Source organism: Dokdonia sp. (genome assembly GCF_039945015.1).
In the GTDB taxonomy this organism is placed as follows: Bacteria; Bacteroidota; Bacteroidia; order Flavobacteriales; family Flavobacteriaceae; genus Dokdonia.
The window spans coordinates 288,358-346,028 of sequence record NZ_JBDUXP010000012.1; the positions used below are offsets into that span (position 1 = coordinate 288,358).

The window sequence follows — 57,671 nt, forward strand, 5'->3', positions numbered from 1 at the left end:
GCAATTTCTAACGCATTTTGTTGTTGCTTCTCATTGTTCCACATGGTGTCTATGGTACGTAATGTAGCAAGTAAGGTGGATGGAGTGACAATCACGATGTTTTTTTCGAATGCTTGATTGTATAATTGGTTGTCTGTATTTACTGCAATTGCAAATGCTGGTTCTATAGGGATAAAGAGTAAGACGAAATCTGGACTTTCAACCTGATAAATATCTTGGTAGTTTTTATCGCTTAGTTGAGAAATATGACGTTTTAGAGAAGCTACATGTTCTTTAAGTGCTTGTTCTTTAAGTAAGTCATCTTCTTCATTTACAAAGCGTTCATATGCGCTTAGAGATACTTTACTATCTATAATCATGCGTTTGTTGGCAGGTAAATGTATCACCACATCTGGAAGAACACGATTTCCATCTTCTGTAGTAAAGCTTTGTTGTACAAAATACTCTCTATCTTTTTCAAGACCTGATTTTTCAAGAACACGCTCTAAAACAAGTTCGCCCCAATTTCCTTGTGCTTTGTTGTCACCCTTGAGGGCTTTTGTGAGGTTGTTTGCCTCTTGGCTCATTTTCTCATTAAGTGCGGTGAGTCCTTTAATTTGCTCTCGCAAGGATGAAGTTCTATCAATAGCTTCTTTGTTTGTTTCTTCTACACGACGTTCAAATTTTTCAATCTTTTCTTTAAAAGGTTTTAAAATCTCATCTAGATTCTGCTTGTTGCGATCTGTGATTTTATTGGAATTGTCGTGTATGATTTTGTCGGCAATGAGTTGGAATTCTTTGGTGAATTTCTCATTGAGTTTTTCCAGTTCTTCGCCTTTTTCAGAAAGGCGTTCTTCTAGATTTTGGAATTCTACATTACGTGCTGTGAGTTCGTTCTGGAAAAAGTCTTTCTCTTTACGGAGCGTATTCGCATCTTCGGCAGCTTCTTTACGGAAGGTTTCTAATTGGTCAACTGCTTCTTTACGGAGTGCGATTATTTGTGATTCCGCTTTCGCGAAAGCGTCCTTCGTTTCCCTTAATTGATTACTCTCAAGTTTAAGACGTTCTTGTAATCCACTAAATTCACCTTTCTTTTTAAGGTTGGAAATAAATAGACCAAGTACTGCTCCAATGATGATGCAGATAATCGCAATAAGAAAATATAGAAGTATTGGGTTCATGTAGTCCTGTAAAAGATCAAGTTTTGTAATGCGTTAAAATAGACATTAAAAATACAACTAAATTATAATGATGCATAGGATATGCTCTTAGATTACATATAAAATAGTATTACAATGAATCAAAGAATCTAACTACTTTAGGAAGATCAAACCGAATCGCCGTATCTTAAAATAAGCCTATCTAGGCAAGATTCTAATTAGTGTATCTTTCTTAAAACGATGAATCTGTTTGTGAGTTCAAGAATTTCAAACTTTTTTTCTTTTGCTATATACTCGATGGTTTCTGATTTATATATGAATATATGAGTTGGATCGTTTCGATAAAACCATGTCTTAAAATCAATAGTATCAGTATATAATAAAGTCATAATAAGCAATAGACCATTTGGTCTTAATAAGGACGTAAGTCGATCTATTTCTAGTTTTGGATTATTAAAATGCTCAAACACTTCACAACTAACGATATAGTCGTATGTTGTATTAAATATGTTTTGATTAGGAGCAAAGAATGGATCGTATGGGACTATGTCATATTTTTCCTTCTTTAGCATACTTGAAATAACAGGACCAGTACCACTTCCAAAATCTAATCCTTTATGTATAGGTAAGCAGGTGTCTAGCACATAACGAGTAATGGGCATTGTGAAGTTTTGATATCTAACATCTTGTACATCATTGTTGTGAGTTTCATAGTGCGCTTTTTCTTCGTCAGGAGTTAGGTAGTATTTTTTATTCTTTACAAGTGCTTTACAAGTATCACAATCATAGAAATAGATGTCTTTTTGGGTCCTTAGTGTCGAGTTGCAAAGGGGACAGATCATTTTAAATGTAGAGTTTGTTAGGTGTCTATAGAGTCTTGATGTATGCTTATCAAGAAGTTTTTACTTGAAAAAATGTATTATACAATATTACGAAGATCCAAATTTAATAGTCGAGTATACTACTGATGCCAAAAAGAAAAGAATAAGTGCAAGTACTACGATTCCTAAAAACTGCCATGTCTTTTCTGTTCCTGCATTAAAATAGCGATTGTTATATTTTGATTGTAGAATGTTGTTTATTTTGTCCTTTGCGCGATATCTTATCCAAAGGTATACCCACCCTATAATTGGATACATAATTCTTCCAGCCATGTATTACTTTTTTCTTTTTGTCTCTGCAATAATCACTCCGAAATCACCATCAAGTTGTTCCCACTGTTGGGATGGGAGGTAGGTACGAGATACAAAACCGTCTAGATATAATGCATTTTTGCAGCCTTTGTCTTTAAAGAAACAGGCAAAATCATAGAAATTTGTGGTCTCTTTAGACATCGCAAAGAGTAGATTGCCATTAGGTAAAATGCCCACGCCGTTTCTAATATGCACATTAGACGACCCTTCTGTAAATTTGGGATGGATAGCACCATCTATAAGTAACATAGGACCAGATTGTGTTGCGTATTTGATATCTGGTGATAGAGTGAAGCTTGTTGTGGGTGTAATAATCGCTTGATGGTGATTGGTAATGATGAAGATTCCATTAGGATGCAGATAAAAATTAGTACGTGCTCCCTTTTTGGTGTCAATAGGAGATTTAATAATCCCATTCTCAATATATAACCCTTGTGGGGATCGATCTTTAAGATACATCCCTCCATTCATAGCAAAGACAAGTTCTTTTTCTTCTTGTTGTAGACTGTTTTTTAGGTTTTGAAGACTTCCATAATTGTTGTCACTCTTGTCTTTCCAATAGAAATCTAGTTGTTGCGTACTGAGATCTACTTCATAACTCAAGAAATTGGAAGTACTTTGTGGAGAGGACTGAATACTAATAGGAGTGAGACTGATATAGGATATCAGGAGAAATAGTAATAGGATGTTTTTAAGAACGCTCATGTTTTAAAAGTACATAATTCTTAAAAAGGAGAGAAGAAAATAAGTAATCAAAAAAAGATGTATTCATTTTTAAAGATATAGCACTCCGTATTTTTACGCGTTCTCTAAATCTAGTAGTATTACCTGTAATTCTTTATATATATCAATGGAGATTTACTCAGTACTGATATCGAGTCAGAAACTTATGTAATACTAATTTTTAAACAGGTTATTTATGGAAATATTTGATGAATTTTCGCCTATTGAGCAAGCTGCGATGGAGCAATCTCCAGCCAGTGAAACTGATGTACGCTATAATTTTATAGGTGTTAGTAGTTTTATAGATGATATCGCAGAAGGAATTGGAGATATCGTAGAAGGAGTAGGTGAAGTTGCAGAAAATATTGGAGACCATGTTGTTGCTGCAGGAGAAGGTGCTGTTAATGATTTTGTAGAAATTGGCGAAAATGTAGCTGCGGTTGCCGAAGGTGCAGCTGGAGTAGTAGAAGCTGTTGCTGGAGGAGTTGTAATAGATCGCGTTTTTACAAAAAGACAAATAGAACTATTAAAGAGCACACATCAAGAATGCTCTGTTGATGAACTTATCAATTTAAGAAGTAGCTTAATGAAAGCTACTAGCATGAAAAAATAATATACTATGATCCTATCAGATATCTTTTATATGCTTTATTGTTGAATATCTAAAGGTTTAATTACTAGTTAACACTAGTTATGTATGTAATATCCTGTGCTTAAAGAAATTCTTTGAGTACAGGATATTTTATTTCCATATAAGGAAATGTTTTTATGATGTATGATACACATCTTGTATAAAGTATTATGTGCTTGAGATAAGACCTCTTTATTAAGTATACATCTTTTAAGGTTTGATTATGGGTATCGCGTAGAAAGAACCCGTATATACAACGGATTTTAAAACCCGTTGTATATACTTTTAATTTAAGAATAATAACCAAAGACCTTTGATACTTACTGATCAGTAAGTCATTTATTATTAACCTTTTAAATAATTTTTTTATGGAAAATCTCAATGAATTTTCATTTATTGAACAAGCCGCAATGGAGCAATCTCCAGCACATGAAACTGACGTACGTCATAACTTTGTGGAAGCGAGTAGTTTTATAGATGATATTGCAAATGCAGTAGAAAATGCAGCTGATGATGTAGGTCATGCAGTAGAAAATGTTGCTACAGGTGTAGCACACGCAACAGTAGGAGCTGTTAAGGCTGTAACTCCAGAAACTCCTGATGTAGCCGAAGTAACTATTGATGTGGCTGCAGCTGCAGGAGGAATTGTAGTAGACCATGTTTTTACAAAAGAACATGCTACGTTACTAAAAAGTGTAAATCAAGAATGCTCTATTGATGAGCTTATCGACTTGAGATGCAGCTTAATCAAAGCTAATAGAATGCAAAAATAATACCCTATAAACCTATCAAGATATCTTTATGTTTTTTATTGTGGGATGTCTAAGGTTTTGGTTATTAGCTAGCGCTATTTGCTACTGTAATACCCTGCGCCTAAAGAAGCTCTTTGGGCGTATGGATTATTCTCTACCTCTACAACGGTGGAGATGTAGGATTTAATGGTATATGTCTAGATACATTGTTAATTTACCTAAGATGACAATGCAAGTTTTTTGTATGAACACACATGATGATACAAGTCGTAATTGCTCACGATTGAGTTTATATCATTTTTTTGAATGTACATTTTCTAAGTTTTACTATGGATATCGCATAAAAATAACCCGTATATACCACGGGTTTTTAAAACCGTGGTTTACACTTTAAAATTAATAGAATTAACTAATGATATTTATTGTTACTGATTCAGTATTCAATTTAATATTAACTTTTTAAACAATTTTTTATGGAAAGATTTGATGAATTCTCATCTATTGAGCAAGCTGCTATGGAGCAATCTCCAGCCCATGAAACTGATGTACGCCATAACTTTATGGAAGCTAGCAGTTTTATTGGTGATGTTGTTCATGCAGTAGAAAAAACGGCTAACGATGTTGGTCATGCTGTAGTAGATCACGCAAAAGAAGCGATAGAAGTTACTGGTAAAGTCGTTCAAGTAGTAACGCCAGAAACTCCTGAAGCAGAGGAAGCTACAGCAGTAACTGTCGAGGCAGCTGCAGGAGGTGTAGTTGTAGATGGTGTTTTTACTAAACACCATGTTGAACTATTAAGAAGTATCGATCAAGAATGTTCTGTTGATCAACTTATCGACTTGAGAAGTAGTTTAATTAAGGCTAATAGAATGCTAAAATAATACGTTATGAACCTATCAGATATCTTTACATACTTTATTGTCGGATGCCTGGGGTTTTGGCTATTAGCTAGTGCTATTTGTCAATTTAATATCCTGCGTCTAGAGACTTTCTTTAGACGTATGGATTATTTTTCCCTACTTCCTCGCTGGTCATTTTTTGCTCCTAATCCTGGTGTTACAGATTATCACCTGTTATATAGAGATAAAGACAAAGAAAATGAATGTGGACGCTGGAAAGAGCTCCCAATTGCTAGCAAACGAACATTATTAGGAGCCATATGGAATCCTAAAAAAAGATCTAAAAAAGCATTGTCAGATGCTGTTCAAACGATCGTAAGATCTTCAGATAAGCTAAAAGCTAGTGAGTTTAAAACCTCTATTTGTTATATAGCTTTGGTAAATTTTATTTCTTCTTTCCCACGGAAGGAAGATGGTAACACTACTCAGTTTATGATCATGGAATCGTATGGTCATTTCCCAGATAAAGGGCCAAAAATGTTATTTAGATCAGAATTTCATAAAATATAAGTACCATGGAAAATTTTTTAAACATTGAGTTTGTCTATATCTGTATGAAGTACTTTGTATTAGTAGGTATCTCAATTTCTACAATCGAATTACTGTATAATTGGAAAAACTTTAAAGACGATCGCTTGTATAGTTGGAAAGTGATTTCAACACGTGGATATTTTTCAGAGAAGAATACGCTACATAAGTTGGCCAATTTCTTATTAAAGTACCCTAATTTTATAGGGGTAATTATATTAAGACTAATTATTATTTTATTATTAGTCGTCCCTGGTATTTGGGGATTCTCCCAAGCACCACTTTTTCTTGCACTTGTTTTGACATCACTCATGATAAACTATCGTAGCCCTTTTGGACAAGATGGATCAGATCAAATGTCAACCATCGTGATTATTGTTCTCTTTCTGTATCATATTAATCCAGAGAATAGTATTGTTGCACAAGCAGGAATATGGTTTATCGCACTGCAATCATTACTTTCTTATTTTACGGCAGGATTTTTTAAAGCAAAAGGAGAAAAATGGACAACGCGTCCTAATGCTGTTTTTCTAATATTTAATACAGCAACTTATGGAAGTAAACCCATCGCTGGTTATTTACAAAATAGACAGATGGCCATCACCTTTTTAACTTGGTCTACTGTCGCTGTAGAAGCTGCGTTTCCTTTAGTACTAGTTACTGGATATCCTGGAATGATTGTGTTTCTAGGGTGGGGATTAACTTTTCACTTGATGAATGCTTTAGTTATGGGGCTTAATTCCTTTCTATGGGCATTCCTAGCTACCTATGGTGCCATTATTTATTGTTGCTTACAACTTTCTGGATATTGGATATTATAATCTATGGATGATCTTATTGCAGAACATATTATAACACACTCTAAAGACTGTTCTCTTTTACTTGTAAAGAATGGAGAAACTGTAATTAGTGTTAATAAGGATAGTAGGCGCCCTTTGGCAAGCATCTATAAGTTAATTATTTTACTTGCCTATTTGGATCAATGTAAAAAAGGAAAATTACATCCTAAGGATCAAGTACATTTTAGGCAATTAAAGCGATATTGGATTCATTGGGTTGATCCATCTTTTATGAAATGGTATCACTTTGTGAAAGACAAAAACAAGATTCGAAAGGATAGTGTAGCTCTTAGTGAAGTGGTAAAAGGAATGCTAGAACATAGCTGTAATGCACATACCGATTATTTACTTTCAATATTAGGTATGGATGTTATTAATGAACAATTTAATACCTATGCTATACGTGATCATGATCCAGTAATGCCCATAAGCACTTCTATTTTAGTTATTCTTAGAGATGCTTTACAGATGCAGCATACTCCTTTTTCTTTAGCAAAAGAAGCAGACCGTTGTTTCCAAATTATGATGGAGGGAAAGAAAATAGAAGGACTAGACCTTAATCTACTAAATGACTTTGACTACAAGATGCAATGCCGTTGGAGTGATGTACTACCTCATGCTACGGCAAGTAGTTATAGTAAGTTATTGATGAAAATACAACAGTTGCATAAAAGTAATAAAGAATTACAAGAAGTGATGGGTTGGTTTGAAAAGTTAAGAAGCTATAGAGGTCTTACAGGTGGCATGAAATTGGGATATACACCAAAAGTGTTTAATGTTGCCTTGTATGCTACAGATAAAGAAGGAAACAATTATCAACTAGTTTATTTTTTAAACAACCTTACCGTTGAGCAAAAACAAGCTATTGAGCTTACTTACAATGATTTCAATTTGAAAATGTTGAGAGATCCTCTTTTTATAAATCAATTAAAAAATCAAATGGCCCATGTCAATATATGCTGAAAAAATAGTGATGTTTGATGGAGATTGTTCTTTTTGTGATAGTACAGTCAATTTCTTATTTGATAAGAATACACAACGAACACTTTATTTTACTTCTCAACAGTCAGAATTAGGAATGGCATTATTAGAAAAAAATAACTTGCCTACTGATTTGAATACTATCTATTTTTATTCAAAAGGCAACGTGTATGAAAAATCAGATGCCTTCTTTTACATCGCAAAAGAATTAGATGGGCGTTGGAAATACGTTTCTCTTTTAAAGTATATTATTCCGCGATTATTTGCAGATTGGTGCTATGATCGTATTGCAAAGCGAAGGCACTTGCTACTAGGTAAAAAAGATAGTTGTAGATTAATGACAAAGGAAGAACAACAATACTTCTTGTTATAAAGTATTATTTTAAGATGAGTACGCTTTCGCGAAAGCATACTTAGCCTCCTCCAATTAGGAGTCATCAAATTTCCTTTACAAAATTTAAAAAGACCTTTTTGTGAAGTTCTAAATCCATAGTAGGAGAAAGCGCTACACGAGCAATATAATCTTTGTCACCTTCTTTTGTCGTTCCTTGAGTAGATGTTGCAGGAATTGTCCAGTAGCATCCTTTAAGCTGTCCATAACTCACGCAATACTTGCTTTCATTAGGGATTTCTGTAATCATTAAATTGATTAATTTATGATTTAGCGCTCTTTTGTACGATTCTTTTTCTTCATCAGTAGTTCCTTTGGTTGGAAGGTCTAATGAAAACACAGATGGTGTAAATCCTTTTTCTGCCAATTCTTCTGAAACAAAATTGATTTTAGCGGCTGGTAACGTATCATTGATAAAGGTTACAAATTCACGTGTATTGGTATATGCATCCTGAATTCTTTGTTTCATAGAAGGCATTTGTTTGGCTAAGATTTTATATTGAAGACCAGTAGCTTCATTATCACAAAGACTTAGGTGCATTTCTATAGTGTCCATCAATGCTTCCATTTTTTTATTTCCTACACAATAACCAGCAGTACACTGTCCACCACTTGGAAATTTAGATCCACTAGCAAATGAAATAGTTCTCACTGTTGAGAGTATTTCATCATCACCTAAAAAGTGTACGTTAGGACAAAATGTTTGATCTAAAATAAAAACAGGATCAATTGCAGTTTCTCCAGTTGCAGTTTTACGGACTGCGCTTAAAACATTTTTTAATTGTATAAGATCTGGAACTTCAACTCTAGGATTGGTTGGAATTTCTGCAATTATGTACGGAATAGCATCTTCATTGGCAATTTTTGTTAAGACGATATCAATACTCTGTACCATATCATTTCCGCCATCCACTGGTAAATCCACAACTTCAACATTATCTATACAAGCAGCAACGCGTCTTGCTTGGTCATTTGTACCACCATAACAATTAGGAGGAACAATAATTTTGATAGCTTTTCCTTTATGTTTTTCTAGCGCATCATGAATGAGTCCCATTAAAATTGCATATTGAATAGATAGTCCGCTAGAAGCAACTAATGCTTTTGTGTTTGTACCCGTAATGGTTGCAATTGAATCTAAGACACCTGTTTTGTTTGCCTCAAAATCATGTTGCTTTGCCTCAAAAGAAGTCTTATCTATTAAAAACTTTAAAGCAGCGTGACAATTGGCTGGGGTCATAGCAATAGTCTCTCTTCTTCGAACATGTTGAATTTCTGAAATATAAGATTCATTTTGTTCACCATGTACTACTAAAATACTTCCAAGTTGTGCATGGATATTGATAAAAAAATCAATGTTTGGAGTGAGGTTGAAATTACAAATGTCATCTTGCTGCGAGATGAAAATAGTGCTTCCATTAAACACAGGAACTTCTTCTGCATTCTCAACGTTCTTTAACTCAAATGTATATCCATACACTTCTCTTAATACTTTGGTGTCAAAAAAATCTGGTAATTCACCTGTATAAGCGATTTGAGTGTTTTTATTATCTAATAAATTCTTTCTTAGAACTGCCAGAACAGGAATCGTCTTTGATGAAAAACTGATTACACTTTCTGGATGTAGGTGATGCAAATGAGCAATTACCCATTCTAGGACACAAGATAAGGGATGACCTAATCGGATATAGTCAAAAGCTGTAGGTAATTCATTAAGTGCTGATGATTCAGAATTCCCATTATTAAATAAAATATCAAACTGTTCTAAGAATTGTGTTTTAGCCAATTTTTCATTGTAAATATCTAATCGGTGGGTTGTTAGATTTAACCAATCTGTTGGTATATTCTCTAACACATTCTTAATATAGTTTAGCATTTTAGTGTCTTCCATATGTTGAGTCTTGAGAGGGGCGGTTGTATACATTAATTAGATCTATTTTGAAAGTATTATAAGACGTTTTGTTACATGATACCTAACAGCTTATATATGAATAATTGCGGTTTTGTATGCGAGAATTTTGTACAAGAAAATTAAACGTGACAAAAAAACAATGACTTTTAATTAGGGACTAAAATAACAATTATTTTTACGTTGTTAGGTATATTTTTTTGTCATTCGGAGCAATAAATATAACTAACTTGCCCGCCAAGATATCCTTGTTCTGAAGTTGATAAATTTAGAAAGTAATCGGCTTTTAATTTCTGAGAAATCTTTTCAATTGTGCATTCACATAATTGCTTACTATTCTTTTTCTCAGATAGTGCATAATTACAGATATACAAAAATTGGTTTTTTTCATTTTCTGTCCAAGAAATATTGTTAGTGCTATTTATAAAATTATCCCAAAGCTTATATGCATTTGGTCTTCCTTTACTCGTTGCTACCATCTTACTAGATATGGTTGAATACTCCAAAAATGAAGGGCAAAGCGCATGAAGTTTTCTTAAGATACTTTCTCCTTTTTTAGGTTTATAGCTGTCAAGTTTAATTTTTATATTTTTAATGTAAACCCTTTGATTATAGGTGTAGGAGTTGTTTTTTGAATATTTCTTAGTGAATTCTTCGCATAATGTTAATGCCAATTCCTTATCGTTATCTATATTATTTTGCTGTGCAAAACTCAAATTTGCAAATAATAAAAAAAGAATTAAGATGTTTTTCATTTGAATGATGCCCGACGTTTTTATGTATAATTAATTATAGTAGTTGAGAACTAAACTAGTAAAAGAAAATGAACCATAGAAGAATCGATACTGTTTTCCACAATCTAAATTAAAAATAGAGATAAGCCTATAGGATTAGAGCATTATTCATTGATAATAAACCTACCTGTTTCTTTATTAAAACGCACATTTTCTGAAGGAAATAATGTGTTAAAAATGTTATCTTCTATTAATTTTTGAGGCGTGTCCATTCTAGCAATTCCCTCTTGTAAGACAATCATATAATCGCATAAAGGAAGTGCTAGTTCAATATCATGAGTGGAGAACAAAATGGTTTTTTGTTGTTCGTGTGTAATCTGAGTAAGGAGTTTAAGGACTGCTGCTTTGTGATGTAAATCTAGATGTGTCATGGGTTCATCTAAGATAATGACACTAGTATCTTGTGCGAGCGCACGTGCAATGAGTACACGTTGTAATTGTCCATCACTGAGTTCATAACATTTTTTGTTTTTTAGCGTATCTGTATCGGTTGCTTCAAGTGCTTTTGTAATGATTGTACTATCAGTTTCGGATAAAGAGCCAAGCCAGTTAGTATAGGGTTGTCTTCCTAAACTTACCAATTCTAATACCGTTAGATTTTTAGAAATAGATTGCCCAGTAAGCACTACACTGAGTTGTTGCGCGAGTTCTTGAGGCGGAGTACTTGAAAGATGGTTTCCGTTCAGAGTTATATTTCCCGAAAGGGGAGATTGTAAACCTGAAAGAGTCCGTAACAATGTAGATTTTCCAGAACCGTTAATTCCAATGAGTCCCACCAATTGTCCTTGTGGTAAGATGACACGAATTCCAGAGGCTATGATCGTATCTCCTTTTTTTGAAGAATACCCAATGCTGAGGTTGTCTACGCTTAGGATGTTATTACTGTGCTCTTTCAATAGATTGATTTTTAATATACAGGGTAAGATACATAATACTTGCCATTAGAATTGCAAAACAAATAGACTGATCAACCCACCATAATACTTCGCTAGGTTTACTCAGTATGATGATGATGCGTATAAAGAAAAAGAGCTGAAACAAAAGATTGAGATACCTCAGTCTTTTTCTATCTATGTGATTTTTTATAAAAATAATAAGGAGAACAATAAGAGCAATTATAACATATGGACGTATGTCAAACCAATGCATAGTATTAAAAAGGATGCATATGTAGATGGCAAATGATGTGATCCAACCGACTATTTCTAAAGCAAATTTCTTGGTATAACTCACTTCCATAATCGGAATGAAAAATAACAAAACATATTTAATAAACGTTTGATCTATATGTGTATTAAGAAAGTAATTGCCAAAAACAATACTCATGAAATCAGTGATAGCTAGTAGTGAAATAATACCAGCAACAACAGGGACATATATTTTTTTAGAAATCAAAACAATAATTTCTTTTTACGTACTAATAACCAGATCACAACAGGCGCTCCTACCAAGGCAGTAATGGCATTAATAGGTAGTGTGTACTCACTGAGTGGCACTTGAGCAATTGTATCACAAATAAGCATGAGGATGGCTCCTCCAAGCATCACAGCAGGAAATAAAATACGATGATTTGCGGTAGGGATAATTTGTCTAACCAAATGCGGTACTGCAAGTCCTATAAAAGCAATTGGACCTGCAAATGCAGTAATACTACCCGCGAGTAAACTCGTCGCCAGAATGATCCAAAGCCTGCTTCTCTTGTAATTGATTCCTAATGTCTTTGCATAATGATCTCCTAATAAAAACGCATTAAGCGCTTTGAGATTTGCAATCGCAATGAGAATACCTAATGTGAAGCATGCTAGAAGGATGTAAATACCTTCCCAAGAAACATCGCCTAAACTTCCAAATGACCAGAAGATATATTGTTGAAGTTCTTCTGCTTTACTAAAATATGAAAGCACACTTACAACAGCACCGGTAAGACTTCCTACCATAAGTCCTATAATAAGTAATGCCATAGTATCTCGTATTCTAGTAGAGACACCTATGACGATTAATAAGACTAAAAAACTTCCTGTACTAGATGCGAGAATAAGCCCCCATTTTCCTAAAGCTAGTACACTAGAAATTCCGATGACGGTTCCGCCTAGAATAAATAGGGCAACTCCAAGGCTTGCACCACTACTAATTCCTAATACAAATGGACCTGCTAATGGATTGCGAAATAACGTTTGCATTAAGAGCCCAGCAATGGCAAGACCACTACCAGCAATAACAGCCATAATGGATTTGGGTAAACGATAATCTTGTATGATAAATTCCCAAGATGTTTTTGATGCATCACCACCTATAAGACTGTTTATAACGTCTCCTAATGGAATCGCAGCCGAACCCAAACTGATATTGATAAAAAAACACAGGACAAGTGTACTTATCAGTATTATAAAAGGGATGATATAGGAACGATTAGTCTTCAAATGGTGTATAGAAATAAGGTGTATATTCAGGTACTAATTCAGGATGTAGATAGTACACAATGTCTTTTAATACGAGATCTGGTCGGTTAGGAGCGAGCTCATAATATAGAAGTCCTCCCGTTGCTCCTTTTTTGGAGGTAAAAGTGTATACTTTTTTATTTTTAAAAGCATCAAAACTAGCATATATAGCATTGGCTTCTTTCAATTTGCTATAACTCCCAAACTGTCCTGGAGCTATCCAGAATTGTGCATCTTGTCCTTTTTCTAGTACCGACTCTATATTTAAAGCGATACTTCCTGTGCCTTTGGTATCTGCCCATAAATAATGACCTCCTGCATCTTTAATGAGTTGAGCTGGCCAGCTTTCCCCATGTGGTAAATACCAAACATCTTTATACATAGCACCACTTAAAACAGTTGGTTTTTGAGTAACATTTTGAGCTAGTTTTTTGGTTTCTAAATATCCAGACTCGATGGTTTTAAAAATAGCATCTGCTTCTTTTGATTTATTATATAAAGCGCCAAAAAATTTAATCCACTCTGCTTTTCCTAAAGGGCTTTTTTCTACCCAATCTCCATTGTATAATACTGGAATCCCTGCACGCTCTAACGTATTAAGAGATTTGTTTTGTCCATCTATTCCAAAACCGATTACGGCATCTGGATTAAGGTCTATCGCTATTTCTGTATTAATAGATTCGTTTTGACCAAGCTCTTTGATGTCTCCATGGATTATACGTTTTCTTGTGCGCTCACTAGAGATATAATCTAGATTGGGAAACCCAGTAAGCGTTTGATCTACATCTAACATTTCTAAAGAAGGAATGTGCGTTGTAGAGGTTACCACAACAGATTGTAAGGGTACTTTTATGATTGCATCAATAGTTTTGTTTTCTAGTTCTTTTACCAGAGAGAGCATACCATCTCCTTTAGAATGATTTTGAGTTTCTTTTACAAGCGCATATCGATACGTGTCTTCTGCTTCAGGAAAAGCGCCAGAGACTTCTAACAAGGTGTAGTCTGGAAATTCTGTAAGTGTAAATCCTGTGGCATAGTCTACCGTAAATGTTTGCTCTGTGGGAGTCTCAACAATAACATCTTTGGTTTCTTTTTTACAAGAAAGGATGCAAAGGCAAATTGCTAACATCAAAAAAAGAGATAGACTGTATTTTTTCATGTTTCAAAAGTAATATTTTAAACCTGATCATATAATAAAGAGAAGAGATAAGTATATAAAAACGTATGTAATATTTTGAAACCTATGTTGATATACGCTTTCGCGAAAGCGTAATACATCATTTTTTAATTTCTAACTTTCCGCAACACACTGTTTAGGAAGGAAGAAAAGAATATCTTTGTGTCCAATTTGCATATTATAATACGTATGAACATCTAAATATGCATATTCATACGTACTTATATAAACAAAAGACAAAGTATAAGATCCTAATATACTTTTGGCTAAGTATCTGCGTTTTATCAATTTCTGTTGAAGTGATAAAATAAAGGTATTGCTTTTACGTCTACCTGCTGGTAGGTAGGAAAGCGGCATTAATTTTAATAAAAACTACAAATTAAACTATGAAATTATTTAAATTTTTACTGATAGCTATTACGGGTATAGTATTTCTGTATTCCTGTAGTAATGATGATGATGGAGTTCTTGTTATAGACCCAGATCCAGATCCAGAAGAAATGCCCCTTCCTTTTGAGAATGGACTTTTAGTGACCAACCAAGGACCTGTTGCTACAGGATTTGGTAGTGTTTCTTTTATAAATGCAGGATTAACGACTGCAACAAATGATATTTTTCAAAGTGTAACAAATGATAATCTAGGAAACTCAGTACAATCTATGGAGTTTGTAGGTGATCTGGCATATATTGTTGCAAATGGAAGTAATCGTATTACTGTTGTAAATCGCTTTACTTTTGAAGAAGTGGCTCGTATTGAGACAGGATTAGAAAACCCAAGATATTTTATTGAAGCAAACGGAAAAGGATATGTGTCTAATTGGGGAGACCCTTCAGTTTCTACCGATGATTATATAGCTGTTATTGATCTTGCAACAAATGCAGTAACAGGAACAATTCCTGTAGAAGAAGGACCAGATAGAATGTTGTTTAATCGTTTTAATATTTATGTGATAAATACAGGAGGTGTAAACATTAATAACACAGTCTCGGTGATTGATCCAGAAGTAGACCTTGTTTTATCTACTATTAATGTAGGAGAGGCACCTAACTCGTTACAACTAGATGGAGATGGAGATTTATGGGTATTAGGAGGAGGAAGTCCAGTATCTACAGGAAATGAAACAATGGGTACATTAACACGTATTAATCCTGCAAATAATCAAGTGATCAATATCTTTATATTTGGAATGCAAGACCATCCTGATTATTTAAATATTGTAGGGAATGATTTGTATTATTACTTAGATGGCAGTGTTTTTAAAACAAATACCTCTAATTTTTCTATTCCTGCTACAGCAGAGCTTTCTGGATTAGATCTCTTTAATATGTTCTTATTAAATAACACTACATTGATAGGATGCAATGCTGGAAATTCTGTAAATAATGGAACATTAGAAATATATAATTTACAAGATAATACACTTACAACAATGCTTAATGTGGGGATTATCCCAGGGAATGTATATGTGAATCCATAGAAGGAAAAATCTTACTAATGCTAAAAATGCGAATATGTTTCTTACATATTCGCATTTTTTGTTTTGTACTCCTGATGATCATTTGTTTATGGTTGCTGTATTTAGAGGGGAATACATATGTTTTTGTTTAAAATATTGTAAGATAGATTGTTGATTGCTGTTTTCTTGCTATTGAAGCTAAGCAATTGCGTACCTGTTTTTAATTTTTAATAAAATCAGGTAGTTATCCGCTTTATATAATTAGGTATTTATACTGTAGTGAGATTCGGTAAAGTGCTAGATATTTGCGATGTAAGAATATGGAAATGAAAAATATAACATGATGCATCTGTTATATATGCCTTTCAAAACCTATTTTGAATTACTAAAACAATTAACCTTTAAATCTTTAAAAAATGGCAGCAGACAAAATTACATTCACCGTAAAATCAGAAGGATTACCAGGAGTAGAAAAAGTACTAATCGGAAATATGACAGACCCTACAGGTATTGAATTTTGGGCAAAAGTAAATGCTAATCCTTGGGTTTGGGGAAATGATGGACATAACGCAAATTCATTTGGACTTGTGATGAACTATTATGACTCTAATGCAAATCAAGAGCGTACAGCTTTTCATGTACTGGATGTAAGTCCTCAAGATATGGAAGGAGATGTTACTGTAGAGGTAACGCTTAAGCCTTGTACTATTGCTCCAGGAAATGCAATTCAAGCAATTGCTTCTATTGATGGGCAAAAAGGAATTGCGGTAAATAAAGTACCAGGAGAAGCTTCTTGTGATATTGCATAAGAATTACTTTCTACATACTATATAAGAAAACCCCAAGATATGATCTTGGGGTTTTTGTTTTCTGTTTTTTACTCTAGCCTTCCGGCAGGCAGGTTCGCAAAAATAGTTCACGACTACTTATATGTTTATCCTTTCAATCTATAGTTTCCTTTTTTAAACTCAATTTCAAAAGTTCCCTTTTTCCAACCATTATTTAAAGCATATAAGATAGATGTACTCACAAATTTTGGGGTCACTGTTCTGGGTTCAAAATCAGGAGGTCTCTGCGCAGCGTTGTTTGCATAGTCCCAAACATCATACCAACCAAAATCTACTATTAATAAACTATTGTTTGCTTCATTTGGAATCACAAAAACCTTCTTATTAAATTTCCAGAAGAAGATATCTTCATTTACAACAATACTCCTTAATCCTTTTTTTGATATTGCCATTTTGAAAATGATAATTCAATGATGTTATTGATTATGTTTTGTATTTGCTTTCCTGCCTACCGGCAGGCAGGCGCGAAAGCGGGAACCGTCTATTCATTCATCATACGTTGGTATAATATATCGTTTTGATCACTCTCAAATAAGGATGGAGTCTCACGTGTTTCTACATCAATAGTTGGTCTTCTTCCTAATAAGATCTCATCGATAACAGCGTCTAGTAAAGGCTCTCCTTGAACCCCTAGTTGTCCAAGATTTGCAAAGTTTTCTGCAATCTGGATATCAGGAGTAAACCCATCAAAGTAATCTGTAAGTCCATTGGCATTTACAGATCGTAATACCAGTGGTAACATGACATAACGATGATTAGGATTGATATTATCTGTTCTTCTAAAATCTGGAGAGTCATATAATAAGAAGGACCCTTCAAATTTTCCAGACGTTGTTGTTCCTACTTGGACTACTTCTATATATGGATCAAGACCGCTTAGAATAAGTTCGCTGGCAGATGCAGTATTTCCTGTGGTAATTACATATACTTTATTTAAGTTAAGACTATTAATAGATGCTCCTCCATTTCCGCTTCCAATATTGGAATTAAACAAACGATCAAATTCATTATCAGGATTACGATCTTCATTATAGGTTTGCTTAATAAATAATTGCCCATCAAACTGTCCCGTAACCATCGTACTAAGATCATTTGCAGTTTCTATAGAACCACCTCCGTTGTAGCGCAGATCTAAAATTAAATGTGTCACTCCATCTGCTTGAAATTGAGCAAATGCATTATTGAGTTGCTCATCAAATTCATTTGTAAAACCAGTATAATGTAAATACCCTATTTGTTCTCCATCTACAGTAAGGGTTCTTGCAGTATGTACAGGATTAATTGATAATTCAATTTGTGCCAGTGTGATATCTGTTCCATTTAGTGTAAATATCTCGGTGGTAGTATCATAATCGGCTAGATTAATGGTAAATGCATCTTGTCCAAAAATGGCACTTAAATCAGAATCACTTGTAAGTTGTACTCCATCTATTCCTGTAAAAATCATCCCACGCTGTACTCCTGCATCTTGTGCTGGACTATTATTAATAACAAAGCGTACAAGACCAAAAACATTTCCATTACCTGAAGGATCATTAAATAATGAAAAACGCATTCCTGTAGAACGACGTATCCCACTTAATGCATTTTCTAATTCTATATAATCATCTCTAAGAATACTAAATCGATCATTAGGAGATAGTAATGCTTCAAAGGCATCTTCTGGAGTTTCAAATTGAGATAAAAACTCATCTCGTTCTGCATCACTTTCAAAACGATCATTTGCTAGATCTGGCACATCGGCTTTATACAGTGACCAGAAATTAAGGCCTCTATAAATAAATTGTGAAATTTCTAAGTTGGATGCTGGGCGTATCGTATCATCCAGATCATCAGAACAGGTGATCATAGAGAGGGATACACAAACGGTGAGTACTAAAATTTGTATCTTTTTCATAAGCATAGGATTTATTATAGATTGTTATACGTCATAGCATATATAACAGACTATTGTGTTATCAATTATTGAACCATGTAAACATAGCATTTATTTTTTCTTTTTAAATTTTATAATAGACTCGTTAAGAGGGTTGTATAAATGTAGTTCAGATGTGTTAAGCATTACAACTTTTAAAAACTCAGACTTTTCTTGACTATCTACCTGTATAGTTTTCCCATCATTTTCTATTTTCCAAGTTCCTATTAATTCAATTCCAAATGGAGCTCGATTAATAAAAGTACGGTCTTTTTTAAATGTATAATTGACTATCTCATCAGTATCATGTTTGAGAATTAGTGGGTTTTCTTTACCGTCTTTTATCTGCCCATTATAAATCCAAGTACTTTCTAAAGTTTCTGGATTTATGATAATTCCTTCAATTTTGTCTAAAGTATTTGTCTGCTTTTCAATTATAACTTTCTCATTTGTTTTTAATAACTGAAGTTCTATATTATCCTGTGTATATATAATTTGGGTATCGCTAATTTTTTTAATCCCAACTTCTAATCTGTATCCTTTGGAAGCAGTTAATTCATACTTATCCCCATCTATTAAACGCCAAGTACCGCTTTCTGATTTACCCATTATAAATTGAGAGTAATTTGTTGCATCAAAAGAGAATGACATATCCTTAAAAAGATCTTTTGCCATTTCTAAACCCAAGTCATCAATGTCAATATTTTCAGGAATTTTTTCAAATTTCCACTTTCCTAATAGAAAGTCACTTTGTCCCAATGAAGTGAAACTAATAAAGAATAAACATAGTAATAAGTTGATTTTCATTAAATAATGGTTTACTGTAATTGATATTTATTTAGTTATATAATATGTATTTTTCTCTTGTTCTTTTAAAGGCGTCTATATCTGCATACCATCCTTTTTTAATTTCTTTAAAAGTGTATCCTCTTTCTATTTGTTCTTGTAATTTTTTAGTCCCTGCATGAAGGGTAAAGCTTGCAGTTTTAAAGAATTTTTCTTTGTTTGCATGGGCTGTATATGCTTCGATGAGCCATTCTAAACTCACTCTAGCCATATACTCCTGATCTCTTAAATCCATCCCATGACATACAACCCCTTTTTCTTTAGGGTACTTTGCTCCAAAATTAGGCTGAGGCGTATATTCAAAAGGAAAATAAGTAGCATCCAGATGGGGTGATCCAAATATTTGAAACTGCATCTCGGTACCTCGACCTGCATTTATGGTAGTCCCTTCAAAAAATCCAAGACTAGGATAAAGGTTGATACTTTTGTCATTAGGTAAATTAGGAGAAGGACGTGTAGGCAGCGAATATCGAGAGGTATAACTCCAATTTTGTAAGGTAATGACCGTGATATCACACTGGATACCATCAGTAAGCCATCGCTCTCCGTTTACCATTCTAGCATACTCTCCGATGGTCATTCCATAAACCAATGGGATAGGATGCATTCCTAAAAAACTACTGTGCTCTGACTCTAAGGTAGGACCATCTATATAATGCGCATTAGGATTAGGACGGTCTAAGACAATCACAGGAATTCCATTTTCTGCGGCAGCTTCCATCACATATGTCAATGTAGAGATATAAGTATAAAAACGAACACCTACATCTTGTATGTCAAAAAGTAAAACATCAATCCCTTCTAACTGCTCTTGTGTTGGCTTCTTGCTTTTGCCATGTAAAGAAACAATGGAGAGTCCAGTTTTAGGATCTTTTCCATCTTTTACTTTTTCACCTGCATCTGCATCTCCCCTAAACCCATGTTCTGGAGAGTATACTCGTTTTATATCTATATGAAGGCTTAACAAAGAATCTACAATATGGGTACTTTCTTCTTTGCGATGTGTTTCGGTTTTAAAGATAAGACCACTTTGATTGGTAACGATTCCTACTTTTTTGCCTTGTAATAAAGGCACGTATTCAGACGTTCTATTGGCACCTACAATAATAGATGCATTTTTCTTCCTATCGTCGGATTTGTGTTGTGTTGAGTCCGCTTTCGCGAAAGCGTAATTTTCACCATCTCCCTTCGTATTGGGACTTGTATTCCCATTTCCACACGAAATAAGTATAAAGAGCGTTAAAAAAAAGGTATTTTTGAGCAAAAGAATCTGCATTTTGAATCTAGAATATTTTATAGCAAAACGATTAAATGGGGCAACATCGTATAAAAGTAGTGCTTCTGCTACGATTATAAAAATTGCAATCATTGCTATTGCTATTGGGATGATCGCTATGATCATTGCTATTGCAACTGGATTAGGCTTACAATATAAAATAAGAGAAAAGGTTTCTGCTTTTAATGGAGATATTTTAATTTCAAATTTTGATGGGAATAATAGTGAGGAAACAGTAAATCCTATATCAATTCATCAAGATTTTTATCCTGATTTTGAGAGTGTTCCAGAAGTAACACATATACAAGCCGTAGCAGCTAGGGCTGGTATTATACGTACAGCAACAGATTTTGAAGGGGTTATTGTAAAAGGCGTTGGAGCCGACTATGACTGGAGTCGGATAGATGATTACTTGGTGGAAGGTCGTTTTCCAGAGTTTTCTAACGATGGGATTACGACAGATATGCTTATGAGTCGCTATCTGGCAAATAGACTAGGGTTTTCTCTAGGTGATAAAGTGATTGTCTTTTTTATAGATGATAATTCTAATAGACCGAGGCAATTACGACTTGATATTGTAGGAATTTATGAAAGTGCCTACCAAGAATTTGATAAGGTATATTTAATGGCAGATATTGGCCATATACGTAGGATTAATAAGTGGGAAAAAGATGAAGTAGGATCTTTTGAGATTTTTGTAGATGACTTTGATGAGGTACAAGAAATCAATAATAGAGTGTATAAGAACTCAAATTCTATGTTGCGATCCATGACCGTTATAGAACGTAATCGAAATATTTTTGAATGGGTAAAACTCTTTGATTTTAATATCGCATTGATCATATCTATTATGATTATTGTAGGAGGAATTAATATGATTGTAGCGTTACTAGTTCTTATTCTGGAGCGTACTCGCATGATAGGAATCTTGAAGGCTTTAGGAAGTTCTGATTGGAGTATTCGGAAAATCTTTATTTACAATGCCATGTATCTTATTGGGATGGGGCTCTTCTGGGGGAACTTAATAGGACTTGGATTAATTTATGCACAAAAGTACTTTGGGATTATTAAACTCAATCCAGAAACGTATTATGTAAGTGAGGCGCCGGTTTATATGCCAATAGGATACCTTCTTATCCTCAATCTTGGTGTCTTTATACTCTGTCTCTTGATGTTATTGATCCCTTCATATATCATTACAAAGATTAATCCTGTGAAGACGATTCGATTTGAGTAACAACTTAGGTTAGATTATTCTCAATAAGCTCTTGACCAAATTTTTCGATTTGACTTATAATTGGCAATACACTTTTGCCAGAAGCTGTTAATGAATACTCTACTCTTGGAGGAATCTCGGGATACGCTTTTCTATGTAACACTCCATATGACGTAAGAACTTTAAGTTCTTGGATAAGCATTTTTTCACTTATCGCAGGAATTAATCGTTTCAATTCCCCAAATCTTCGTTTTTCATGCCCAATTTCATGAACGATCTGAAGTCTCCATTTACCTCCTATAATCTTAAGTGCTTCTTTTACAGGGCATAATTCAGGACACGATTCTATATTTTTTTTAATTTCTTTCATATTTAAAATATTGATAATCAGTAATACATACTTTTTTGTAAGTACCTTACTTTTAAGTAGGTACTTGTCATATATGGAGTACTGTTGTAATTTTGTCAAAGATATTGAAATAATCGAATTACCATAAAGTGTATAGGAAGTTCTTACATAAGAAAAATGGAGTATACACACACTAAAAAAGAATCGCATGAGAATTTTCGTTACCGGAGCTACCGGTTTTCAAGGAGCAACTATTGCTCAACAATTATTAACAGAACATCATGAAGTCGTTACTTTAAAGCGCAATACTTCAGAAGGTATGCCACTTATACCAGGTATAAAAGTTGTTCCTGGTGGATTAGAAGATAAAGAATCATTGGCAACAGCATTACAAGGCACAGATGCTGCCGTATTCATGCTTCCTTTGATTTTTGATATGGATCTTGCAAAGAGATATACAGCAAATTTTATAGAAGCTGCAAAGGCGCAACATGTACCGCTTGTTGTTTTTAATACAACTTTTTATTTACCTACTGAAGAAACAGGATTACTTGCATTAGATATGAAAGTAACGATGAAGCATATGCTAGATACTTCTGGACTGAATGTCATTACAGTGGTACCCGATGTATATATAGATAATCTTGTAGCGCCTTGGTCTATTCCTGTTATTATAAATGACCACGTATTACCATACCCTGTGGCGTCAGGCAAAAAAATACCATGGATTAGCCATGTAGATTTAGGAAAGTATGTTGCTGCGGCAATTCAAAAGCCAGAACTAGCAGGAGAAGTACTATACATAGGAGGGAACTTATATTCAGGAGAGGAAATAGCTGAAACTATTGGAACAAAGATAGATGCCCATATTCATTTTATAGGAGTAGCGCCCAATGACTTTGAGCAACAATTAATCCCAGGTTTTGGAGCACTAGCAGCAAGAGAGATTTCAAACTTATATCGTTATGTGGAGCAAAACCATGAAAGCTTTATTGGTAAAGATTTTGCAAAATCAAATGAATTACTTTCTGTAACCCCACAAACACTAACAGAATGGGTAGATTCTGTACGATGGAGTTTATAATGTTTTAAAATAAGTACGCTTTCGCGAAAGCATACTCAGTATCAAAAAAATAATAGAATATATAGAAGATGAATGAACAATTAAATAACGAAATACGTACTGCCTTAGACCAGTGGTTGCAGGCATTTAATGATAATGACTTAGAGGCATTGATGTCATTATATGATCCAGAAATAAATTATATGAATAGCAATATGCCTATTCAAGTAGGAATTCCTGTTGTAAAAGAAGGATTTGCAGGAAGTTTTGCCATACAACCCAAAGTGATTTTTAAAGAAGAGCAGGTTATTGCCACTGAGCACTTAGGGTATATCGCAGGGCAATTTAGAGTAACTGGGACAGATCCAGAAGATGGCTCTGAAATAGGGGAAGCAGGACGCGTGATTTGTGTGTTTAGAAAAGATACAAAAGGCAATTGGAAAGTAGTTTTTGATATGGATAATCGTCCGCCAGATGTGACAATATAATAGTTAAAAAAGAATATGAAAAGAAAAGCAATGCGTCCTCGAGACATCGCTACCGAAATAAGCAGGTGTATTCAAGATGGAGATTTGGAAAATATTTTAGATTTTTTCCATCCAGAGTATACAATGGCTTTCCCTCCTACAGAAGCTCCAAAACGAGGAATGGAAACATTAAGAGAAGTATTTGGGGTGTTTATAACATCTAAGGCTGTTCTTACTAGTCAAATCTCTGGAGAGATGATCAATGGAGATATAGGTGTCTTACAAGGTAATTGGCATGTAAAAGACCCTAGTGGAACTATCCTTGGAGAAGGTAATTCTATCGAAGTGGTAAAGCAACGGGAAGATGGCTCTTGGGTCTATTTTATAGATTGCCCATTAGGACTTCCGTTGGACTAAAAATATATAACATTTATAGAAAAATACGACATCTCAAAAAGAATATGATTTTAAAAAGAATACCCAAAATGCGCTATATCTCTGGCGCATTTTTTCTCTATTAATGCCTTACTCTTTTCTGTGTAATAGTCTCTATAATCCTTAGGTGTTGTCTCGTTTACCTGTGGTATTTCTTCTATTGTTATGTCAAGCTTCTTAGCAATCTTTTTTACTTCTTCGTTATAGTTCTCATATCGATAGATGGTCACTTGATCAAGATCGTGTGATACATTTGTAAAATAATCTAGCTGATTATAATAAAAGGAATCATCTCCTTGGAGTGCCATATCTGACTCCAAAAATTCCTCAAATTGTTTTCTGTCTGTTTCTAAGTCTACAGGTGGATTCCATTTGTTTCGTAATGAGTACCAAGACAACAGTCTATCCCATGGATTTCTCACAAAACCAAATTTAAAATAGTCTGGAAAATTAGCAAAAATAGCAGCGTCTTCTGTTTGTGCATTCCCGTGTTGTGCAACGATATCTACTTGCTCTGGCGGTAACGCTCTTTTAAGCATATTAATCATACTTGAACCCCCTGTTCTGTGTACGTGTATAAAAATGGTTTTGATGAGGTAGGATATGATCATATGGAGTTTTGATATCTGTTGTTCTCAATGATACGAACTTTAAAATGCTTTAAGAAATGAATTCCCTTATTTGATTTCTTCCTATATCATTTTTAAATGGTAATGTCTTGTCGTTACGTTTTTTTCATTTATAGGGTAACAAAGTACGATAGTTTCCTCTTAGTAGTAGTTAAACCAAAGAAGGCGGTATCCGAAAAGCCTATTGTGAATAGAGTAGGAGTTCATTAAATAATTTATAATATGCTTAAAAAGATTTCAAACTTAGGAACTGCACTTAATGCTGCTGAACAAAAAAGGATTCAAGGTGGATATGTAATTTATGATGATGATGACATTACAATTGAAATCGATGGAAACTGGGGTAGACCAGGAGAAGGGGTTGCTTGTTATTGTGATGGGGTGCCAATTGATTGCAGCATGGCAAATGGTTGTTAATCTATTGGTAAGAGCAAAAAGAGCATCTTGCTCTTTTTGCTCTTTTATGAATACGTTATGTATATTTTTTTATAATCGCTAAGAAATCTGGATCATTTAGATAAGCTTTCCAGTCATTATCTTCAAGAACAAAAGTTGTCGTGATTTTGCTTTTTTGAAGACTTAGATCTAAATATAATAATGCTTCTTCTTTTTTATTTTGTAAAGCACAAACACAAGCGAGATTATATGGGGAGCTTCCTAAATCAAAACCTCTTTTACATTTTTCATAGGCTTCTTTAAAAAGGATACCCTTTTCTTTTCCTGTTTTTGTTGAAGCAAGCATAATGAGTGCATTTCCCCAACTATAAAAAGCTTGATGATAATCTGGTTTTATATCAATAGCTTTTTGATATTTTTCAAAAGCTTGGTTGAATATTTTTTCTTTTTCTGTTCCTTGTTTAGTACTAGCAAGATTTCCTAAATGAGTTCCCCAATTATAAAAGGTTTGATGATAATCAGATTTTATTTCTGTTGCTTTTTGATATTTTTCAAAAGCTTGGTTGTATATTTTTTCTTTTTCTGTTCCTTGTTTAGTACTAGCAAGATTTCCTAAATCAGTTCCCCAGTTATAAAAAGCTTGATGATAATCAGATTTTATTTCTGTTGTTTTTTGATATTTTTCAAAAGCTTGGTTGTATATTTTTTCTTTTTCTGTTCCTTGTTTTGTTATAGCAAGATTTCCTAAATCAGTTCCCCAATTATAAAAAGCTTCGTGTTTATCCGGTTTTATATCAATGGCTTTTTGATATTTTTCAAAAGCTTGGTTGTATATTTTTTCTTTTTCTGTTCCTTGTTTTGTTATAGCAAGATTTCCTAAATGATTTCCCCAATTATTAAAAGCTTCGTGTTTATCTGGTTTTATTTCAACGACTTTTTGATATTTTTCAAAAACTTGGTTGTATATTTTTTCTTTTTCCGTTCCTTGTTTTGTTATAGCAAGAATTCCTAAATCAATTCCCCAATTATAAAAAGCTTGATGATAATCAGGTTTTATTTCCGTTGCTTTTTGATATTTTTCAAATGTTTGTTGAAATAGTGTTTCAGCTTCTTGTCCTTGTTTTGTTATGGCAAGAGTTCCTAAATGATTCCCCCAATTATAAAAAGTTTCGTGTTTATCCGGTTTTATATCAATGGCTTTTTGATATTTTTCAAAAGCTTGGTTGTATATTTTTTCTTTTTCTGTTCCTTGTTTTGTTATAGCAAGATTTCCTAAATCAGTTCCCCAATTATTAAAAGCTTCGTGTAAATCAGGTTTTATATCAATGGCTTTTTGATATTTTTCAAAAGCTTGTTGAAATAATGTTTCAGCTTCTTGTCCTTGTTTTGTTTTTGCAAGAATTCCTAAATAATTTCCCCAATTATTAAAAGCTTCATGGAAGTCAGATTTTATATCAATGGCTTTTTGATATTTTTCAAAAGTTTGTTTGTATATTTTTTCTTTTTCTGTTCCTTGTTTTGTTTCGGCAAGATCTCCTAAATGATTTCCCCAATTATAAAAAGTTTCGTGTTTATCAGGTTTTATATCAATAGCTTTTTGGTATTTTTCAAAAGCTTGTTTGTATATTTTTTCAGCTTCTAGTCCTTGTTTTGTATTGGCAAGATTTCCTAAAGCATTTCCCCAATTATTATATACATCATGAAAATCAGATTTGAATTTGATACTTTTCTTGTATCTTTTTATTGCTTTTTCTAAATCATTTGATAAATGAAATTTCAATCCTTTAGAAAAATGTTTTAAAGCCTCTTTTTCTAATATCTTGTCTTTATTATATGATTTATTTATTTCATTTTTAAGCTCTTTTATTTGTTTGTTAGATTCAAAAAGTTGTTTCTTAAGTTTAAGAAACTCTTCAGATTCTTGAGGTTTATATTGTTCCTTTATGTCTAATAATTTATTTATAAAACCTGAAATTTCTGTATGCTCTTTTATAGGAATAGGTGTTAAAAAATCTAATGAACTATCTAATGATTTATTAGTTACAATAAAATGTTTTTTGCCATAGTCATGTTGAATTCGTTTAATTTTTTTAAAAATGTTATTGATTTGAAAATCTCCCATTCCTGTCCCAATAAAAAGAACGGAGTTATTATTAATAATATTTTTTAAAACGAATAATGCATATTTTTCGTCTTGTGCTTTTTTTGAGGAGTTGTAAAACTTTTTATAATCTACAGGAAATAGAATCATATTGTCTGGGTGATCAAGACATCCGTGAAGTTTAAAAAGTAATTCTGAATCAGAGTTTTTGTGTTTATTTAATTTATAATTTTTCCCCTTATATGCTTTATTTCTCTGTAATGTTGGAACAGCTTTTTCAAAAGCATAGTCATAATTTGTAGTAATTATTTTTTTGGAAAGATTAGCTATTTTTTCGTGTAATGAATAATCGTTTTTGGTGTCATCTAGTTCTAAAAAATCAATTATGATATCATAAATAATATCTCTAGAAAAATCTTTATGTTTTTGAATGAGACGTAATACTTCTATTGGTTCATAAGTATCCAATAATGGTAAGAGGGATTCTATATTACGTCCTTTTTTTTGTAATTGAGTTATAATTTCTTCCACCAAATTTCCCCAACCTTTTATAGCTTGCCCTTTAGTATTTACTAAATCGTATGAAAGTCCTGCACCTACAAAAACTATTAATTTGTTATCACTTATGGCTTGCTTTAATTCAATGGGTATTTCTATGTTATTCATTCTTCATCCTGCTTTTGAAATAATACATATTTAAAAATAACTTAATTTTTACTTAAAAGGTTGTCAATGAGCTTGTTTTAGATAAAAGTGTTCTTTATCCAGATCATGAACACAGCTATATATTGATCGTTGTCCAAGCTAAAACACTTTCTCAAAACTTCCCTACGGAAAACCGTAATCTGTCCCTTTCATAAAAACAGAATATCCCCTATATTGTGCTGTAAAAAACGAGGTACTTTGGATATAGAGAAAAAACAGATCATTTCAGATATGATCGCATTGGCAAAGGCAGATAATGAATTACATGAACGTGAGTATGATTTTATACTCGCCGTTGCAGGACGCTTAGGATTGTCTAAAGAAGATGTAGATCATATCCATGCCAATCCTTCAAAAGTAAATGTGCTTACGACAGAGATGCAACGTATCACACAGTTCCATAGATTACTTTTATTAATGAACGTAGATCAAGAAACTCATATAGCAGAGATGGATGCACTACGTAATTATGGTCTAAAGCTAGGGATTCGCCCAGAAGCAATTGAGCAAATCTTAAACGAAATGGAAGCGCACGAAAACAACATGATTCCATCGACGCGTCTTATAGAAATCTTTAAGCGTTTTTATAACTAGATCATTCTATCAATAATTTCTTTACGACCACATTTTGAGCATTTGTAACATGCACAAAATACAAGCCCTTAGGTAATGTATGTACATGTATCGTATGTGTGTTTTTTGATGTGTCAAGTTTTTGATACTGAATTTGTTTGCCTTGTATATCTGTAATTGATATAGATAAAAGGGGTTCTTTCCCGTTAGACGTTAATTGCACTTGATTTTTTGCGGGATTTGGATATAACGTAAGCGTATCATTAGAATCTATCTCTTCAGGTTTTTGAACTTCCTTCTCTTTAAACACAAGTTTAAAACGATTGGTTGAGATTTCTTTATTTGACCAGAAAGTATACGCTTGTTTTTTAAGATTTACGATAGTCCGTTTTTCATAATCTATGAGAAATACAGATGTTTGTTCTAGATCTACACCTTCATATTTGTCTAAAGATATTGTGTATTCTTGTTTCCCAGAAAATTCTGTTGAAAATCCTAAATCTATTTCTATAGCTGTATCAAAAGATTCACGAGCTTGTATCGCTAATTGCTCTCTATTTTCAGTAATAGAAAATAAGGAAATACTTGTCTGTAAACGTTTGCTATCATAACCTGCATCAATTTCAGGAGTTGTTTCTGGCGTAAATGTTATTCCTGTAGTACTATGTGATGCTCTATCTTTTGTAGAAAGCCCTAGCCATAGTTTATTGTCTGTTATGGCTTGACGTGGTCTAGCATTACCCGTAAGAACACGCATTACATTATTAAAAACAACATCAGATCCTACTTGCGACTGATCTGCAAACATAATAAAACCTTGACCTGAAGTCATAAATTGTCCAGGTGCTGTTCCTCCATTTACTGCAGGAATTCCCATGCCAATTGTACGTATAGAAACATCATCCATATCATAGTTGCGATTTCCAGGTCCAGGAAGACTTGTATTAGGATTAGTAATGTGCTCCCAATAGTATATTTCATTAAGAGCATCGTTTTGAGTAATGAGTTCATCAGCATCAATAGCAGACGGATAAGGATTTCCTAGCAAATTAAAATTATTTGCTGTTGTAGGTCCATTGTAATGTATAGGAGCTGTAATCACCCCATTGTTTAAAGTCCCTAATGTATACTCGTGTACATATATTGCATTATTACTAGCGTTATTGGGTTGTGGAAATAAAATATAACCTTCACTAGGATTAAGATTAGTAATAGGACTTTCTAAATAATCCCCATTATCATCTATAAAATTAATCACATTCGGAATACCTTGATATGGAATAAAGTTTTCAGGAATAATACCAAATACACGATCTGCATTTCCATAAGCACTTTGGCGTGTTTCAGCAGTCATAGGACTAGAGAGTAGTATAAAATCTCTTGGTGCTAGACGAGGTGTTCGTTTAAATATACGTATTGTACCATTGTTTATAGTAGTCGCATCATCTTGAATTTGAACAATACTTCCTGCATTTTGAGAAACAAGGTTCCCATTTACAATAATATCATTTTCAATATGTATATATCTATTTGTTTTAACAAAAACGGAACCTCCTGAATTTATGATAAGATTACATGCTGTAATATTTCCAAGATCTGTTGAATAAAAGCTATCTATAATGGCTGTGGTATTTATATCTGGTATTCCATTACTCCATACCCCATTACTAAAGGTAGTCGTCATCGGACAGGTTGTAGGAACAGTAATCTTGAGATTGTCAATAGCTATATCACTTCTAAAATCAGTTCCAGTGATCCCTATAAATCGTAATTGTATTACTTGTCCTATATACGATGAAAGATCAATAGTTTGAGTAACCCAAGGTGCATTGGGAGATGTTTGACTTGGGTTTTGACCAGATTGAGACCATAATTCTGTCCACTGTACTCCAGTATCTGTAGTTATTTCTAAAGCTAGTGATCCTGTATCAATTCCAAACATATGATAGTCAAAATGAAATGTAGGCATTACTTGAGTAGATAGATCGATACAGGAACTTGTTAAAATAGCAGTAGCATTAAAACCAATAGCATTTGGATCTGTCACTTGAGGATTTGTAGGATCAGATGCTTCTAAATATAGATAGGTGCCTCCTCCAGAAGCTGTTGTGTCATTTCCTTCAATAGGTCCAGTGCCAGGACTAGCTGTAGCACCTACATTTTCTGTCCAATTTCCATCATCATTACTATTCTGAATCCAAAACCCGATACCATTTTCAAAAGTATTCTCATAAGGAAATGAAGAAATAAGATTCGTGTCACAAGCTTGATCCATTACAATGATCTTGAAATTATCAAAAGTGAAACCTTCAAAATTAGTATTGTATCCATCTGTGCGATTGGATGCATCTGTATCAAATTTAAAGCGAAGTAAGACATTAGAAGCTCCAATAATTTCTTGATTATTGTCAGGATTTATTACAAACTCTTCCATAATCCATTTGTCAGTACCATCAACAATTAAATCTCCGTCATAAATAAAGCTTCCGTTAGTAGATTGATGTTGTATTTCTGAAGGTTTTAACCAATGACCGTTTGTATTTGGTTGCGCTGAGGATTTAGTGTATTTACCACATAACCCAATCCATTCATTCCCTCCATCTATACTTGCTTCTAGTTGTACCAAATCAAAGTTTCGTTCTAAATCCCATAAAACATTAAAATGTATAATAGCAGTATTATTAATGGATAAATCAATAGGTGTAACAAGTGTTGCATAACTTAAAAGATTATTTCCATAAGGTGGAGAAGGAGTTGTTGTAATGGCATTTGTACTTCCATTATATCCATTTGTAGTTTGAGACCAAGTACCACTAAGCGACCAATTTGTAATGCTGTCAGCATCAAGTAATACTGAAGGCTGATAATATTTAGTAATTGTAGTTTCATAGATGGTATATAGATCATTACTGACACGTATCTGAAATTCAATAACATCACCTGCTTGAATAGAAGGATCTAATGTTATAGAGGGGTTTATCGTACGTTGCTCTAATATTTCCAATCCTTGTAGTGTAATATTAGGTGTGATTACTGAGATATTAGCAGATATGGGTGTCATCTCTATTGTAATATCACTGGAAGTTTGCCCTAAGTATTCTATAGCAAAATCCATAGTTGTAGTTGTTGTTTCAACGTGTACAGGAGTTAAATCATGGAATCGCGCATATTTTCCAGCAAAGAATGACGTTAGTAAATTCATTCGTACAGCACGTTTAGCAATAGGAACAAAATCAGTTAAAGCAGGCCAGAACTCATCTCCATTTTCTGGAGAAAATGCAATGATATTTTTACCAGAGCCAGCTGTTGTATAAGTGATACCATTTGTTGCAGTATATGTAATAGGATCACCACCTAACATCCAATCATTAGTATCTCCATTTGCATTTGTTAATATATCGGGAGCAGAACCATGCATGTAACGATTAAAACGTGTAATATCATGTAACATTTTTTGATATTCATCCTCTCGCCCAGAAGGAGAAGCATTTGGATCACCATTATAAGAAGAGGTGATAATAGCATTTAATCCAGAATGATGATTAATAGCATATTTAAAATCTCTTGATTGAACAAAATCCTTTACAATTTGAGTTTCAGGTTCAGAAGCAGGACTTGTGCCTCTATAATCATCTCGTGATGTAATACTAGTAGATCCTGAACTATCAAATCCCCAGTAGTAATCAAAGTTTCTATTCAGGTCAACACCTCTACGATTATTATTAAAACTTGTTGTCCCTGTGTCAAATACACCAGGGCTTAAATTTTTACGTTGACCACCAGCACCAGTAGGAGCAATAATTTCGTTCCATTTTAAACCATCTGGATTCATTACTGGCATAAAATACATTTCTTGATGATCAATAAGATTTTGTATCGCAGGCTCAGATTCATAATTTTCTAAAAGCCACCACATATAGTAGATAATATTCATTAAACTACTAGGCTCTCTTGCATGAGTCATTCCTGTAATAAGAGACTCTGGTTCATCCTGCTCATTAGTATTAGGATTATCTGAGATACGCACATACCAGATGGTTTGTGGATCAAACTGATCTGCAGCACTTCCTGTTGTATTTCCCCAAGTTTGTTGCCCTGAAGGGGAAGCATCCATGCGAACAGAGATAAGATCAGGATATAAAGATTGCATGCGGTCAAGTTCTATAATTACTTCATCTAGAGTAAGGCAACCACCAAAAGGAATAGCAGGATCATTAAAGCCGCCTAATCTAAAGTTTTGAGAGACCCAATCTATTTCGTCGCAGGCTTCTCTTTGTATAAAACTAGGAATTGTAGTCTCTCCAGTACTTATAGAAGCTCTTGTGTTTTTACGTTCTAATGAAGCCTCTTTCATGGCACGTAACTCAGCTTCAGCTTGCGGTCTAGTCTCAATAGCTCGATTGATAAGGAATGTATTTAGATCATCAATTATTGTCGTATAGGAGATACCTATCTGTTCCAATTGTGCTATTTCATTACCACTTAGGTCTAATTCAAGACCTGTTCCCTTAAATCGAGCACCACAATGTAAATCAATTCCAGATTGCTGTATGCTCTGCAACTGTCCGTTAGTGGGTGCATTAATTAAGATTCGTTTAGCTTGTAAATTAGATTGTGCGCTTAAAGAAGTAATTGTAAATAGGGTACTACATATCCATAAGATGCTAGATATTAGGGTATCTTTTTTCATCATAAGTATATTTTGGTTAGTTAGTTGAATGGCTATTGATTATATTAAAATACGTTTTTTTAAACAGAGTACGCTTTCGCGAAAGCGTACTAAGTAAGATTTGATACATAATAACCTTATTAAAATCATCGTATATTTCTATAACTAGAAGGAATTTTTTATAGGGATTACCATATTGTGTACTACTATTTTATACCTTTAGATTGAATAAGTTATTCATTCTAAATCCTACCAATCATGTTAAAATCATACTATGTAATTGCCTTAAGTATAGGTATGTCGTTTGTTACGATTGCCCAAGAACAAATTCCTTTACGAGAAAAACATGTAGAAATTCAAGAGCATAACTATGTTCCAATTTCTAGAGCAAGCATGCAAAAGAGTCCTGCTTATACTGTGAGAGCTAGTGATTTCTTTACTGTACAAGTAAATATAGATGAGAACAATTTAAATATTGTAGGTGATGCTGCCAACGAACCTTCCATTGCTGTAGATCCAACCAATCCTGATCGTATTGTGATCGGGTGGAGACAATTTGATACGGTAGAGAACAATTTCCGTCAGGCGGGATATGGATATTCCTTAGATGGAGGAAATTCTTGGACTTTTCCTGGCGTATTAGATCCAGGTGTTTTTAGATCAGACCCTGTATTGGATTTTGATTCTGAAGGGAATCTATATTATAATAGTCTCCGTAATACATTTGAGTGTGATGTATTTGTCATACGTGATGGAGGCGTTGTATGGGAAGATCCAGTACCAGCAAATGGAGGCGATAAACAATGGATGCGTGTAGACCATAATCCAGGAGTAAATAACAATTATGCACATTGGAATCTTTCATTTACAACTTGTGATGGTGCTTTTACCAGGTCGACAGATGGAAGCGAGAGCTTTGAAACTTGTATCGATGTCCCTCAAGACCCATTCTGGGGAACACTGGCTGTAAATAAAGAAAGTACGTTATATCTAACGGGAACCAATGGTGCAGATATCGTGGTTTTTCAATCCCTAAACGCAAAAGATGCTGGAAGTACGATCGAGTGGGAGGATGTAAGTATTGTAGACCTGGATGGACAGCTCAATGCAGGACTGTCTGTAAATCCTCAGGGATTATTAGGACAGACATGGATTGATGTTGATATATCTAATGGCCCAGGCGAAGGAAATGTATATGTAGCTGCTTCTGTAGATAGAAATTCCAATAGTGATCAAGGGGATGTGATGTTTTCTAGAAGTACCGATGGTGGTATTACTTTTGAAGACCCCATCCGAATTAATACCGATGAGAGTACGACCAATATCCAATGGTTAGGAACGATGGCAGTTGCGCCTAATGGACGTATTGATATCATTTGGTTAGATACTCGTAATGCACCAGAAGGAACACTATTTTCAGAGTTGTATTACTCTTTTTCTGATGATCAAGGAACAACATGGTCTGAAAACCAAGTAATTTCAGAAGCATTTGATCCTTCGATAGGATACCCACAACAAAATAAAATGGGAGATTATTTTGATATGATCTCAGATGACGAAGGGGCTCATGTCGCATGGGCAAACACCATTAATGGTGGACAGGATGTGTATTATACACGTATTACACCAGATAGCACATTGAGTGTTGATGAGGTGATTGCAAATACAACATCAGTAACTGGATTCCCAAATCCATTTACAGCGTCGTTTACACTTGATATTACAAGAGAAGGAAAAACAGATATTGTAGTTTATGATGTACTAGGAAGAGAGGTCAATACTCTTTTTAGTCAAGTAACTACAGGAAGTCAATTTATCGTATGGAATGGAAGGACATCGCAAGGCACTCAGGTGACGGATGGGATTTATTTTATAACGGTAACCACAGGAGATCAACGAGAAGTCATACGCGTCATTAAGCAGTAGCTTATGAATGTATGCCCTTTTGGGTATCTCTTATATAAAAGCCCTATAGTATTTCTATGGGGCTTTCTCTATTGTAAAGATACTGAGTCCGCTTTCGCGAAAGCGTAAAAAACAAGAAAACCGAAGTGATCAAACCCCGGTTTTCAAGTAGTAGATGATGTTCAAGTATAATTGGAAGTTAGGTCAGTCCATCATCTATAGTATGTTAGTAAAACTCTATTTTGAGAAGTTTGAAAGGCATTCTCAAAATTGTAAGTTGAACTAATCCCGCTGAAAATCGGGATCTAAGATCTTTAGAACTCTAGAAGATTCCTCCGCCTTCTTTCTCGTCATTATCACGACGTTTTCTAGATTTTGCACGATACTTATTTCCTCCTAAACGAAGCGATAGTGATGCATTAATCGTATTGCTTTCCCAGTTAAACTGTATGTTCTGATTAAAAGGACGGGTTCCTGTACCTTGAAACTTCATCGTATTAAAGATGTCATTATAATTAAGACTTGCCGTTGCTTTTCCTTTCCAGAAGTTATAACGTGCTCCAATGTTAGTCATAAACATAGGATCTACTTCAAACTGAATATTCTCATTGGCACCACGGTATAATATAAAGGCCGAGAAGGTCAATTTTTTTGTAGCCTTAAAGTTGTTGAATACTCTAAAATTCCATACTACATTGTCTATCTCAAAATCGTTACTCGTGATATCATCTACTGTCGGGTTTTCTATGCTAGCATCTACCGTCTCTGCAAATGATTGTTGCGTTTGAGAGAAGACATCAAAACTTGCATTAAGACTCCACCAACTTGTTGCTTTATAGTTTGCAGAAACCTCAAGACCGTATGATGAAGTATCATCAAAGTTGTCTTGTGTGAAAATCAAACTGTTTAGGTTAGGATCTGTACGGTTGTACAATAATGCTTGGTTAATCAAGTCAGATACTGAGCGATAAAATACACCTGTTGTAATAGATCCTTTTTCTAAGCTACGTGTGTAATTTACTTCTAGAGAGTTTGTAAACTGTGGTACTAAAGAAGGGTTTCCAAAAGCAGAGATAAGTGGTGTGCTAAACTCACGAATTGGATTTACTTGCCCAATACCTGGACGATCTATACGACGACTGTAACTAAACTGATATTGATTTTTCTCTGAAGGATTGTAGGTAATAAAGGCAGATGGATATACTTGTGTATAGTCATTTCCAAAATTACGTAACACGCTATTCCCGTCACGAGATACTTGTACTGAAGGATCGGTATTAAAGTTTGATAAATCATCTGTTACGACACCATCTTGGAAAGTCTCTCTTGTATCTGCTGTTACATCTACAGACTCAAAACGAAGGCCAAATTGTGCCGACCACTTTTCCCATTTCTTATTTACAGAAGCATATAAAGAGTAAATATCTCTAGAGTAGTCAAAATCTGTTGTAGGGGAGGCGATAAACGTATTAGGGTCTATAGATAGGTTAAAAGGGTTAATCACAGACTGATTAGAAGTTCTTCCAATTTCAGAGCTAAATATACGTGCTTGTGCACCTGCTTCTAATTTTATCGTTTCTGATATTGGATTTTCATAATCTAAATTTATGGTTGTTCTTGTACGATCTGTATCTATAAAATCTACATAATCTTGAGCAACGTTATCTCCGTCAAAAAGGAAGTTTCCATTTTCATCACCGTTAAAAATATTATGATCTATTTCTAACTCAATAGAACTTCCTTCTTTAGCAAGGTCTAATTTATAATCAATGTTATATTGAGATGATGTATTGTCATTACGATTGTCAAAAATCTGTGTCACATCATTTGCAGCGTTTGGAAAAGTAACATCAGTTGTTCCCGTTACAAAACCATTAAATGTGTTTTGATTTGTAAATACAGATAATGTGTTTTTTTCGTTGATGTAATAATCTAATCCTACTTTAAAGAGGTTAGAATTACTATCGTCAAAGAAATCAAAGTTTTGAGTAATACCATCATTAGGACGGTTTACAAAACCAAAGTTTGTATTTTTATTATAGTTACCGCCCCAACTTCCGAAGAGATTAAATTTTCCGTTACGATAGTTAAGGTCAATTCCTGTATTCCACTTTGGGTTGTCTTGGTAGGTGATACCTGTATTGATATTGGCATTAAATCCTAGATTGGCATTCTTGTGTAGGATGATATTAATCAGCCCACTCATTCCTTCTGGATTGTACTTAGCCGATGGGTTTGTGATAAGCTCTATCTGCTTGATAGATGTAGATGGAATCTGCTTTAATAATTGGTCTACTGGGACATTAGATAATTTTCCGTCTACCATCACACGTACGTTCTGGTTTCCTCTTAATGATAAGGCTCCAGATTGTTGATCTACTGTCACCGATGGTAAGTTATTCATGATATCCCCTGCAGTAGGCCCTGAGGTTGTTAGGTCTTTTCCTATAGTGATGACTTTACGATCTATTTTTTGTTGTATTGTCGTACGCTCTGCAACAACAGTTACTTCATCAAGTCCTGTGGCTTCTTCTTCAAGTTGGATAACACCTAGATTAATAGATCTGTTTTTTCTACTTACAGTAATAGGAACATCGTATGTTTTATATCCTATAAATTGGATAGATACGTTGTTTTCTCCTTCAGGAATTCCTTTGATTTCAAATTGACCATCGTCATCTGTAATTCCTCCAGTGATGATCTCACCTGCTGTATTATGTACAGATACTGTAACAAAAGGAAGTGGTTCTTGTAATTCTTTATCTAGTACCTGCCCTTTAATGGTACCGATTTTATCTACTGGGTCATTTGTATTGGCGTAGCTTATACTGCCCAATAATAGCAAAAATGCTAGAAATAGTTGTTTCATTGTCTGATTGAGTTTTGATTGATGAATGTTTGTATGTTATACATAATACTTTGTATAACATACTATAATGACGCATTATATCGCAATTATGTATACAAGACGCCTAGTGTATCCTAAATGTTACTAAGAATTTTGACTTTAACATTTAATTGTATTTTTTTTAAGACTTGAAAGAAATCTAGTACATATCTCAATTTTTAAGTAACTATATGTCCTATAGATTTATAACAAAATAGAAGGGTATCATCTTTTTAAAATGACCCCTTCTTCTCAACTATTAACTAACCATTCAAGTAATCAAACAGGCAATATTCAATATGGAATTATCTGCTTTTTTTGATCTGCTTTATCAATAAGTTGTAATATGGGAGTGAAATTACTTTGGTTATATGCTATTTCTATTACTTGAGTAAAACAGGGGGGGGCTTTGATTTTTTTACGTTTAGAAGTACAAGGAACTTTAGTAGAATTATTTGTAGTAACTACAATAAACGTTGTAGTGCGTGATTTTTTATTAATACATTTAATAATATCTGTTGCATTTAGATTAGGAAGATCTGCTTCGATAATGACGAGTTTTGGATTATATTTTAAAATATATCGCAAAGCTTCAAAACCGTCATTTGTGCTATTATATAAAGTATGTGTATCTGTAAAATGCGACGTTAGCGATTCAACAAAATTTTGATTGCTGTGAGCAATGTACATACGATTTGTATCACTCATATAAAAATAGTTAATTTATCTTCTGTTAATAAGGAAGCCTTAAATAAATGCTTTCTTATTAAACCTCTCTATGAAAAAATAAGAATACATAACCCTTAATCGTATACTTATATCTTCATCGCTAAATTATGACCTAAATAATATGTAACAAATAAGCAGTAACACGTATTTATTACGTAGTAGCACGTATATAAAAAAACATATAACTAGTTGTTGTGTGATATGTATTTAAAAATGAAGGATAAATGAATTTAAGCAGAAGCGAGAAATACTATTTCTATAATTCGAGAATGGTGCTTTTATTTGTAAGTGCCCAATTGGTAAGTTGATTAGTTTCTCCTTCTAACCCTAACTTTCTTATAATATTACTTCGATGCTTTTCTACCGTACGGGCAGATATAAATAGATTCTCAGCAATATCAATAGTAGCCATTCGTTGCGCAATTAATTTTAAAATTGTAGACTCAGATGGGGTTAATAACTGTAATTTTTTTATTTCTTTAGAAGCATTGTTTAAAATGTTATCTTCAAAAGACTTGCTGAAATAGTATTTTCCAGAAAGAACAGCTTCTATGCATCGTTCGATTTCAAAAAATGGATCTTCTTTTAGTAAATATCCTTGAATTTGTAATGCTTTTGCTTGTGTTACATAGTCTGCTTCTTTGTGGAAGGATAACATAATAAAATGTGTATGAACCCCTTTGTCCTTTGCCATTTTCACAACTTCAAAGCCACTTAATAAGGGCATATCTATATCTAATAATGCTATATCTGGTTGTAATGTCAAAATGGCTTCAAGAGCTTGCATACCATTTGCGGCTGAGCTTATTACATTATAATTACTGTCTTCAAGTTGATCATGAAGTCCTTTAAGTAGCATTGGGTGATCATCTGCTATAACGATACTCACATCTTTATTCATCTTATGTAGAGGTATGTAGGATTACTGTGGTTCCTTTTCCAAGGACACTATTGATTTCTATCTTCGAATTTATAATTTTTGCACGTTCTAAAAGTGTTTTCATTCCTAAACTTTTACCGCTGTTATATTTTTCTTCAAAATTAAACCCTTTTCCGTTGTCTTTAATGACAGTTTTAATGCTTTGGTCTTCTTTAATGACTGAAACATATACAGATTTAGTATCTGCATGTTTGACAATATTATTGAGAAGTTCTTGAATAATGCGATAGAGATGGAGACTGGCTTCTTTTGTAAAGTAGTCATCCACTTTATCAATTTCTGTTGTAAAGAAAATAGACGTATTTGCATCTACTTGATTGACTAATGATTGTAGTGAAGTACTAATCCCTAATTTCTCTATGATGGCTGGATGTAGTCCTTTTAAAGCATTGCGTAATTCTTCCAGTGTCTCTTTTGCAAGTATATCCATACTTGGGTCATTAGCTGTTCTTGTTTTCTGCGAAAGCAACATCAGTTTTTGTCCCACGCTATCATGTAATTCACGTGCAATACGTGTACGTTGTTTTTCTTGGCTTTTAATAAGATTTTGTGCGTATGCTTCCTGTAATTGCTCTTTGTTTTTAGCGTATAGTTGCATTTTTCTATAATAGATATACCCAAAAATAAGTATAGATACTAAGATCCCAATTGCTAATAACCAGTAAATTCTAGTAGAACGACGCTTTAAATCTAATTCTAAACTTTTCTTCTCTACTTTATTTATTAATTGTTCTTGTTGCAGTGTATTTTGAGCATTTTGTAATCCAATCTCCCGAATTAAATTATAATCCTTTAATAAATGCTCTTCCTCACTTCTTTTTAAACTGTCTTTAAGTTTATGATACGTGATACCTAGAAGATTTGCGCGCTCAAAATCACGTGTTGCTTGCGCAAATTGTTGTTTAGTTTTAAGCAACAACAATTTTGATTTAAAATATTCATTTGGACTATCACGATAATTTGAAAGATTAGTTAAGTGTCCTTCTATCTCTTGAAGTATTTTTTTTGCATGTAGGAAATTTTCTTGAATGATTTCAACCTCCGCATATTGTAGTCCAGCCCTTAACCAGCGCTCTCGCCATAAATATCCTCTTTTATTCTGCGTATAATGCTCATAGTTTTCTTTAAAAAGAGCACTCGCCTCTGCATATCTTTTTTGAGCCATATATACTAAAGCGATATTATCATTTATACTCCAATTTAAGGTAAGAGAACTATCAAAAACTCGACCTGGATGCTTATCACGTTTTTTTAAAAAGATGAGCGCTGAGTCATATTTCTTAAGATTTAAATAATAGTGGTATCCTAAATTATTATAACTACTAATACTCTGAAAATAATCTTTATTTTTTTCATTTTCTTTATTAATCATTTTATATGCCCAAGTAACACTATCATACTTCTTAAGTTCAGCATAATTAAAAGCTAAATCATTATAATAATTTTGAATTGGAATATATTCAGGAGCTGTCTTTGAAAGCTCAATTCCCTTTTTTGCCAGTTTGATAGATTCATCATACAGATGCAATGTATACATGGCAAAAGAATAATCATCATAAAATCTAAGCTTTAAACTATCTTCAACTTCTTTTAATAATTGTAAGCCTTTGTAATATCCAATAAAAATGTCTTCTGATTCATTACTTCCAATACCGTTTAGCTCTCTGGCACCTACAATAATATCGTTATAAAAAGATGTATTAACATTTTCTTTTTTATCAGATAATGTGGATTGTGTATATCCCACTTCAAATTGCAAAAGTGTAAAAGATAAAATGATAAAAGATATAATACTAAATTTCATATTTTTTTGAAAAAAAATAAAGTAAAAGTACATATTCAAATTTTCAATACACAACAGTATTCAAAATATACTTAATGATCCTATGTCTTTATATACATTATATTGGTATAGAGATAATTGCTGTTGTTCCTTTTTCAACAGTACTATTGATCTCTATCTTTGAATTTATGATTTTTGAGCGTTCTATGAGTATTTTCATTCCTAAACTTTCAGCACTTTCATATTTCTCTGTAAAATTAAAGCCCTTCCCATTGTCTTTGATGACGGTTACGATGGCTTGATCTTCTTTGGTAATAGAAATATTTACAGACTTAGTTTCAGAGTGTTTTACAATATTACTTAATAGTTCTTGTACGATACGATATAGATGAAGCGTCACATCTTTATTTAGGTATGGATCTACTTTTTCTATTTCAGATGTGAAAAAGATATACGTTTTAGTGTCCACTTCATTAATAAGTGATTGTATAGCCACACTAAACCCTAATTTTTCTAGGGTAGAAGGATGTAACCCTTTTAGAACGTTACGAAGTTCTTGTAATGTATTTCCAGTAAGTGTATTGATGTCTGAATCTCCAATAATCTTTGCTTTTTGTGAAAGTAACATCAACTTTTGACCTACACTATCATGTAACTCGCGTGCTAAGCGGATACGTTCTGTTTCTTGTCCGTTAATTAATTCCTGCGTGAAGATAGCTTTTAAGACCTGTTTTTTCTTTGCATATTTTTGTGACCGGATTAGCCATAAAATAAAGAATAGTGATAGAATACTAATACCTCCAAATAAAAACCACTGATTTTTTATATTGTTTTTTACTCCTAATAATGTGATTTCTGCCTGTTGCTTTTGAATTTGAGCATCTCTTTTTTCAGTTTCATATAATGTTTGGTAGTAGGATAAGCTATTTATCTTTTGTATATTATTTATAGAATCTTGAATTTTTGAAAAGGCTTTATGATGATAGAGCGCTTTTGAATCATCTTTTAATATGGAATGTAGGTTAACTAGAAATTCATGAGCGCCTATAAGGTTTATAACATTTTTAGACTGTTCTTGACTCTCAAGATATGCTGTTCCATAAATCAGAGCATTCTGATAATTACCTTTCGCTAAATAATACTCTGATAATGCACTAGTATGCATATTTTTAAATACTCCTTGGGTGTTGCGTTTAGGATTGCTTTGTAATTCTTCAAGAATTTTAAGTGCAAGTTCTAAACTATCTGTTTTTGAATACGATTGTAAAAGACTATTAAGTAAACGTGGTTCGTATAAATCAATATACTCTGACTGTCGTGTATAACGTAATGCTTTTTTTAAATGGATAATTCGTCTTTTATAATTACCCGTAAATCCATCATCAATAGAAGCATTATATAAGGCAGAAAGTAGTGCTGGATAATATGTTGCTTTTTCAGCTTTACGAATGACTTCTTCACGCTCTTCTCTAGCTTCTTTGAAAAAACCATTTTGACTATATAAGTTAGCTCTAGAATTTTGTGTAAGCATCTCTCGAACAGTATCATTAATTGAAGTATAGATATTTTCAGCTTCATCAAGAAGTTGTGCTGCTTTGACAAAATTACCTATATCAGCATTTGCGTCTGCTCTATATTCTTTGGCAGCACCTAAGATTACTTGATTATTAGCTGAACGAGCATAACTTTCTGCCAATTTGTATAGGCGAATAGCTTTTTCTGTTTTGCCAATATAATAGTAACTATCTGCTCCATTAAGGTGTAATTCTGCTAAAATATTAGCATTAAGTGTCGTGTCAGAACGTTGTTTAAAAGATTCAAAAAGCGAAGTTGCTTCTTTAGGTTTGCCTAAACGATTACTCAAGTAAAAAATAAGAGAGGCAGTATTCTTATCTGCAATATCTCTAGCTTTATGATTTAATGCATAAGAAATAGTTTCCCGAACAATAGAATCATATGCAAAATCTTTTCGATATAATATCATATTAGAAAGGCTATCTAATAGATGTAGTTTCTCAAGGTCTTCTGCCTGAGCAATTTTATTTTTTAATGAAGTAACTGTTGCTTGTAATGTGTCATTTTGTGCATACACAAAACAACTGAAATATAAACTGCAAATGATGAGGAGGCATTTCATAAAGCATACAGATATTTGTAATAAAGATATTCTTTTTTAAGAGATATTGTATATAAAAAAGAGCTATCATTTTGATAGCTCTTTTTTATGATAATTACACTTTCATTATCGGATAATTAATTTCTTAATTACATTTCTATCAATAGATTGAATCTGTATAAAATAGATTCCTTTTGCTAGAATACTGGTGTCAATTACTTGAGCATTGTTAAAGTTTTCTAGATCTATTATTTTAATTAATCGTCCATTTATATCCGTAATAGTCAGTTGCTCTAATTGTCTATCACCTTGATACGCTAAGGTTACAAAATCAGAAGCTGGATTAGGATATAATTTTATATCGCTTTCGCGAAAGCTAACTTCGTCTGTATCCAGTGCATCACGCTCTTGGAATACTACCGTAAATCGTTCTGACTGAATTCCACTTGTCGCTGTAAAAGAATAACTGTTTTCTTTTAAGTTTGTGATCGTATTTTCTAAATGATCAATTAAGAATACAGGTACATTTTCAATATTAATTCCTTCAAAATGGTCTATACTAATAGTGTAATTCTCTTCTGTTTCTACAGAAGTAGCAAACCCTAGCGTAAGTTCTATAGCAGCATCAAAAGTTTCTCTACCTTGAATAGCAAGTTGTTCTCCTGTTTCCAGTGTTGTAAATAATGAGATAAACGTCCCTAGTCTTGGACTATCATATCCAGGATCATATCCAGGGGTTGCATTAGGCGTAAACCCAATACCTGTTTGAGAAGTAGCTTCTTCATAAGCATTAGTGGTTAAATTTAACCATAATCTGTCTATAGTAGTACTTTCTGTATTTCTAAAATCATTATTATTTCCAGCGACACGGATACTATTTGTAAATACCACTGGTGTGTTTGCTCCAGCTTGGGTTTGGTTAGCTTTGATCCCAAATCCTTGTCCGGAAGCCATAAAGGGACTTGGTGCTGAACCTCCATTAACAGCGGCCAGTCCCAATAAGGCATTACGGATAGAAATATCATTCATAGAGAAATTACTCGTTCCAAATCCTGGCAATTCAGCCGTAGGATTGGTCAAGTGATCCCAATAGTATACTTCATTTACCGCATCATTAGCATTGATGAATGCTTCTACATCAATAGCCGAAGCATAAGGATTTCCTAGTAGGTTATAATTATTTGTAGTTTCTGGCCCATTGTAATGAATAGGCACAGAAATTGTTCCTGAGTTTAATGTTCCTGGATTAGATGCATCTTGTGTGTAGGTTAGGGTATAAGCACCATCTCCTACATTGGGCTCTGGTTGGGGGAACACCAGTTGTCCAATTCCTGCACTTGGAAGTGTAGCGCTTCCTGTTACAGGAGCAAAATAATCATTATTATCATCGAGGAAATTCTCAGCTCCATTAAATTCAGGGAACACATCAAGATCAATATCAAAAGGCACAAAGTTGCTTGGTATGATACTAAATACAGCTCTAGAATTTCCATAGACTCTATCTCTATTTTCTGCAGTTACAGGACTACTCATCGCTACATAGTTACGATCGTCTATAGTAGGAGTTGTTTTAGCAATAGAAATTGATCCGTTATTAATAGTCACAGCACTTTCATCTGTTTGTACAATACTACCTTCATGAGCTACATCAAGAGTTCCATCTATGGTAAGATTTCCAGTAGTTTGTAAATACTGGTCACTAGTTACGGTAACTATAACGTCTGCATTAATAGTACAAGAACAGGCTACAATATTTTCCCCTACAATAGAAGTGTCATAATTACTATCAATGATTGCATTCATTGATCCGTCAGGTGTTCCGTTATCCCATCCAGACCCAGTATAAGTTGTTAGAGGAAGTCCCGCACATAATGGTATGATAGGCATTGTACAATCTGGGGTATAATCAAAAATTTGTGTGCCAGCTTGATTCGTACAATCAGAGTCAACAAATGTGAACCCTACTAATGGATCATAAGGACCGCAGGCTGTAATAAATTGATCATCAAAAGGATTTGTATCATCAAAACAAAGATCAGGAAGCTCTGCACTAGCACCTGTAAGATATTTCATTTTAAGGTGTACTAATACCGTTGGTGTGTTTGCAGGAATATTGGTTCCTATCATTCCACCACTTCCATTTTGTTGCCATAAATATGACACTTTGGAAGTTGTAGCATCATTTACAGTAAATGAGTTATAATGAGATCCAAGAGGAACTTCAGTTTCACCTACAAGAACGGTTGTTTGTCCTCCTAAGATAGACGTAGTTGGACGTTCATAGGTAATCCCACTAGCACCATTAATGAGTGTTCCAAAAGCAACGGTATTATAGTCTATAAAAAACTGACCAGATCCTTGTGAATATGCAACATCACTAGTAATCATGATATCTACTTCGTAGAAGTCATCAGCACCATCGTTAGTGATTTGTGGATTAGCAAAAGATAGCTCAATGTTTTGAGCATTGATAGTAATACATCCTAGAAGTATAGCTATCCATAGTGTAATCTGTTTCATTATTTATAATTTAATTAAAGTAGGTTCTAAAATTGTTATATACATTTTGTATTAAAAGGGCTTCTATATAATGCTATTTTTACAGCTATTTTCTTGTTTTAAACTGAGAGCAAGGTATTATATGAGCGTTGAGATTAAAATACGGGACAGTACGTAATATATACGTAGTACTACGTATGATGAATATTGATAGATATATTTCAAAGAAGCATACCTATCAATATCTTCATTAAAATTGATGATTAATACTGTTGGATACGCCCTGAATTTAGTAGGATGAAAAATGCAATATCAGCATTGAGGATGTTACCATCCATGTCGATATCTGCTCCATTGTAAATATTGATTGCTCCAGCGATTCCAATGACATTTGTGATATCAGTATTCAATACATTTCCATCACCAGTAGCATCTCCTGCGTAGGCGGCAAAAATACCATTACCCATATCTCTTAAAGCCAATGCTTCTCCAGTAGCTGCTGTTATGCTTGTACTAAGATCAACGAGTGTACCTGTCGAAATAGCGATAGGAGTAGCGGTTAATACACCTAAGTGATTACGGTGTTTTACCGCTATATAATAATCACCTGGAGCATTGGTAAAGCTTAATGCTGAAGTTCCGTCTGTAGCGACAATATCTCCATCTCGTTGTAGTAAAGCTGATTGCGCATTGATCACTGATGTAAGATCTGTTGCGTCACGCAATTCTACCCATACCCAGTCTACAATAGCATCATTTCCTGTCGTATTAAATACGGTGATATCTGTGGTAGCACTATCTGTATAAGGAGTTTCTGTAGGAATAAGACCTTCAACACGCAAATCATCACGCATTAAACTTCCTTCTCCTGCATTAGGGTTTGTAAAAGCGCCTTGTAAATATACTTTTGGATTTAATGTAATATTTTCACCTATAGTAATCGTTGCAGTACATTCGCTTTCGTTTCCATTAGTGTCTTTAAACGTAATGGTTACTTCATGATCTCCAATATCGTCAGAAGTAAAGCTTAAAGAAGCCTCACCATCGATTAGAATTTCAGTTATCTCTGTATTGTCTGTAGCACCACCGTCTAATTGATCTCCAGTAACTGTAATGATTTCTGAACCTTCAATGTTTATTGTAATATCTTGGCATACAGCAGTTGGTGCTTCATCATCATATTTCCAACCGAAATCATTTCCAGTTCCAAGAGTATAAGATAGCGTTCCTGTTTTTATAGTTCCAAACTGCGATGTTTCAATCATTGACCCTTCTGGATAACCATTAAATGTTCCAACAATAGGATCTACGCCATCATTATCAATAATCACAAGTTCAAAGCCAGGTCCAACAAGATTTGATAAAATATTGAAAGATGCATCTAATTCAGCATTGTCTAATGTTACGGTTCCTGTAACATTTATCCTTGAATAATCATCTAATTCTATTCCAAAGAGTTGCGCATTAAATTTTGCACCATTTTCTATTCTTAGATCATTTTGAAATGTTAAACTACCAAATGTGAATGGCAATATTTCTCCATTTGTAGAAATCGTTGTAGGGCTTCCTGTAAATGTTCCATAACCACCAAATATTTTAATGAAATCTGGACCAACATCATTACCTACTATAGTTTGATCTAATACGGTAACTACATTAGACTCATCTAATAGATTAAACTCATCTAAGGCCTCTATAACAAATCTATCTTCAACTAATAAAGTACCAAAGGTAAAATTATCACCTATAAAGGTTTGTCCACCAGTAAACTTTGTAGTTGTACCTGATATTCCGTTATAGGTAATTCCTCCAAATAAAACGGTATCTCCATTAAAAATGATAGTACCACCGCTTTGTGTTATGGTTCCTGTACCTGAATTAGAAAATGAAAATCCTACAAAGTTACCTACTCCTACTCCTATTTTTGTAAAATCAGTTTCACTTGTCATGTTTATTGTTGGTGCTGTAATAGTAAATTCATCTACCGTAATATCTCCTAATTCAATATCATCAACATCGGTAATAGATAAACTCTGTAAAAGAGTTTCTGAAGTTAAAAGATTAATATCATTTGTAGCATTTAATAATTCTACAGTAGGATTATTACCATTAGCTGTAATTATTAATTCATCGGTTGTGATTGTTACATCTGCTAACTGAGTAATGGATGTTGCCGATAGGTTTATATCTGAATCTCCTGCTGTTGTAGTAGTACCAGAAACTGTTATAGCACCTGGTGATGCGATGATATTATTTATACCATTTGTTGCTGTGGTCCTAAAACCTATACTTAAATCTGAACCAGTAGTAAAATTAGAAACCAAAGCAGCCTCTATATCTACTAGACCGCCAAAGAAATGGTCACTTTCATCTCCGCTACCATTATCTATATTTACGGTACCTAAAGTTCTCATACTTACCTGACCAGAAATATTTAGTCTTTTTCCATCAGAATCGTCTACGTTATTAAATTCTATCAGATTTAAATTACTTGCAGTAATCTCACCAAAAAGAATATTAGAGGTATCCGTTCCGCTTAACCATATAGTACCTCCAACAGTTAAAGCTGCATTTTGTGTATAGTTATCAATATTATCGGCTATGAAAAAATTATCTGAACCACTTAATGTTAACGCATTATTTATCGTTATGCTATCAACACCACCTTCTGATAAAAACTGAAACCCGTTAGTAATAGAAGCTAATGGTACAGAGACTGATGTTTCTGTAACAGGTGTTACCGCACCAACTATTTTTACTGGTGCAATTAAATCAGATATGATTAATGTAGTGCCATCATTAGACAATGTAATATTATCATTAGACAGACCTCCATTGATATCATTAATAGTAAGCGTTCCTGCTGTAAGGTTAACTTCAGTATCTAGCAAGGGTATTAACACTACATCATTACCATCACCTCCCTCATAGCTTATCATACCTACAAAATCGCCAAATAGAACTTCCCTACCTTCAGGGAGGTCATTAAATGTACCAACTACAGCATCATCAGTACCATCATTATCTATAATAATTAGCTCGTCATCTGGTCCTATAACGTAACCTCCAGTAGGTGCTAAATTGGCATCGTCTAAAGTAAGGGTTCCGTTTACTGCTAGTTTATCAAATTCAGAAACTCCTGTTCCTTCGATAAATGGCGCAAAAGTTGCTCCTGTATTTATAGTCAGGTCATCAAAGCTATATTCTAAACCAGTGGTTCCTCCTCCTGGAGTAATTTTAGCGCCACCTGATATGTTTGTAAGGGCTCCTTGTACATAAGGAACACCAGTAAGTGACGTTGTATTTAATGAAAAATTAGCACCGTTAAAAAGATTAATATCTATATCTCCAGCGTCTATTGCTCCTGTAGCATTTAAGGTACCAAAAGTAAAAACTCTGTTAGGACCTCCTGCGGGAAAGTCTGTTGTTACACTATTAATATTTGTAATGGTTCCTGGCAGACCAATATAGGTCATTTGAGATAGAAAATCGTTTGTGTCTCCGTTAAAATTGATGGTACCTGCATTATGGTTAATACTGGCCGTACCTGTACCGTTAATCACATCAATATTTGCATTAAAGTTACTTACACCAGATCCTCGCTTTCTGATATTAGTAACACCTGGCTCAAAGTCTAATTGAGGTGCCGTAATGTTGAACTCATTAACATCTATAGTCCCTAACACCATATTGGTTGTATTTGTATAAGACAATGATCCTAAATCCACAGCAGCGGAGCCGAGATCCTCGAAAAAATTTATGGTTTCTAATGACTGAATATTATTATTATTATTATCTATACTTACTGCGGTATTTTCAGTTCCTTTAAAGATTAAATTAGGTGCTTCAATACCACCTCCTGTTTGCGTAATATTTTCTACACCAACAACATTTAGGGTTGCATTACTTCCTAAGATAGTAACATCTCCATTAAAAGTAATATCGCCTCCAGATACTAATAAAGTGTGCAATACACCAACACCTTGGTCTGTGGCATTTATGTCTCCAAAAGTAGTATCTGCTCCTGCAGAGAAAATTAATTCACCAGATGTTAAATTTACTTCACCAACAAAAGTGTGCGATGCTCCGTAATTTTCTATATTAATACCATCTGCTGCTTGCAATTGCGTGTCTCCTGATATCGTTAATGGCGAACCTAATTCATCAAGGATTCTGTCTACACCATCTATGTTTAAATTATTTGCCGTGATTTCACCTAGGGTTAAGTCGAAACCAAATAGGGTTAAGCCGAAACCAACACCATTAATTGTTAAATCACCTTCAATGTTAATGCTGCCAGTTTGTACATAGCCTCTTAGGCCGTTGAGAGTTATATCGTTATCAACTCCTGTTAGTGTTAAATCATTGGCAAAAGTGATGATATTGAATCCAGTGTTCATTCCATTACCCGAATTAAACACTATACCATTAGTAATACTAGCCAATGGCACTGTAACTGTAGTAAGATCAACGAGTGTTGGTCCGCCACTAACAGATGGATCTATTAAGTCGCTGATAGTTAAAGTGGTGCCGTCACTAGAAAACGTTATTTGATCGCTAGATTCATTTAGAACATCGGTAATTATTAGTTCTCCATTATCTAGTACTACTGTTGTTTCTATTGGAGCCGGAAGTACCTCAACAATAAAAAAACAGTTCCCTGTATTTCCAAATGCATCTGTAGCAGAAAAATAGTTTATGGTTGTACCTACTGGGAATTCACTTCCAGAAACTAAACCTGATGATTGTCTAATATTTGCTTCAGATTTCTCTAAGATATAATGTCTTGCGGTATTATTATTTACATCATTCCATCTACCACCACCGTTCATGATTGTATAATCTTCACCTGCACCTGGACCTGAATTATTAGGCTCTAAGGTTGCCCAATTTTCGTAGGTAGATCCTCCATTAGGATTGTGCCATACAAAAGTATCTTCTTCTACAACATCATTATATCCAATTAGTATGTCTTCGTTTGTAAGACCTTGATTATTTACTGCACCCCTAAGCCACTCATTATGTTCTGCATCTATAACAGTAGTTACATGCCCTCCTTGAAGTTCTGCATTTGCAAAAGCCTCACTTGGCACTAAAGGAGTGTGTGATACGTAATAACTTCTACCATCGTGGGTCCCTATAAAATCGAAGCCATCGGCCCATTCAAAAGTACAATCATCATAAGTGATATCTGCATAGTTTACGATGGCAGTACCAGTTGCATAATCTGCAGTTACTGTCATATCACCTGGACAGGTTAATACGGGATCATTACCATCAGTAATAAAAACAGTAGACTCGCAAACACCTGTATTTCCATTTTGATCTGTAACTATTAACCTTACAGAATTATAACCTACATCATTACAATCAAAAAAGTTTTCACTAAGTGAGTACGTAGCAATGCCTGAATCGGCATCAGTTGAATTATTGTTTATAGCAGTTGCGTTAAGATTCTGCAGCGTATTATTGGCATCTAAAGCACGTGTTATATCTTTACACATAGCATTAGGCGCTACATTATCTTCATAATGCACACGTGTGCGCAGATCCCAGCTTCCAGTTCCTGTAGTTGACCAATCACGGATAAAGTTTCCTTCTGGATACATATTACCTAATTGAACATCTACTCCTACCGTGTATTGCGTGTCGTTTAACGTAAAAACTACAGCATATTCTTCTCCTGCAGTTACTTGTGGTAGACTTGAAAAAGGAAAATAATCTTCTTCATCAGAACCTTCTATAGTATGAAAATTTATATCTTGTGTTTGAGAGGCCATTAAAACTCTACTAGAACTGAATGGATTTCGCCATAACTCTGCAGTCATTGACACACCACCAATATTTCCGCCACGAACATTGTCGGTAACCAATGTAGTACCTCTTATAGGACCCGTACAGGTCGCAATAAAGGTTTGCCCTGCATTATCGGGTCTATTATCATTTGGGATATCAATATCATACCAATTGGAATCTCCCCATTGGATAAAATCGTTGTTTGCATCACATTGTGCATTCACGTAGGTTGTGATGATCAACATAAGAATAGTTGCTATTAGGGGTATTAGGGGCCTATTTTTTTTCATTTCTGAAGTTTTTTAAATTAGGTGCAAGGTATTAGGTGTCTACTATGTTTGAAATACGGGACAGTACGTAATATATACGTAGTAGTACGTAGTGGCGTGTAGAGTGGACTACGGAGGTGTAAAAAGTTATCTATTTTATAGACAGTGTTTTATAAAGTATTATGTAAATATATTTATGTAATTTAAAAAAGGGTTAGGGTGGGAGTGCGCTTTAACGTTCTGCTCTCCCTGCAGTCGTGAACCTGCCGGAAGGCAGGCAGGTCTCACAGGTTCGATTTAACGTTTCACTCTCCCTTACGGTCGTGAACCTGCCTCCCGGCAGATCTAGCAAGCTCGATTTCGCGAAAGCGTACTCAGTATGCTTTAAAACTAAAACTTAGGAATAATTATCGATATTTTGATTACATAGATCCTTAAAATTGTTGAATACGTCCAGCATTGCGTTGGATAAATAATGCGATGTCATCATTGAGAATATTTCCATCCATGTTTGCATCTGCTCCATCATATGTATTGATTCCTCCAGAAACATTAATCGTATTTGTGATATCTGTATTGAGAATATTTCCATCTCCCGTAGCATCTCCTGCATATATAGCAAATATGCCATTCCCCATATCTCTTAAGGCTAATGTTCCTCCGTTGGCTATCGCGATATCTGAGCTAAAATCCAGCGATGTTGTCATAGATGATAGTGCTACCGTATTTGCTGTAATCACTCCTAAATGATTACGATGATTGATCGCTACATGATAGGAATCTTCATCTTGCTCAAAACTAAGTGAACTCGTACCATCAGTATCTACAACACTCCCATTACGTAATAATAAAGCCGATTGTCCATCTATCACAATACTGTTATCTGTAGCATCTCTAAGTTCTACAAATACCCAGTCTACGACCGCATTGGCACCTGTAGTATTCAATACCGATGCATTGATCGTTTTACCATCAGTATATGGTGTTGCTAAAGGAACTAAGTTGGCTACACGTAAATCATCACGCATTAAGGATTCTTCACTGGCATTCGGATTGGTAAAGGCTCCTTGCAGATATACAGTTGCGCTTACCACTACTTTAGAAGCAGTTGTAGGGTTAATCGCTCCAAACGTACCATCTTCTGTAGGAGTTGTATCAAAAAGCGATGCATCAATTGTAGCACCTGTATTATCAAAAATATTCCCAGAAGTATCAGATATTTGGAAGAAATCTCCATCACTTGCATCTCTAAAAATAGCCCCAGGAATACTACCAATACTTGGTAGATCGATGCATCCAAAATCAGTACCGTATAAGAAATCTTCTGGACAACAAATACCACCATCACCTACACCTACCGCATCTAAGATCAGTCCAAAGGCAGATAGGTCATCTGCTACACCATCATTATCCATATCAATATCGGTTCCATCGTCCATTCCAGTATCTACCGTCCCTGTAAAGGAGGTAGTCAATACCACGGTATGAGTAGGGTTATTTATATTAGGAATGGTAGCGGTTAATAATCCATTGGCATCAAAAGTACCTGAGAAGGTATCGGCGCCCACAACAGTTCCTGGACCTGGATCATTATCATAATCACCTTCTATCACGACAAAGGTACCTTCAAATACGCTTCCAGCAGCACCAAAAATCTCAATAGTTTGCGGGTCACTTGAAGGTGAAAATAGGGGTTGATATTCACTAATTAAAACTGTTGTGAGGTTGTCAGGATCAGGAGAGATGGAAATATCATTTCCATCACCACCTACGTAACTAATAATTCCATTGTAATTTCCAAAAGATATAGATGCCCCTTCTGGGAATCCATTAAAAGTACCCGATACCGGATTTGTGCCTGTATTATTAACGATAATGAGTTCACCAGCTGTTTGCGCTATAAACCCACCTGTGGGTGCTAAATTGGCGTCGTTTAATGTTACATTTTCTGCTTCTAATGAATCAAATGTATTATCTCCAACAATATAAGGTGCAAACGTAGCTCCCGTATTTATGATAAGATCATCAAAATTATACCTCAGACCGAAAGTACCTCCACCCGGAGAAATCGTCGCATTATCTGAAATGGTGGTTGGCCCGCCGTTTAGGAATGGAAAACCAGTCATAAGCGTGTTGGCTCCAAAGAAATTGGCTTCATTTAAGATATCTACCGATAAATCTCCAATATCGATAGTACCGGTCGTATTATTTAGAAATCCAAAAGTGAAGCTTCTATCAGGTCCTCCTACTGGTAAATCAGTGAAATCACTGTTGAAGTTCGTTATGGTACCTGCCGAGCCGTTATAGGTCACTCTGCCATTAAAATCATTGGTATCTCCATTAAAATTGATGGTCCCTGCATTGTGGTTGAAAATGGCTGTTCCAGTACCATTATTGATATCCATGTCTGCATTAAAGGTACTTACGCTTGTTCCATTTTTTGTGATGAGTGTAAAACCAGGTTCTAGATCAAATTGTGGTGCAGTTAATGTAAACTCATCTACGATGATATCTGCTAAGAACGCATTCGTAGCATTAGTAAACGAAAGATTCGTAAATGCACTTTCAGTCGCAATATCTGGATTTTCTGCTGCAATTGCCCCAACCGTATTGACCTGATCCAATATGGCCTCTCCTGAACCATCTCCTGATAATCTTAAAAAACCTCTATTAATGATACCGCTTTGCTGAAAGATACCATCACTACCAAATAAGATTAAATTGGTATTCTCATTTGTTATATTCACATTACCATCTAAGGTAAGGATACCGGGAGAAGTTATCAGGGAATTTACAAAAGAATCAGAAGCGGTTATGGTAACTTCATTAAAAGTGAGATCCGCTCCAGCCGTAATAGTTATTCTAGTAGCACTTAGCGTAACGAGGCCACCAAATTCATGACTTCCTTGCCCGTTGTTTATATCAATTTCCCCAGAACTCGTTAAGTTGGTTGCTCCTGTCACTGTAATAACACTCCCCACATCTGTAATTTCTGTAAATCCTGCAATGCTTAAACTTCCTGTGTCAATAGCATCTAGTGCTATGGTTGCGGTATTATCTCCTTGAATATTAATCGCAGTCGCTGTAGAAGCTCCAACGGTCACTGTATTCGTTCCCCCATCGGTAGTTATTACGATGCCATTTGTAATATCGACTAATGCAACCGTTACTGAAGTATCTGAAATTTCTGTGACAGCACCCTCTATATCTACTGGAAATGTTAGGTTGCTTATGGTTAGTGTATTGCCATCATCAGATAAGGTAATACTGTCATCAGATGTAGACCCTACATCTTCAATAGTCAAAACGCCAGCATTAAGACTTACCAAAGTTTCTTGTGCAGTAACTGTTACTGTAAAACTACAAATCACTTCATTCCCACAAACATCTGTTATTGAGAAAGTATTTGTTGTCACCCCTTCTGGAAATAATTCTCCTGAGGCAATTCCTTCTGTTTGTGTAATGGTTACATCCCCACAAAGATCTGTAGCTTCTGGAAGATCATACGTGATAATAGCTTCGGTGTCACCAGATGCTAATTCAAATATAATATCTTCAGGGCATGACGTAAGCTCAGGTGCTCGTGTGTCTGTAACGGTTATGGTTTGTATACACGTACTCATATTTCCTGATTCATCGGTAGCTGTCCAGGTACGTGTAATCGTTTCCGAAATACCACACCCATCAACAACCACATCACTAAAAGCAACAGTGGTATTTCCTATAGCATCAGTAGCAGTTGCCATTCCTGTTGATACTGGAGTAGTATCTATAATAGGTGGTGATGTATTATTGAGATCTAATGAAATGAAATGTATGCTCCAAGTATTTAATGTTCCAGAGTCACCTCCTTGGTCATCAGTAACATGTAGCGTCCAATCTCCATTGAAATCTGTATTTGTCGCATTTAATGTAGCGATAAACTGTTCAAATCCATTTGCACCAGCACTTGGAAAATATTCACATGGAGACTCAGAGGCTTGGCAAATAGTACCAGCAGTGTCTATGCCAACTCCTATATTATCGGCACTTGTTGTAGCATCATCGGTAAATGTAATTGGAAAATCACCTTCAAGATTACTATTATCACCAAATCCAGATGGACGTGTATATACTATTAAAGTTTCTCCATTAGGTGCTATTAGCTCAAATGTTAAATCTCCCACCCAGGTATGATCCATACTAATCTCAACCGTCATATCTGTAATAATATGATTATCAGGTATTAAATTAGATAAAGTTAGCGTACTATTGATCCCCGTTTGATCATTATCAGGAATATCTACTATTTCAGTGCTGGTACCAGTCATAGATGTAATTCTGACATCAGCACAATCAATTACTACATCTTCTGGGCAACTAATCATAGGAGGAGTAACATCTCTAAAAAGCGATAGATCATTCCCATCACCTCCTATATAACTTAAGACACCTTCATAATCACCAAAGATAACGGTACTCCCTTCAGGTAATCCATTGAAAGTTCCAGAAATGGCATCAGTACCATCATTATTGATCAATAAAATTTCAGTTTCATTTGTTTGTGCTGTAAATCCTCCTTGTGGTGTAAAATTACCATTGGTGATACTCACTGTACCATTAACGACTAATTGGTCAAAGTTATCCGATGTATCTCCTGTTACATTGGGTGTAAAATTACCATCAAAATCAAAATCTATCGCTCCGTTAATAGTTGTATCTCCTGTTAAAACACCACTTGGCTGTATCACAATGAATGTTCCGCCTACAGTAATGGGTAAGTTTTGTGTATCAATTTGAAAATTGGAAATGCCGATGTCATTAGATGCTCCGCTTAAGGTCAGCGCATTGGCAAAAGTAACATCATTGTCCTGTCCATCCGTACCTATAATGGTAATCCCTGATGTAATACTTGAGAGGGGTACCGTTACGGTTGTCTGATCAGCAAGTAGGGTAGCACCTATCACATTTGGGCTTATTAAGCCGCTAATAGTAAGCGTTGTATCGTCATTAGAAAGAGTTAATTGTAAATCATTTGGCGTCTGTGTATCCGAGATAACCAATCCACCATCACTGAACAGTATAACAGTTGTTTCAGCAATTGTTTCTTCTATGGTCACATCAAAAGAACAGGTAGCGATATTTCCATAAGCATCAGTAACTTCAAACATATTGGTAGTAGTCCCAATTGGGAATATCCCACCCGATGCGATACCAGAAATAAGCGTTGCTTCTGAAGATTGCCCTTCAATTTGAAGGAGGAATCTTCTCTGTTGGGTTCCAGCTAAATCATTCCATCTCCCATTAGGTATCATCACTGTGTAATCCTCATTTCCAAAGTTGTTAGGTTCTCCCGTATTCCAATTTTCATAGCCATCATTTTCAGAACCTGCATACCAGAGAAAAGAACCTTCAATAAATCGATCTGT

The 57,671-nt window shown here is 34.4% G+C and carries 42 protein-coding genes (2 of these 42 only partly in view); 16 read left to right on the plus strand and 26 right to left on the minus strand.

What is annotated here, in order from left to right:
- The 4 genes from rmuC to ABJD27_RS10275 form a co-directional block, all read right to left on the minus strand.
- Positions 1–1,160, minus strand: partial view of a DNA recombination protein RmuC gene (rmuC, locus tag ABJD27_RS10260; RefSeq protein WP_348162638.1) — the 5' portion only. 244 nt of this gene lie to the left of the window's left edge; only the first 1,160 of its 1,404 coding nucleotides appear in the window; the start codon lies at positions 1,158–1,160; the stop codon falls past the left edge of the window.
- A 197-nt stretch (positions 1,161–1,357) separates the two neighbouring features.
- Positions 1,358–1,981: a class I SAM-dependent methyltransferase gene (locus tag ABJD27_RS10265; protein WP_348162636.1), complete on the minus strand. Its 624-nt coding sequence runs from the start codon at positions 1,979–1,981 to the stop codon at positions 1,358–1,360.
- A gap of 87 nt (positions 1,982–2,068) precedes the next feature.
- On the minus strand, positions 2,069–2,293 hold the full coding sequence (locus ABJD27_RS10270) for a hypothetical protein (protein WP_348162634.1): 225 nt from the start codon (positions 2,291–2,293) through the stop codon (positions 2,069–2,071).
- 3 nt (positions 2,294–2,296) lie between these two features.
- Positions 2,297–3,037 (minus strand): phosphodiester glycosidase family protein, encoded by a 741-nt coding sequence (locus tag ABJD27_RS10275; protein ID WP_348162632.1) that lies wholly within the window; start codon positions 3,035–3,037, stop codon positions 2,297–2,299.
- 214 nt (positions 3,038–3,251) lie between these two features.
- On the opposite strand from ABJD27_RS10275, the gene ABJD27_RS10280 reads away from it, so the two are divergent.
- The 7 genes from ABJD27_RS10280 (at position 3,252) to ABJD27_RS10310 (ending at position 8,058) form a co-directional block, all read left to right on the plus strand.
- Positions 3,252–3,668 (plus strand): hypothetical protein, encoded by a 417-nt coding sequence (locus ABJD27_RS10280; RefSeq protein WP_348162630.1) that lies wholly within the window; start codon positions 3,252–3,254, stop codon positions 3,666–3,668.
- 386 nt (positions 3,669–4,054) lie between these two features.
- Complete coding sequence (locus ABJD27_RS10285; RefSeq protein ID WP_348162629.1) at positions 4,055–4,459, plus strand: hypothetical protein; 405 nt, start codon at positions 4,055–4,057, stop codon at positions 4,457–4,459.
- A 452-nt stretch (positions 4,460–4,911) separates the two neighbouring features.
- A complete protein-coding gene (locus ABJD27_RS10290) occupies positions 4,912–5,319 on the plus strand; it encodes a hypothetical protein (protein ID WP_348162628.1) in 408 nt (135 codons plus the stop codon).
- 6 nt (positions 5,320–5,325) lie between these two features.
- Positions 5,326–5,847, plus strand: coding sequence for a hypothetical protein (locus tag ABJD27_RS10295; protein ID WP_348162626.1), 522 nt, complete (start codon positions 5,326–5,328; stop codon positions 5,845–5,847).
- Between the two features lie 5 nt (positions 5,848–5,852).
- Positions 5,853–6,686, plus strand: a complete 834-nt coding sequence (locus ABJD27_RS10300) for a hypothetical protein (RefSeq protein ID WP_348162624.1) — start codon at positions 5,853–5,855, stop codon at positions 6,684–6,686.
- A gap of 3 nt (positions 6,687–6,689) precedes the next feature.
- Positions 6,690–7,667, plus strand: coding sequence for a serine hydrolase (locus ABJD27_RS10305; RefSeq protein WP_348162622.1), 978 nt, complete (start codon positions 6,690–6,692; stop codon positions 7,665–7,667).
- A complete protein-coding gene (locus ABJD27_RS10310; RefSeq protein ID WP_348162620.1) occupies positions 7,651–8,058 on the plus strand; it encodes a DCC1-like thiol-disulfide oxidoreductase family protein in 408 nt (135 codons plus the stop codon). The genes ABJD27_RS10305 and ABJD27_RS10310 overlap by 17 nt, the downstream gene beginning before the upstream one ends.
- A gap of 64 nt (positions 8,059–8,122) precedes the next feature.
- On the opposite strand, the gene ABJD27_RS10315 is transcribed toward ABJD27_RS10310, so the two are convergent.
- The 6 genes from ABJD27_RS10315 to ABJD27_RS10340 form a co-directional block, all read right to left on the minus strand.
- On the minus strand, positions 8,123–9,967 hold the full coding sequence (locus tag ABJD27_RS10315) for a cystathionine beta-synthase (RefSeq protein WP_348162618.1): 1,845 nt from the start codon (positions 9,965–9,967) through the stop codon (positions 8,123–8,125).
- A 221-nt stretch (positions 9,968–10,188) separates the two neighbouring features.
- Positions 10,189–10,740, minus strand: coding sequence for a hypothetical protein (locus ABJD27_RS10320; protein ID WP_348162617.1), 552 nt, complete (start codon positions 10,738–10,740; stop codon positions 10,189–10,191).
- Between the two features lie 143 nt (positions 10,741–10,883).
- Positions 10,884–11,675, minus strand: coding sequence for an ABC transporter ATP-binding protein (locus ABJD27_RS10325; RefSeq protein WP_348162615.1), 792 nt, complete (start codon positions 11,673–11,675; stop codon positions 10,884–10,886).
- Positions 11,659–12,174 carry a hypothetical protein gene (locus ABJD27_RS10330; RefSeq protein WP_348162613.1) on the minus strand — a complete coding sequence of 172 codons (516 nt, stop codon included), beginning with the start codon at positions 12,172–12,174 and terminating at the stop codon, positions 11,659–11,661. The genes ABJD27_RS10325 and ABJD27_RS10330 overlap by 17 nt, the downstream gene beginning before the upstream one ends.
- On the minus strand, positions 12,171–13,199 hold the full coding sequence (locus tag ABJD27_RS10335) for an iron ABC transporter permease (RefSeq protein WP_348162611.1): 1,029 nt from the start codon (positions 13,197–13,199) through the stop codon (positions 12,171–12,173). The genes ABJD27_RS10330 and ABJD27_RS10335 overlap by 4 nt, the downstream gene beginning before the upstream one ends.
- A complete protein-coding gene (locus tag ABJD27_RS10340) occupies positions 13,189–14,346 on the minus strand; it encodes an ABC transporter substrate-binding protein (RefSeq protein WP_348162609.1) in 1,158 nt (385 codons plus the stop codon). The genes ABJD27_RS10335 and ABJD27_RS10340 overlap by 11 nt, the downstream gene beginning before the upstream one ends.
- Positions 14,347–14,780: 434 nt before the next feature.
- On the opposite strand from ABJD27_RS10340, the gene ABJD27_RS10345 reads away from it, so the two are divergent.
- Complete coding sequence (locus ABJD27_RS10345; protein ID WP_348162607.1) at positions 14,781–15,872, plus strand: DUF5074 domain-containing protein; 1,092 nt, start codon at positions 14,781–14,783, stop codon at positions 15,870–15,872.
- Between the two features lie 395 nt (positions 15,873–16,267).
- Positions 16,268–16,660, plus strand: a complete 393-nt coding sequence (locus ABJD27_RS10350; RefSeq protein ID WP_348162605.1) for a hypothetical protein — start codon at positions 16,268–16,270, stop codon at positions 16,658–16,660.
- Between the two features lie 125 nt (positions 16,661–16,785).
- Here ABJD27_RS10350 and ABJD27_RS10355 read toward each other — a convergent pair whose 3' ends face one another.
- From ABJD27_RS10355 to ABJD27_RS10370, 4 genes are all read right to left on the minus strand, one after another.
- Positions 16,786–17,091 carry a hypothetical protein gene (locus ABJD27_RS10355; protein WP_348162604.1) on the minus strand — a complete coding sequence of 102 codons (306 nt, stop codon included), beginning with the start codon at positions 17,089–17,091 and terminating at the stop codon, positions 16,786–16,788.
- Between the two features lie 89 nt (positions 17,092–17,180).
- Positions 17,181–18,596 carry a S41 family peptidase gene (locus ABJD27_RS10360; protein WP_348162602.1) on the minus strand — a complete coding sequence of 472 codons (1,416 nt, stop codon included), beginning with the start codon at positions 18,594–18,596 and terminating at the stop codon, positions 17,181–17,183.
- Between the two features lie 90 nt (positions 18,597–18,686).
- The gene (locus ABJD27_RS10365) at positions 18,687–19,421 is read right to left on the minus strand and encodes a hypothetical protein (RefSeq protein WP_348162600.1); all 735 of its coding nucleotides are present in this window, start codon (positions 19,419–19,421) and stop codon (positions 18,687–18,689) included.
- Between the two features lie 31 nt (positions 19,422–19,452).
- The gene (locus tag ABJD27_RS10370) at positions 19,453–20,736 is read right to left on the minus strand and encodes a DUF1343 domain-containing protein (protein WP_348162598.1); all 1,284 of its coding nucleotides are present in this window, start codon (positions 20,734–20,736) and stop codon (positions 19,453–19,455) included.
- Position 20,737: 1 nt separating this feature from the next.
- On the opposite strand from ABJD27_RS10370, the gene ABJD27_RS10375 reads away from it, so the two are divergent.
- Positions 20,738–21,973 carry an FtsX-like permease family protein gene (locus ABJD27_RS10375; RefSeq protein ID WP_348163431.1) on the plus strand — a complete coding sequence of 412 codons (1,236 nt, stop codon included), beginning with the start codon at positions 20,738–20,740 and terminating at the stop codon, positions 21,971–21,973.
- A 4-nt stretch (positions 21,974–21,977) separates the two neighbouring features.
- Here ABJD27_RS10375 and ABJD27_RS10380 read toward each other — a convergent pair whose 3' ends face one another.
- Positions 21,978–22,322, minus strand: a complete 345-nt coding sequence (locus ABJD27_RS10380) for a helix-turn-helix domain-containing protein (protein ID WP_348162596.1) — start codon at positions 22,320–22,322, stop codon at positions 21,978–21,980.
- A gap of 187 nt (positions 22,323–22,509) precedes the next feature.
- Here ABJD27_RS10380 and ABJD27_RS10385 point away from each other — a divergent pair, with 187 nt between their 5' ends.
- From ABJD27_RS10385 to ABJD27_RS10395, 3 genes are all read left to right on the plus strand, one after another.
- A complete protein-coding gene (locus ABJD27_RS10385) occupies positions 22,510–23,385 on the plus strand; it encodes an NmrA family NAD(P)-binding protein (protein WP_348162594.1) in 876 nt (291 codons plus the stop codon).
- 68 nt (positions 23,386–23,453) lie between these two features.
- Positions 23,454–23,852: a DUF4440 domain-containing protein gene (locus ABJD27_RS10390; protein ID WP_348162593.1), complete on the plus strand. Its 399-nt coding sequence runs from the start codon at positions 23,454–23,456 to the stop codon at positions 23,850–23,852.
- Positions 23,853–23,867: 15 nt separating this feature from the next.
- Positions 23,868–24,248: a nuclear transport factor 2 family protein gene (locus tag ABJD27_RS10395; RefSeq protein ID WP_348162591.1), complete on the plus strand. Its 381-nt coding sequence runs from the start codon at positions 23,868–23,870 to the stop codon at positions 24,246–24,248.
- Positions 24,249–24,298: 50 nt separating this feature from the next.
- Here the strand turns inward: ABJD27_RS10395 and ABJD27_RS10400 are convergent, their stop codons facing one another.
- Positions 24,299–24,877, minus strand: coding sequence for a sulfotransferase family 2 domain-containing protein (locus tag ABJD27_RS10400; RefSeq protein ID WP_348162589.1), 579 nt, complete (start codon positions 24,875–24,877; stop codon positions 24,299–24,301).
- A gap of 240 nt (positions 24,878–25,117) precedes the next feature.
- Here ABJD27_RS10400 and ABJD27_RS10405 point away from each other — a divergent pair, with 240 nt between their 5' ends.
- The gene (locus tag ABJD27_RS10405; protein WP_348162587.1) at positions 25,118–25,312 is read left to right on the plus strand and encodes a hypothetical protein; all 195 of its coding nucleotides are present in this window, start codon (positions 25,118–25,120) and stop codon (positions 25,310–25,312) included.
- A 55-nt stretch (positions 25,313–25,367) separates the two neighbouring features.
- Here ABJD27_RS10405 and ABJD27_RS10410 read toward each other — a convergent pair whose 3' ends face one another.
- Positions 25,368–28,058 (minus strand): SIR2 family protein, encoded by a 2,691-nt coding sequence (locus ABJD27_RS10410; protein WP_348202034.1) that lies wholly within the window; start codon positions 28,056–28,058, stop codon positions 25,368–25,370.
- Positions 28,059–28,295: 237 nt separating this feature from the next.
- Between ABJD27_RS10410 and ABJD27_RS10415 the strand changes: the two genes are divergently transcribed.
- A complete protein-coding gene (locus tag ABJD27_RS10415) occupies positions 28,296–28,691 on the plus strand; it encodes a TerB family tellurite resistance protein (RefSeq protein ID WP_348162583.1) in 396 nt (131 codons plus the stop codon).
- A gap of 1 nt (position 28,692) precedes the next feature.
- Here ABJD27_RS10415 and ABJD27_RS10420 read toward each other — a convergent pair whose 3' ends face one another.
- Positions 28,693–33,363 (minus strand): M14 family zinc carboxypeptidase, encoded by a 4,671-nt coding sequence (locus ABJD27_RS10420; protein WP_348162581.1) that lies wholly within the window; start codon positions 33,361–33,363, stop codon positions 28,693–28,695.
- 234 nt (positions 33,364–33,597) lie between these two features.
- Here ABJD27_RS10420 and ABJD27_RS10425 point away from each other — a divergent pair, with 234 nt between their 5' ends.
- On the plus strand, positions 33,598–35,265 hold the full coding sequence (locus ABJD27_RS10425; RefSeq protein WP_348162579.1) for a T9SS type A sorting domain-containing protein: 1,668 nt from the start codon (positions 33,598–33,600) through the stop codon (positions 35,263–35,265).
- A 301-nt stretch (positions 35,266–35,566) separates the two neighbouring features.
- Here ABJD27_RS10425 and ABJD27_RS10430 read toward each other — a convergent pair whose 3' ends face one another.
- The 8 genes from ABJD27_RS10430 to ABJD27_RS10465 all read right to left on the minus strand — a co-directional run.
- Entirely contained in the window at positions 35,567–38,113 is a 2,547-nt protein-coding gene (locus ABJD27_RS10430) for a TonB-dependent receptor (protein ID WP_348162577.1), read from the minus strand.
- Positions 38,114–38,425: 312 nt separating this feature from the next.
- Complete coding sequence (locus ABJD27_RS10435) at positions 38,426–38,839, minus strand: response regulator (protein WP_348162575.1); 414 nt, start codon at positions 38,837–38,839, stop codon at positions 38,426–38,428.
- Positions 38,840–39,116: 277 nt separating this feature from the next.
- Positions 39,117–39,761, minus strand: coding sequence for a response regulator transcription factor (locus tag ABJD27_RS10440; RefSeq protein WP_348162573.1), 645 nt, complete (start codon positions 39,759–39,761; stop codon positions 39,117–39,119).
- A gap of 1 nt (position 39,762) precedes the next feature.
- On the minus strand, positions 39,763–41,604 hold the full coding sequence (locus tag ABJD27_RS10445; protein ID WP_348162572.1) for a sensor histidine kinase: 1,842 nt from the start codon (positions 41,602–41,604) through the stop codon (positions 39,763–39,765).
- A gap of 97 nt (positions 41,605–41,701) precedes the next feature.
- Positions 41,702–43,720 carry a sensor histidine kinase gene (locus ABJD27_RS10450; protein WP_348162570.1) on the minus strand — a complete coding sequence of 673 codons (2,019 nt, stop codon included), beginning with the start codon at positions 43,718–43,720 and terminating at the stop codon, positions 41,702–41,704.
- A 105-nt stretch (positions 43,721–43,825) separates the two neighbouring features.
- Complete coding sequence (locus ABJD27_RS10455) at positions 43,826–46,219, minus strand: T9SS type A sorting domain-containing protein (RefSeq protein WP_348162568.1); 2,394 nt, start codon at positions 46,217–46,219, stop codon at positions 43,826–43,828.
- Positions 46,220–46,461: 242 nt separating this feature from the next.
- Positions 46,462–52,284 carry a hypothetical protein gene (locus ABJD27_RS10460; protein WP_348162567.1) on the minus strand — a complete coding sequence of 1,941 codons (5,823 nt, stop codon included), beginning with the start codon at positions 52,282–52,284 and terminating at the stop codon, positions 46,462–46,464.
- Positions 52,285–52,697: 413 nt separating this feature from the next.
- On the minus strand, positions 52,698–57,671 hold the 3' portion of the coding sequence (locus tag ABJD27_RS10465; RefSeq protein WP_348162565.1) for an HYR domain-containing protein. 1,152 nt of this gene lie beyond the right edge of the window; only the last 4,974 of its 6,126 coding nucleotides appear in the window; the start codon falls outside the window, past its right edge — the gene reads right to left on this strand; it ends in the stop codon at positions 52,698–52,700.

Bases quoted from the DNA above. Each gene is read 5' to 3' on its own strand.
- ABJD27_RS10265 (WP_348162636.1), bottom strand. From the start codon at position 1,981: ATGATCTGTCCCCTTTGCAACTCGACACTAAGGACCCAAAAAGACATC.
- ABJD27_RS10270 (WP_348162634.1), bottom strand. From the start codon at position 2,293: ATGGCTGGAAGAATTATGTATCCAATTATAGGGTGGGTATACCTTTGG.
- ABJD27_RS10275 (WP_348162632.1), bottom strand. From the start codon at position 3,037: ATGAGCGTTCTTAAAAACATCCTATTACTATTTCTCCTGATATCCTAT.
- ABJD27_RS10280 (WP_348162630.1), top strand. From the start codon at position 3,252: ATGGAAATATTTGATGAATTTTCGCCTATTGAGCAAGCTGCGATGGAG.
- ABJD27_RS10285 (WP_348162629.1), top strand. From the start codon at position 4,055: ATGGAAAATCTCAATGAATTTTCATTTATTGAACAAGCCGCAATGGAG.
- ABJD27_RS10290 (WP_348162628.1), top strand. From the start codon at position 4,912: ATGGAAAGATTTGATGAATTCTCATCTATTGAGCAAGCTGCTATGGAG.
- ABJD27_RS10295 (WP_348162626.1), top strand. From the start codon at position 5,326: ATGAACCTATCAGATATCTTTACATACTTTATTGTCGGATGCCTGGGG.
- ABJD27_RS10300 (WP_348162624.1), top strand. From the start codon at position 5,853: ATGGAAAATTTTTTAAACATTGAGTTTGTCTATATCTGTATGAAGTAC.
- ABJD27_RS10305 (WP_348162622.1), top strand. From the start codon at position 6,690: ATGGATGATCTTATTGCAGAACATATTATAACACACTCTAAAGACTGT.
- ABJD27_RS10310 (WP_348162620.1), top strand. From the start codon at position 7,651: ATGTCAATATATGCTGAAAAAATAGTGATGTTTGATGGAGATTGTTCT.
- ABJD27_RS10315 (WP_348162618.1), bottom strand. From the start codon at position 9,967: ATGGAAGACACTAAAATGCTAAACTATATTAAGAATGTGTTAGAGAAT.
- ABJD27_RS10320 (WP_348162617.1), bottom strand. From the start codon at position 10,740: ATGAAAAACATCTTAATTCTTTTTTTATTATTTGCAAATTTGAGTTTT.
- ABJD27_RS10340 (WP_348162609.1), bottom strand. From the start codon at position 14,346: ATGTTAGCAATTTGCCTTTGCATCCTTTCTTGTAAAAAAGAAACCAAA.
- ABJD27_RS10345 (WP_348162607.1), top strand. From the start codon at position 14,781: ATGAAATTATTTAAATTTTTACTGATAGCTATTACGGGTATAGTATTT.
- ABJD27_RS10350 (WP_348162605.1), top strand. From the start codon at position 16,268: ATGGCAGCAGACAAAATTACATTCACCGTAAAATCAGAAGGATTACCA.
- ABJD27_RS10355 (WP_348162604.1), bottom strand. From the start codon at position 17,091: ATGGCAATATCAAAAAAAGGATTAAGGAGTATTGTTGTAAATGAAGAT.
- ABJD27_RS10360 (WP_348162602.1), bottom strand. From the start codon at position 18,596: ATGAAAAAGATACAAATTTTAGTACTCACCGTTTGTGTATCCCTCTCT.
- ABJD27_RS10365 (WP_348162600.1), bottom strand. From the start codon at position 19,421: ATGAAAATCAACTTATTACTATGTTTATTCTTTATTAGTTTCACTTCA.
- ABJD27_RS10370 (WP_348162598.1), bottom strand. From the start codon at position 20,736: ATGCAGATTCTTTTGCTCAAAAATACCTTTTTTTTAACGCTCTTTATA.
- ABJD27_RS10380 (WP_348162596.1), bottom strand. From the start codon at position 22,322: ATGAAAGAAATTAAAAAAAATATAGAATCGTGTCCTGAATTATGCCCT.
- ABJD27_RS10385 (WP_348162594.1), top strand. From the start codon at position 22,510: ATGAGAATTTTCGTTACCGGAGCTACCGGTTTTCAAGGAGCAACTATT.
- ABJD27_RS10390 (WP_348162593.1), top strand. From the start codon at position 23,454: ATGAATGAACAATTAAATAACGAAATACGTACTGCCTTAGACCAGTGG.
- ABJD27_RS10395 (WP_348162591.1), top strand. From the start codon at position 23,868: ATGAAAAGAAAAGCAATGCGTCCTCGAGACATCGCTACCGAAATAAGC.
- ABJD27_RS10400 (WP_348162589.1), bottom strand. From the start codon at position 24,877: ATGATCATATCCTACCTCATCAAAACCATTTTTATACACGTACACAGA.
- ABJD27_RS10405 (WP_348162587.1), top strand. From the start codon at position 25,118: ATGCTTAAAAAGATTTCAAACTTAGGAACTGCACTTAATGCTGCTGAA.
- ABJD27_RS10410 (WP_348202034.1), bottom strand. From the start codon at position 28,058: ATGAATAACATAGAAATACCCATTGAATTAAAGCAAGCCATAAGTGAT.
- ABJD27_RS10420 (WP_348162581.1), bottom strand. From the start codon at position 33,363: ATGATGAAAAAAGATACCCTAATATCTAGCATCTTATGGATATGTAGT.
- ABJD27_RS10425 (WP_348162579.1), top strand. From the start codon at position 33,598: ATGTTAAAATCATACTATGTAATTGCCTTAAGTATAGGTATGTCGTTT.
- ABJD27_RS10430 (WP_348162577.1), bottom strand. From the start codon at position 38,113: ATGAAACAACTATTTCTAGCATTTTTGCTATTATTGGGCAGTATAAGC.
- ABJD27_RS10435 (WP_348162575.1), bottom strand. From the start codon at position 38,839: ATGAGTGATACAAATCGTATGTACATTGCTCACAGCAATCAAAATTTT.
- ABJD27_RS10440 (WP_348162573.1), bottom strand. From the start codon at position 39,761: ATGAATAAAGATGTGAGTATCGTTATAGCAGATGATCACCCAATGCTA.
- ABJD27_RS10445 (WP_348162572.1), bottom strand. From the start codon at position 41,604: ATGAAATTTAGTATTATATCTTTTATCATTTTATCTTTTACACTTTTG.
- ABJD27_RS10450 (WP_348162570.1), bottom strand. From the start codon at position 43,720: ATGAAATGCCTCCTCATCATTTGCAGTTTATATTTCAGTTGTTTTGTG.
- ABJD27_RS10455 (WP_348162568.1), bottom strand. From the start codon at position 46,219: ATGAAACAGATTACACTATGGATAGCTATACTTCTAGGATGTATTACT.
- ABJD27_RS10460 (WP_348162567.1), bottom strand. From the start codon at position 52,284: ATGAAAAAAAATAGGCCCCTAATACCCCTAATAGCAACTATTCTTATG.